The sequence below is a fragment of the Streptomyces actuosus genome, assembly GCF_016921115.1.
Classification (GTDB): Bacteria; Actinomycetota; Actinomycetes; order Streptomycetales; family Streptomycetaceae; genus Streptomyces; species Streptomyces actuosus_A.
In genome coordinates this window covers 55,722-112,704 of sequence record NZ_JAFFZS010000002.1, presented here as the reverse complement: position 1 = coordinate 112,704, position 56,983 = coordinate 55,722, and the positions used below count along the sequence as shown (strand labels likewise).

51 protein-coding genes, 9 tRNA genes and 1 other RNA gene (2 of these 61 only partly in view) are annotated in these 56,983 nt (G+C 71.9%); 30 read left to right on the top strand and 31 right to left on the bottom strand.

The genetic code is table 11. From position 1 onward, the window contains the following. The 8 genes from JS756_RS03430 to JS756_RS03395 form a co-directional block, all read left to right on the top strand. Positions 1–94 carry the end of a cupin domain-containing protein gene (locus tag JS756_RS03430; RefSeq protein ID WP_205381407.1) on the top strand. The gene continues 389 nt to the left of window position 1, outside the view, so only the last 94 of its 483 coding nucleotides appear in the window; the start codon falls outside the window, past its left edge; its stop codon occupies positions 92–94. Then, positions 91–852, top strand: a complete 762-nt coding sequence (locus JS756_RS03425) for an SDR family NAD(P)-dependent oxidoreductase (protein WP_205381406.1) — start codon at positions 91–93, stop codon at positions 850–852. The genes JS756_RS03430 and JS756_RS03425 overlap by 4 nt, the downstream gene beginning before the upstream one ends. Positions 853–1,358: 506 nt before the next feature. Then, entirely contained in the window at positions 1,359–1,742 is a 384-nt protein-coding gene (locus tag JS756_RS03420) for a Tat pathway signal sequence domain protein (RefSeq protein WP_205381696.1), read from the top strand. Then, positions 1,739–2,395: a class F sortase gene (locus tag JS756_RS03415; protein WP_205381405.1), complete on the top strand. Its 657-nt coding sequence runs from the start codon at positions 1,739–1,741 to the stop codon at positions 2,393–2,395. The genes JS756_RS03420 and JS756_RS03415 overlap by 4 nt, the downstream gene beginning before the upstream one ends. 95 nt (positions 2,396–2,490) lie before the next feature. After that, positions 2,491–2,982, top strand: a complete 492-nt coding sequence (locus JS756_RS03410) for an RNA polymerase sigma factor (protein ID WP_205381404.1) — start codon at positions 2,491–2,493, stop codon at positions 2,980–2,982. Beyond that, on the top strand, positions 2,966–3,457 hold the full coding sequence (locus tag JS756_RS03405) for a hypothetical protein (RefSeq protein ID WP_205381403.1): 492 nt from the start codon (positions 2,966–2,968) through the stop codon (positions 3,455–3,457). The genes JS756_RS03410 and JS756_RS03405 overlap by 17 nt, the downstream gene beginning before the upstream one ends. A 398-nt stretch (positions 3,458–3,855) precedes the next feature. Further along, positions 3,856–4,899 carry a hypothetical protein gene (locus tag JS756_RS03400; protein WP_240203203.1) on the top strand — a complete coding sequence of 348 codons (1,044 nt, stop codon included), beginning with the start codon at positions 3,856–3,858 and terminating at the stop codon, positions 4,897–4,899. A 469-nt stretch (positions 4,900–5,368) separates the two neighbouring features. Further along, the gene (locus tag JS756_RS03395; protein WP_205381401.1) at positions 5,369–6,001 is read left to right on the top strand and encodes a MarC family protein; all 633 of its coding nucleotides are present in this window, start codon (positions 5,369–5,371) and stop codon (positions 5,999–6,001) included. A 60-nt stretch (positions 6,002–6,061) separates the two neighbouring features. Here JS756_RS03395 and JS756_RS03390 read toward each other — a convergent pair whose 3' ends face one another. The 3 genes from JS756_RS03390 to JS756_RS03380 form a co-directional block, all read right to left on the bottom strand. Continuing rightward, positions 6,062–6,598: a neutral zinc metallopeptidase gene (locus JS756_RS03390; protein WP_205381400.1), complete on the bottom strand. Its 537-nt coding sequence runs from the start codon at positions 6,596–6,598 to the stop codon at positions 6,062–6,064. A gap of 292 nt (positions 6,599–6,890) precedes the next feature. Continuing rightward, positions 6,891–7,499: a hypothetical protein gene (locus JS756_RS03385; RefSeq protein WP_205381399.1), complete on the bottom strand. Its 609-nt coding sequence runs from the start codon at positions 7,497–7,499 to the stop codon at positions 6,891–6,893. Between the two features lie 765 nt (positions 7,500–8,264). Next, the gene (locus tag JS756_RS03380) at positions 8,265–8,513 is read right to left on the bottom strand and encodes a hypothetical protein (RefSeq protein ID WP_240203202.1); all 249 of its coding nucleotides are present in this window, start codon (positions 8,511–8,513) and stop codon (positions 8,265–8,267) included. 119 nt (positions 8,514–8,632) lie between these two features. Between JS756_RS03380 and JS756_RS36505 the strand changes: the two genes are divergently transcribed. Beyond that, positions 8,633–8,992, top strand: a complete 360-nt coding sequence (locus tag JS756_RS36505; RefSeq protein WP_240203201.1) for a hypothetical protein — start codon at positions 8,633–8,635, stop codon at positions 8,990–8,992. Positions 8,993–9,529: 537 nt separating this feature from the next. Here JS756_RS36505 and JS756_RS03370 read toward each other — a convergent pair. Beyond that, positions 9,530–9,617: transfer RNA gene (locus JS756_RS03370), tRNA-Ser, on the bottom strand. 72 nt (positions 9,618–9,689) lie between these two features. Between JS756_RS03370 and ffs the strand changes: the two genes are divergently transcribed. From ffs to JS756_RS03340, 6 genes are all read left to right on the top strand, one after another. Further along, an RNA gene (gene ffs, locus JS756_RS03365) (signal recognition particle sRNA small type) lies at positions 9,690–9,788 on the top strand. A gap of 191 nt (positions 9,789–9,979) precedes the next feature. Continuing rightward, positions 9,980–12,292 (top strand): DNA polymerase III subunit gamma and tau, encoded by a 2,313-nt coding sequence (locus JS756_RS03360; protein ID WP_205381398.1) that lies wholly within the window; start codon positions 9,980–9,982, stop codon positions 12,290–12,292. Between the two features lie 371 nt (positions 12,293–12,663). Further along, positions 12,664–13,917 (top strand): phosphoribosylamine--glycine ligase, encoded by a 1,254-nt coding sequence (purD, locus tag JS756_RS03355; protein WP_205381397.1) that lies wholly within the window; start codon positions 12,664–12,666, stop codon positions 13,915–13,917. Positions 13,918–14,204: 287 nt separating this feature from the next. Then, positions 14,205–16,328, top strand: coding sequence for a hypothetical protein (locus JS756_RS03350; RefSeq protein ID WP_205381396.1), 2,124 nt, complete (start codon positions 14,205–14,207; stop codon positions 16,326–16,328). 170 nt (positions 16,329–16,498) lie between these two features. Beyond that, a complete protein-coding gene (locus tag JS756_RS03345) occupies positions 16,499–18,028 on the top strand; it encodes a N,N-dimethylformamidase beta subunit family domain-containing protein (RefSeq protein WP_205381395.1) in 1,530 nt (509 codons plus the stop codon). Between the two features lie 174 nt (positions 18,029–18,202). Further along, positions 18,203–19,102, top strand: coding sequence for a phosphoribosylaminoimidazolesuccinocarboxamide synthase (locus JS756_RS03340; protein ID WP_205381394.1), 900 nt, complete (start codon positions 18,203–18,205; stop codon positions 19,100–19,102). Between the two features lie 45 nt (positions 19,103–19,147). Here JS756_RS03340 and JS756_RS03335 read toward each other — a convergent pair. The 8 genes from JS756_RS03335 to JS756_RS03300 all read right to left on the bottom strand — a co-directional run bounded on the left by JS756_RS03335 (position 19,148) and on the right by JS756_RS03300 (position 23,758). Further along, positions 19,148–19,223 (bottom strand) — tRNA-Gly (locus JS756_RS03335). Between the two features lie 23 nt (positions 19,224–19,246). Then, on the bottom strand, positions 19,247–19,855 hold the full coding sequence (locus tag JS756_RS03330) for a response regulator transcription factor (RefSeq protein WP_205381393.1): 609 nt from the start codon (positions 19,853–19,855) through the stop codon (positions 19,247–19,249). Next, positions 19,852–21,090: a sensor histidine kinase gene (locus tag JS756_RS03325; RefSeq protein WP_205381392.1), complete on the bottom strand. Its 1,239-nt coding sequence runs from the start codon at positions 21,088–21,090 to the stop codon at positions 19,852–19,854. The genes JS756_RS03330 and JS756_RS03325 overlap by 4 nt, the downstream gene beginning before the upstream one ends. Before the next feature lie 31 nt (positions 21,091–21,121). Next, positions 21,122–21,901: an ABC transporter permease gene (locus JS756_RS03320; protein ID WP_205381391.1), complete on the bottom strand. Its 780-nt coding sequence runs from the start codon at positions 21,899–21,901 to the stop codon at positions 21,122–21,124. Beyond that, complete coding sequence (locus tag JS756_RS03315; RefSeq protein WP_205381390.1) at positions 21,898–22,884, bottom strand: ABC transporter ATP-binding protein; 987 nt, start codon at positions 22,882–22,884, stop codon at positions 21,898–21,900. The genes JS756_RS03320 and JS756_RS03315 overlap by 4 nt, the downstream gene beginning before the upstream one ends. Positions 22,885–23,080: 196 nt before the next feature. Beyond that, positions 23,081–23,153: transfer RNA gene (locus JS756_RS03310), tRNA-Gly, on the bottom strand. An 80-nt stretch (positions 23,154–23,233) separates the two neighbouring features. Beyond that, positions 23,234–23,305, bottom strand: a tRNA-Gly gene (locus tag JS756_RS03305). A 135-nt stretch (positions 23,306–23,440) separates the two neighbouring features. After that, entirely contained in the window at positions 23,441–23,758 is a 318-nt protein-coding gene (locus JS756_RS03300) for a histone-like nucleoid-structuring protein Lsr2 (RefSeq protein WP_205381389.1), read from the bottom strand. A gap of 311 nt (positions 23,759–24,069) precedes the next feature. Here JS756_RS03300 and purS point away from each other — a divergent pair, with 311 nt between their 5' ends. The 6 genes from purS (at position 24,070) to purM (ending at position 31,068) form a co-directional block, all read left to right on the top strand. Next, positions 24,070–24,333 (top strand): phosphoribosylformylglycinamidine synthase subunit PurS, encoded by a 264-nt coding sequence (purS, locus tag JS756_RS03295; RefSeq protein WP_205381388.1) that lies wholly within the window; start codon positions 24,070–24,072, stop codon positions 24,331–24,333. Beyond that, complete coding sequence (purQ, locus tag JS756_RS03290; RefSeq protein WP_205381387.1) at positions 24,330–25,034, top strand: phosphoribosylformylglycinamidine synthase subunit PurQ; 705 nt, start codon at positions 24,330–24,332, stop codon at positions 25,032–25,034. The genes purS and purQ overlap by 4 nt, the downstream gene beginning before the upstream one ends. Beyond that, positions 25,031–27,289: a phosphoribosylformylglycinamidine synthase subunit PurL gene (gene purL, locus JS756_RS03285; RefSeq protein WP_205381386.1), complete on the top strand. Its 2,259-nt coding sequence runs from the start codon at positions 25,031–25,033 to the stop codon at positions 27,287–27,289. The genes purQ and purL overlap by 4 nt, the downstream gene beginning before the upstream one ends. Positions 27,290–27,471: 182 nt before the next feature. Beyond that, positions 27,472–28,269, top strand: coding sequence for a maleylpyruvate isomerase family mycothiol-dependent enzyme (locus tag JS756_RS03280; RefSeq protein WP_205381385.1), 798 nt, complete (start codon positions 27,472–27,474; stop codon positions 28,267–28,269). Positions 28,270–28,433: 164 nt separating this feature from the next. Further along, positions 28,434–29,963, top strand: coding sequence for an amidophosphoribosyltransferase (purF, locus tag JS756_RS03275; protein WP_205381384.1), 1,530 nt, complete (start codon positions 28,434–28,436; stop codon positions 29,961–29,963). A gap of 34 nt (positions 29,964–29,997) precedes the next feature. Continuing rightward, the gene (gene purM / locus JS756_RS03270; protein ID WP_205381383.1) at positions 29,998–31,068 is read left to right on the top strand and encodes a phosphoribosylformylglycinamidine cyclo-ligase; all 1,071 of its coding nucleotides are present in this window, start codon (positions 29,998–30,000) and stop codon (positions 31,066–31,068) included. Positions 31,069–31,198: 130 nt separating this feature from the next. Here purM and JS756_RS03265 read toward each other — a convergent pair whose 3' ends face one another. Further along, entirely contained in the window at positions 31,199–31,450 is a 252-nt protein-coding gene (locus tag JS756_RS03265) for a DUF3073 domain-containing protein (protein ID WP_205381382.1), read from the bottom strand. Positions 31,451–31,750: 300 nt separating this feature from the next. Next, a complete protein-coding gene (locus JS756_RS03260) occupies positions 31,751–32,854 on the bottom strand; it encodes a Leu/Phe/Val dehydrogenase (protein ID WP_205381381.1) in 1,104 nt (367 codons plus the stop codon). Positions 32,855–33,075: 221 nt separating this feature from the next. On the opposite strand from JS756_RS03260, the gene JS756_RS03255 reads away from it, so the two are divergent. Together JS756_RS03255 and bldC are read left to right on the top strand one after the other, a co-directional pair. Further along, on the top strand, positions 33,076–33,918 hold the full coding sequence (locus JS756_RS03255) for a DUF8083 family protein (protein ID WP_205381380.1): 843 nt from the start codon (positions 33,076–33,078) through the stop codon (positions 33,916–33,918). Between the two features lie 541 nt (positions 33,919–34,459). Beyond that, the gene (gene bldC, locus JS756_RS03250) at positions 34,460–34,666 is read left to right on the top strand and encodes a developmental transcriptional regulator BldC (RefSeq protein WP_016905998.1); all 207 of its coding nucleotides are present in this window, start codon (positions 34,460–34,462) and stop codon (positions 34,664–34,666) included. A 418-nt stretch (positions 34,667–35,084) separates the two neighbouring features. Here bldC and JS756_RS03245 read toward each other — a convergent pair whose 3' ends face one another. The 8 genes from JS756_RS03245 to JS756_RS03210 all read right to left on the bottom strand — a co-directional run bounded on the left by JS756_RS03245 (position 35,085) and on the right by JS756_RS03210 (position 43,119). After that, the gene (locus JS756_RS03245) at positions 35,085–35,276 is read right to left on the bottom strand and encodes a DUF6274 family protein (protein ID WP_205381379.1); all 192 of its coding nucleotides are present in this window, start codon (positions 35,274–35,276) and stop codon (positions 35,085–35,087) included. A 148-nt stretch (positions 35,277–35,424) separates the two neighbouring features. After that, positions 35,425–35,499, bottom strand: a tRNA-Asp gene (locus JS756_RS03240). Positions 35,500–35,616: 117 nt separating this feature from the next. Further along, positions 35,617–39,561, bottom strand: a complete 3,945-nt coding sequence (gene hrpA / locus JS756_RS03235; RefSeq protein ID WP_205381378.1) for an ATP-dependent RNA helicase HrpA — start codon at positions 39,559–39,561, stop codon at positions 35,617–35,619. 469 nt (positions 39,562–40,030) lie between these two features. After that, a complete protein-coding gene (locus JS756_RS03230; protein ID WP_205381377.1) occupies positions 40,031–40,501 on the bottom strand; it encodes a lamin tail domain-containing protein in 471 nt (156 codons plus the stop codon). A gap of 620 nt (positions 40,502–41,121) precedes the next feature. After that, positions 41,122–41,198 (bottom strand) — tRNA-Phe (locus JS756_RS03225). Positions 41,199–41,221: 23 nt separating this feature from the next. Further along, a tRNA-Asp gene (locus tag JS756_RS03220) sits at positions 41,222–41,296 on the bottom strand. Between the two features lie 38 nt (positions 41,297–41,334). Next, positions 41,335–41,407 (bottom strand) — tRNA-Glu (locus JS756_RS03215). A gap of 80 nt (positions 41,408–41,487) precedes the next feature. After that, positions 41,488–43,119: a metallophosphoesterase family protein gene (locus tag JS756_RS03210; protein WP_205381376.1), complete on the bottom strand. Its 1,632-nt coding sequence runs from the start codon at positions 43,117–43,119 to the stop codon at positions 41,488–41,490. A 164-nt stretch (positions 43,120–43,283) separates the two neighbouring features. On the opposite strand from JS756_RS03210, the gene JS756_RS03205 reads away from it, so the two are divergent. The 4 genes from JS756_RS03205 to JS756_RS03190 all read left to right on the top strand — a co-directional run bounded on the left by JS756_RS03205 (position 43,284) and on the right by JS756_RS03190 (position 47,250). Further along, positions 43,284–43,634: a metallopeptidase family protein gene (locus JS756_RS03205; protein WP_189219145.1), complete on the top strand. Its 351-nt coding sequence runs from the start codon at positions 43,284–43,286 to the stop codon at positions 43,632–43,634. A 126-nt stretch (positions 43,635–43,760) separates the two neighbouring features. Beyond that, on the top strand, positions 43,761–44,303 hold the full coding sequence (locus tag JS756_RS03200; RefSeq protein ID WP_205381375.1) for a hypothetical protein: 543 nt from the start codon (positions 43,761–43,763) through the stop codon (positions 44,301–44,303). A gap of 227 nt (positions 44,304–44,530) precedes the next feature. Then, the gene (locus JS756_RS03195; RefSeq protein WP_205381374.1) at positions 44,531–46,711 is read left to right on the top strand and encodes a DEAD/DEAH box helicase; all 2,181 of its coding nucleotides are present in this window, start codon (positions 44,531–44,533) and stop codon (positions 46,709–46,711) included. A 466-nt stretch (positions 46,712–47,177) separates the two neighbouring features. Beyond that, positions 47,178–47,250, top strand: a tRNA-Lys gene (locus tag JS756_RS03190). 342 nt (positions 47,251–47,592) lie between these two features. Here JS756_RS03190 and JS756_RS03185 read toward each other — a convergent pair. Next, positions 47,593–47,841: a hypothetical protein gene (locus tag JS756_RS03185; RefSeq protein WP_205381373.1), complete on the bottom strand. Its 249-nt coding sequence runs from the start codon at positions 47,839–47,841 to the stop codon at positions 47,593–47,595. 328 nt (positions 47,842–48,169) lie between these two features. Here JS756_RS03185 and JS756_RS03180 point away from each other — a divergent pair, with 328 nt between their 5' ends. From JS756_RS03180 to JS756_RS03170, 3 genes are read left to right on the top strand one after another with little or no spacing between them, the layout of a single operon-like run. Then, a complete protein-coding gene (locus tag JS756_RS03180) occupies positions 48,170–48,421 on the top strand; it encodes a hypothetical protein (protein ID WP_205381372.1) in 252 nt (83 codons plus the stop codon). Continuing rightward, entirely contained in the window at positions 48,396–48,911 is a 516-nt protein-coding gene (locus JS756_RS03175; protein WP_205381371.1) for a DUF6879 family protein, read from the top strand. The genes JS756_RS03180 and JS756_RS03175 overlap by 26 nt, the downstream gene beginning before the upstream one ends. Before the next feature lie 6 nt (positions 48,912–48,917). Continuing rightward, positions 48,918–49,772: a DUF5753 domain-containing protein gene (locus JS756_RS03170; protein WP_205381370.1), complete on the top strand. Its 855-nt coding sequence runs from the start codon at positions 48,918–48,920 to the stop codon at positions 49,770–49,772. A 53-nt stretch (positions 49,773–49,825) separates the two neighbouring features. Here the strand turns inward: JS756_RS03170 and JS756_RS03165 are convergent, their stop codons facing one another. The 8 genes in view from JS756_RS03165 to JS756_RS03130 are tightly spaced (at most 55 nt apart) and all read right to left on the bottom strand, a layout consistent with a single transcriptional unit that may run on beyond the window. Beyond that, positions 49,826–50,083: a hypothetical protein gene (locus tag JS756_RS03165; protein ID WP_205381369.1), complete on the bottom strand. Its 258-nt coding sequence runs from the start codon at positions 50,081–50,083 to the stop codon at positions 49,826–49,828. Then, complete coding sequence (locus tag JS756_RS03160) at positions 50,080–50,370, bottom strand: hypothetical protein (RefSeq protein ID WP_205381368.1); 291 nt, start codon at positions 50,368–50,370, stop codon at positions 50,080–50,082. The genes JS756_RS03165 and JS756_RS03160 overlap by 4 nt, the downstream gene beginning before the upstream one ends. A 3-nt stretch (positions 50,371–50,373) precedes the next feature. Continuing rightward, positions 50,374–51,216 carry a peptidoglycan recognition protein family protein gene (locus JS756_RS36500; protein ID WP_240203200.1) on the bottom strand — a complete coding sequence of 281 codons (843 nt, stop codon included), beginning with the start codon at positions 51,214–51,216 and terminating at the stop codon, positions 50,374–50,376. Between the two features lie 55 nt (positions 51,217–51,271). Continuing rightward, positions 51,272–51,769, bottom strand: coding sequence for a hypothetical protein (locus tag JS756_RS03150; protein WP_205381367.1), 498 nt, complete (start codon positions 51,767–51,769; stop codon positions 51,272–51,274). A gap of 11 nt (positions 51,770–51,780) precedes the next feature. Continuing rightward, a complete protein-coding gene (locus JS756_RS03145) occupies positions 51,781–54,516 on the bottom strand; it encodes a hypothetical protein (protein ID WP_205381366.1) in 2,736 nt (911 codons plus the stop codon). A 9-nt stretch (positions 54,517–54,525) separates the two neighbouring features. Next, positions 54,526–56,724 (bottom strand): phage tail tape measure protein, encoded by a 2,199-nt coding sequence (locus JS756_RS03140; protein ID WP_205381365.1) that lies wholly within the window; start codon positions 56,722–56,724, stop codon positions 54,526–54,528. A 27-nt stretch (positions 56,725–56,751) separates the two neighbouring features. Further along, on the bottom strand, positions 56,752–56,907 hold the full coding sequence (locus tag JS756_RS03135; protein ID WP_205381364.1) for a hypothetical protein: 156 nt from the start codon (positions 56,905–56,907) through the stop codon (positions 56,752–56,754). Continuing rightward, positions 56,904–56,983, bottom strand: the 3' portion of a protein-coding gene (locus tag JS756_RS03130) for a hypothetical protein (RefSeq protein ID WP_205381363.1). The gene runs 331 nt beyond the window's last position; the window shows 80 of its 411 coding nt (coding positions 332–411); its start codon lies off the right edge, out of view — the gene reads right to left on this strand; its stop codon occupies positions 56,904–56,906. The genes JS756_RS03135 and JS756_RS03130 overlap by 4 nt, the downstream gene beginning before the upstream one ends.

The window sequence follows — 56,983 nt, the reverse complement described above, 5'->3', positions numbered from 1 at the left end:
CACCGACGCCGACTACGAGCACGGCGACGCGGCCGAGCTGACGGCGCGGTATCCCGCCCAGGCCGCCCAGATCGTGGAACTGTGCCGTCCATGAGCCTGCTCAACGGACAGACCGCCCTGGTCACCGGCGCGGGCGGCGGAATCGGCCGGGGCATCGCGCTGCGGCTCGCCGAGGAGGGGGCCGCGGTCGCCGTGCACTGCCGAACCGCCGTCGAAGCGGCCCGCGAGGTGGCCGGCGTCATCGAGGACGCCGGCGGCCGCGCGGTCGTCCTGCGCGCGGAACTCACCGACGAGGAGGAGTGCCGGCGGCTGGTGCGGGAGGCCGCCGAGTGGGGCGGCGGCCGGCTCACCGCCCTGGTGAACAACGCCGGAGTGCAGCCCGTGCAGGAGCTGGCCGGCATGACGGCAGCCGAGTGGCGCCACGTCCTCGACACCAATCTCGGGAGCGTCTTCGCCTGCACCCAGGTCGCCGCCGCACTCATGCGGGACACCGGCGGTGGCAGCATCACGCACATCGCCTCCATCGAGGCGCGGCAGCCCGCCCCGCTGCACTCCCACTACAGCACCGCCAAGGCGGCCGTCGTGATGCACGCCCGCGCCGCGGCCCAGGAGTACGGACCGCACGGCATCCGCGTCAACACCGTCTCCCCCGGCCTGATCGACCGGGCGGGGCTGGCCGGGGCGTGGCCGGAAGGGGTGGAGCGGTGGCGCCGGGCCGCGCCGCTCGGCCGGCTGGGCAGCCCGCGGGACATCGGCGACGCCTGTGTCTTCCTGGCCTCGCCGCTCGCGTCCTGGGTGAGCGGTCACGACCTGGTGGTGGACGGAGGAGTCTCGGCCCGGCCCACCTGGTGAGCCGGACGACCCGCGCCCGTGCCGCCCGCACCCCCTCCGTGCCGCCTGTGTCCCCAGCGCCCCCGGCACCCCGTGCCGGGCGTACCCCCGCGCCGCCTGGACCCCCTGTTCGCCCGCACCCCGGCTCCGCCCGCACCCCGGCACCCCCGTGCCGCTCGTGCCGCTCGTGCCGCTCGTGCCGCTCGTGCCGCTCGTGCCGCTCGTGCCGCTCGTGCCGCCCGTGCCGCTCGTGCCGCTCGTGCCGCCCGTGCCGCCCGTGCCGCCCGTGCCGCCCGTGCCGCCCGTGCGAGCCGCTCCGGCCGACGGCCCCGCCACCGAAGGCGCCGTCGCCGGAACCACCGTCCCCGAGGCCCACGCCGGCTGCCCGCAGGTACCACCGGGAACGCCTTTGCCTTCTCTTTGCAACGCACCCCCTCGCTGCCTCGTCTCTCCGCTCGATCCGTCCCCCAGCCCCGGTCGCACACCGGGACGACCCGATGAGAGAGAGCAACTCGATGCGTGACTCGATGCGCCGAACCGTCCTCGGCACCCTGGCGCTCGCCTGCGCCGCCGTCATCGCGAGCCCCGCCACCGCACTCGCCGACGACGCGACCCCCAGCCCGGTTCCCACCGCGGTCCCCAGCGCCGTCCCGAGCAGCCCCGCCCCGGCCGAGCCCACGCGCGACGCGGGCCACGCGGGCCCAGCCCCCAGCCCCGTCGCCTCCGTCCCCGGTGAGCGGCCCCGGGGCCAGGTCTCCGTCGTGCCGCGCGGCGCCGCCGACACCGGAGTGCCGGAGGCGACCGCGCAGTCCGGGTACGCGGGCGACCTGATCGGCGGAGGCGCCGCGGCACTCGTCGTGGGCGGCGCGACCGTCTTCGTCGTACGCCGCCGGCGGGCGACGGGGGCATGACGACCCCGCTGTCCCGGCGGGCGTTCACCACGGCTGCCCTGGCCGCGCTGCTCACGGGCTGCGCCGGGCACGCCGCCGAGCCGGCGACGGCCGCACGCCGCCCCAGGGGCGACCGGGGCCGGGGGAGCGCGGAGGGCGCGGGCAGCACCCCTTCGTCGCCGGGCCGGTCCGCGAACGGGACGCCCGCTCTCGGGCGTTCGGCTCCGGTCGCGCTGCTGATCCCGGCCATCGACGTCGACACCCCGCTCGTCCCGCTCGGACTGGCGCAGGACGGCAGCGTGGAGGTGCCCCCGGTCACGGCGAACGACCGGGCCGGCTGGTACCGCCACTCGCCGACCCCCGGCGAGGTCGGTCCGTCGGTCGTCCTCGGCCATGTCACCGTCGGCACCTACGGCGACGGCGTGTTCCGAGACCTCGCACGACTGCGGCGCGGCGACCGCGTCGCGGTACGCCGGGACGACGGCACCACGGCCCGCTTCGCCGTCACCGCCGTACGCACCACCGCCAAGGCGGACTTCCCCACGCAGGACGTCTACGGCGACGTGGACCGCCCGGAACTGCGCCTGATCACCTGCGGCGGCCCCAGAACCGGCGGCGGGTACCGGGACAACGTGATCGTGTTCGCCGTGCTGAGCACCGCCACGGCTCCCTGACCCCCCACGGGGTGCCGGGCCCGCGGAACGTACGCCGTCGGCCCGGCATCCCTCCCCGCAAGCGTCCCCGCGACGGCTCACGACCCTGGAGAGCGTTGAAACGGTCCCGCGACACGGCAGCGTCGGAACTCTTCGCCGCCCTCTACCCGCGCCTCGCCGGCTGGTGCCGCCGCCTCGTCGACGACGACGAGACGGCCCACGAGATCGCCTCGGAGGCGTTCACCCGCCTCTGGGCGCGCTGGAGCCGCGTCGAGGAGCCGCGCGGCTTCCTCTACGTCACCGCGGCCAACCTCGTCCGGGACCACTGGCGCAGACTCGAGCGCGAGCGCCGGGCGATGCGCCGGGCCACGACCGAGGCCGCCCTCGACTCCCGCACCGAGCCGACGGACCCCTCGGTACGCCTGCTGGTCCAGTCGCTGCCGCAGCGACTGCGCGTCCCGATCCTCCTCCACTACTACGCTGACATGCCGATCCGGGAGGTGTCCGTGCTGACCGGTCGCAAGGAGGGAACCGTCAAGGCCGACCTGCACGCGGCCCGCGAACTGCTCCGCGTCCACCTGAGGAGAAGCCTTGACCACTCGCTTTGACGACGACCCCGGCGCCCCGGACCCCGGATCGGACGACGCCCTCGCGGTGATCCTGCGCCCCGCCCCCGGCCACCTCGCCCCGCCTCCCGGCCGGTACCGGGCGATCCGCCGGGCCGCGTCCCGCCGCAGACTGCTGCGCACCACGGCCGCCGTCGGCGCCTCCTGCGCCGTGGCGCTCCTCGTCGCCGTACCGCTGTACCTGGCGAGACCCGCGCAGCCGAGCTCCCCCGCCCCGCCGCTGGCGCCCCCGCCCGCGACCGGTCGCACGGCGCCCACCGCCCCACCGGCCGCCACCCCCTCGCCGTCGCCCTCGTCGGCACCGCGGGAAGGCGCGTCCCCCCGCCCCTCCACGGACCCCCGGGGCACCGGAACCCCCACCTCCCGGCGAGACGCGGCGGCCGTCCCCTCGCCCGTGGACCGCACCACCCCGGAACCGGACGCCCGCCGGACCGACCGGATCCGCCCGGGCTCCTGAGCCGCGGCGTCGGCGCCGCTCCCTGAGCCCTGCCCGTTCCGAGTCCCGGCCGCCTCCCGGCTCGCCGCCTCCCGGCCCGCCAGCGCCACCGCCACCCCGCCCGCGGCACCGGCGGCCGGGTGGGCGGCGGGCGGCCGGTGCCGTGTCCGGGGTCGGGTGGGCGACCGGCGCCACGACGGCTCCGCCGCGCGGCACGCCCCGCCACCGCATCCCCGGATCCGGCCCCCCGTGACGTCCCGCGTACCGGCAGCACGCGGCCATGGGAGGAAAGGGACCTTCCGGATTTGTCGAAACGCCGAGACGCCTGCGCGGTGCCGCATGTCCTTTGCCCTAGTTTCCAGAGCGGGTCCGGGAGACGGGCCCGCTGCGCGGCGGGAGGAGACATGATGCGGTGTTGTTTGCCCGGACGGCGTCTGCTGCCGGTTGTCGCGGGGCTGAGTGCTCTCGCGCTGGCCGCCTGTGGCGTCGAATCCCGTTCCGACGCCGGTGATTCCGGCGTCGCGTCGACCGCCGGGCCGGTGATTCGGGCGCCGCGCGAGTTCAGCGGCATCGCCTGGCTCGCCACCGACCGGACGCCCACCGCGGCGGCGGGCTACGGCGAGACCCAGGAGGTCTTCCTGATCTGCCACGACGCGAGGGACAACGACGCCGAGCGCGACCTGCCCCGTCTCTCGATCGTGCGGACCCCCGTCGATACCGACGGGATCATCGTCCGGAACCTCGACAACGCCGACGTCGGGTTCCCCTCCGTGCCGAACGACCTCGAGAGCATCGCCCGGCTGCCGGGCCGTGACGAGGCTCTCCTGGTCGAGAGCAACGCCGACGGCGACGACCCCGACCCCACCATCTATCTCGCCCGGTGGGACGACCACCTGAAGGTCGAGATCGCCGGCTCGGTGCCGTGGCCCGAGACCCCAGAACCGCTCGTGAACGTCGAGGCGACGGCCGTCGCGACCGTCCTCGGGAAGGACTACTTCGTCTATGCCGAGCGGGCGCAGGGCAGTGACACCACCACCATCAACATGACCCGCCTGAAGGTCGGCAAGAACGGCACGATCAGCTTCGGCACGCAGTGGACGTCGGTCCCCTTCACGGCGCCCGAACCGCCGGGCGCGCGTCCCGCCTCGGGCCTCGACATCGACAACGAGGGCAATCTCTACATCTCCTCCGCCTACGATCCCGGCGACCTCGGTCCCTTCGACAGCGCCGTGTACCGCGCGGCCACGGTCGTCCCCGGCGGGGCCCTCGGCGCGGAGCTGCGTCCGGTCGAGCCGCCGCAGCAACTCGCCCGCAGCTCCGGACTCAAGGTCGAGGGCGTCGGCCTGGTCGACGGCTCCTTCCCGATCTTCATCAGCGACGACGACGAGGACTACGGCGGCCTGCTCCGCCAGCTGCGGGTGACGGATCCGGGCGACCGGTCCCGGACCGCGGACCGCAGGTGACCGGCGCTCCCCATCCGCACCCGGACCGGAGTTCACCGGCGCCCTTGCCCGGCCCCGCACCGGGGGCGGGAGCCGACCGGCGGCCGTCCTGATCCAGCCCCGCACCGGGGTCCCGCCTTGCACGGGGTCTTGTGCCGACGGGCGTTCCCGGTCCGGTCCTCCGCACCGGGCGGCCGGGGACGGCCACCTGCACGACCGCGGCCCCTGCCAGGCCGGATGCGTCAGCCTTGTACGCCGCGTCCGCCGGCCCTTGCCCCAGCGGCGGCCCCGGATCCGGCGGCGCCGGGCCGGGACCAGGGCCTACGGCCGGCCGGCCGTACCAGAGACGGGGCACCCGTCGAGGCGGTCGGTGCGCGCCGCGGGCGCGGCGGCATGACGACGAAGCGGGCGGCGCGCAGTTCCCCGGGAAGACGCCCCCGGCGGGGTTCCCCGCAGGACCGACAGGTACGAACCGGCGGGAGAGGACGGTATGAGCACACTTGAGCTCACGGTCCAGGCGACCATCGCCGTGGTCCTCCTCGTCGATCCGTTCACCCGGGCCATCTTCTTCCGCCTGATCACCGAGCACGAGCCCGAGCGGCGGCGCGAGTACGTCGTCCGGATCATGACCGTCGTCGGCATCACCCTGGGTGGCTCGGCTCTCGTCGGCCGGGAGCTGCTCGACCTCATCGGCATCAACCTCGGGGCCTTCGGGGTGGCCGGTGGACTGGTCCTGGGCCTCATGGGGTTCGAGATGCTCTTCGGCGGCCAGCAGCCCCGCGCGCAGGGTGGCGCCTCCGCCCACGAGGAACCGGCGCCGGAATCGGCCGAGACCTCGATCGTGGTGCCCTACGCCATCCCCTTCATGGCGGGCCCGGGCGCCATCACCACGGTGATCACCATCTCCTCCACCGGAAGCGGATGGTCCGGCCCGGTCGCCGCGCTCATCGCCGTGGGCATCGCCGTGGCCCTCATCCCGGTGGGGCACCTGATGCTGGTCAACCGTATGAACATGTCGCCTTCGACCGTGGCCATCATGACCCGCTTCGGGGGTCTCTTCGTCGCCACCATCGGCATCCAGCTCATGCTCGGCGGTATCAGCACGTACTTCGGCCTCACCTGAGCGCGCTCTGCTCCCTCACACCCGCGGTCGCCGGACGGCGTCCCGACTCCCCAAACCCGGTCACCTCGGCAGGCATGCGTCGACCCCGCCGCTCCCCCCGTTGTTGAACGCGGTGATGCGCTCCTCGGCGTCACCGTGGTCCTCGGACTCGGTCCACGGCGTCCTGTCGGCCAGGTCTGTCAGGGTCTGCGCCAGTTCCTCGGTGTCGCCGGTCTCGAACTGCAGTTCCTCGGAGCCGAACAGGGTGGCCCCGGCCAGGCAGTCCGCCTGGAGCTCTGGCGCCTCGGCGGTCAGGCCCGTGACGCGGTGCTGAACCGCGTGGCCCCATTCGTGTGCGATGACCAGGTAGACCATGGAGTCCCCCTTCGCGTAGCCCTCACGCATCAGTTGGGCATCCCAGGCGATGTAGTCCCCGGAAGGGCAGTAGAACGCGTTGTTCGGGACGGCAGGTCGGCCCCCACAGGTGGGCGCGTCGGGGGTGCCAGCCACGTACTCCCCGAAGACCGTCGGCGGTTCGTACGTTCCGGTGAAGTAGGTGTCCCAGCGTGATTGCCAGAAGTCGTTCACGACGGTCACGGCGTCCTTCGTCTCGGCCATCCATGCAACGTCGAGTTCCGACGGGGATCCCGGGGGGACGGCATCTTCGGTCGCGCTATCGGGAAGGGAGCCGCTGCCATCGGAAACGGCCTCGTCGGACGTCGGCATCTTGTGCACAGAAGCGTCGTCCGATGTGTTCCCGCCGCCTCCGCAACCGGCGGTGGCGGCGATCGTGAATGCGGCGAGTGCGGCGAACAGATGCGAGGATGCCTTCACTGACACTCCATCCGGGTCCGAGGTCGGGGTGGTCACCTCTCGAAGGCGTGGACAGGGGGGTGCGGCACCGTGCGCGTCATTCCCAGCTGACGACCTGGATTCTCACGTATTCCATCGAGGACTCGTCCGGGCCCACCCCCTTGATCGAGAAGACTCCGACACCCCCTTCGGTCGTGGCGAAGCAGTACGTGCCGACCGGCTGGTTCCCGTGCCACACATCGATCCACAGGTCCCCGTTCGAGGTGCCGGGGAGTCGCTCCTCGCACGTCGCGCGTTCGACGTCCTCGGCCTGCCCCGCCACCGCGAAGGCGCGGCCGCTGCTGACGATGACGGCCGGTGACACGGTCCAGCCGGTCACCAGATCGGCTCCCACCGGACCCAGCGCCGGCTTGTCGAGGTCGAGATCCAGGCCCAGGTCGGCGACGCTGTCCTGTCTCAGCGGGAGATCCACTACGCCCGTCCAGCGCACCGCGGCCGACACGGCGGTCGGGCCATGGGCCCCGCCGGCCGAACCACTGGCCTGCGGAGGGGGCGTGGACGGGGCGGTCGACGGTGGAGTGTCGGGCACGTGCGGCGTGACGGTTTCCTCGTCGTCGACTACACCGTGAGACGGATCATCGCCCGGCGAACCAGGTGCATGCGTGACGTTCACGAGCGCCAGGATGCCTGCGACGACGGCGGCCATGACAGGTCCCATCACGGTTGCCCGCGCCGGAGTCAGCCACCCGCCGGTCCTGCCCGGCGGAGTACCTCCCGAACCCGTTCCATCGCCTCCCCCTGCGGTACTCATACCTCTTGCTCCCCCCGCTTCCACGCATGATGTGCTTTTCACCCATGGGCTCATGCTCGGCAGCATTCTCTAGCAAGGCGGGGTGGTCCTGGCAACGGGATCTCAAGGAACTCAGCAGAAAATGGTCACCGGCCCGACCTCTCCCTTTATTGATTCGTTCACGACAATGCCGGTATGCCGAATGGTTTCTTCTGCCTCCCTGTCCGGACGGAGAGGCGACCAATGGCGGCGACTTCAGGGAGCGACCGCCGAAGGGGCCGACGAAGATCCGGGTTCTGTTTCTGCGCGTGCATGGTGGGATCGGACTGTCTCGTGGTGAAGAGGTGAATGACCGGGAGTTCACCCGGAGTCGCAGGCCATGGAAATCGAAGCAGATCCAGTTCCGGCCGAGGTGTGCGCGGCAGCCCTTCGGAGACCGACACGTCGGTCCGCCGTCACGGAGCACCGCCGTCGACCGCCCGCCCTCCGCCCCCGATGCGGGCGACCCCGGTGCCGCCCGGCGGTCCACGCGTCCCACCGCAACGCCTGCGAGGTCGGGCCGGACCGCTTTCGTGGTCCGGCCCGCTGGGCTGACAAGGATACGAGAATCGAACTCGTGAGGGGGTTGCCCCCAATGCGCTTTCCAACGGGTAACTGTCAATACCTGTGGATCGGCGGTTCTCAACTTCGAGATGATCTGAGCTGGGTCAGTCCTTCGACGGCCGAGAGCGCGCGATTGAGGGGCTCGGTGGAACCCGGTGATGTGACGAGGAGGAGTACCGGCACCTCGGGATACTCACCCTTGTAGAGATCGTCTTCGCCATCGTCCCCGGGAATGGAGTTCGGCTGGACATGGATGCGGGTGGTGTCGGCGAGGGTGGCGAGGAAGTAGACACCGAGGTAGTCGCTCTCGCGTTCGGTGAAGGCCACCGTGAGTCGGCCGGCGAGCAGGTCGGACAGTTCCCGGGCCGGGGGATGGCCCGTCCCAGGCCCCCCGTCTGCGTGTAGGCGTAGGCGAGCGGGCCGAGGTCACCGAGGCCGTCCGCGAGATGGAGCGGGCCCGGGACGCCAAGAAGCTCAGGAAGCCGGGCAGCAGCTGGACCGTCCAGAGCCGGCTTGAGCACTGGGTCGAGAACATCGCCGAGCCGTACGTCTCCGAGAACACGTATGACAGCTACGGGGTGGATGTTCGGGTTCACCTCGCCGCCGCCCCGGGCGCTCACCGGCTCGATCGGCCGGAGCCCGAGCATCTGGAGCGCTTCCACCGGAGGATGCAGGTGCAGGACTCCGGGAGTTCCGCCGCCGCGTGCCACGTTCACCGGACCATCCGGGTCGCCCTGGGTGAGGCGGTTCGACGCGGTCACGTCCCGACCAACGCGGCCGAGATCGCCAAGGCGCCGCGCCTGTGAGAGGAGAACATCGAGCCGTACACGATCGAAGAGCTGCGGGAGCCTGCCCTTGGAGGCGTCCAAGCTGCGCAACAGTGCGCGATGGGGCGTCGCCTCGCTCTCGGACTGCGGCAAGGGGAAGCGCTCGGGCTGCCCCGGAAGACGTCGACCTCGACGCGGGATACGTTCGCATCCGCAAGAAACAGCTGCGCCCCGGGTACGCGCGTGGCTGCGGTGTCGACCCGTGCGGTCGGAAGGCGGGCCACTGCCCCAGGCGGGAGCAGACCCGGCGCGAGCCGGACGGCGCACCATCGGCCTGCCCGATCCGCTGATCAAGATCCTGTGCCGGCACCGGGATCCCAGGAGCGGAAGCGGATCGCGGCCGGTGCCGACTGGGAGGGCAAGGGATACGTCTTCGCCTCGCCGACCGGCGGTCCCCTCGGTCCGAACGCCGACTTCCACGTCTGGGAGCGCCTGCTTCGGGAAGCCAGGTCCGACAACGTCGAAGGGCCCCACCGCGAACGGTGGGGCCCTTCGACATCGTGCCCGGTGAGGCACTGGCGGAGGATACGAGATTCGAACTCGTGAGGGGTTGCCCCCAACACGCTTTCCAAGCGTGCGCCCTAGGCCTCTAGGCGAATCCTCCGCCGGAAACATTACATGACCGAGGGGAGTGCTCGCGAACTCGTACCCCCCGGCCGGCATCGGGTACTGTGTGCGAAGCCCCTCACGCGGCGCTATCTGACTGAACTCCCCCAGGGCCGGAAGGCAGCAAGGGTAGGTCGGCTCTGGCGGGTGCGTGGGGGGCGCTTGCGTTGCCCGACGGATCGCACGCGCCGGTGTGGGCCCCGGCGGGTCGGGTTCGCTCCTGGCCGGGTTCGCCCGGGGTCCGCCGACCAGGCATGTCCGCGGAGTGCCGGGTGCGTTCCGCGGCGGGGCTCCGCGGGGCCGGGGTCGGCCCCCGTCCGCGGGTCCGCTCTGTCGGCGGGCGCCTATAACCTCGTAGGCGTGTCGTCTCTCGCGCTGTACCGCCGCTATCGCCCGGAGTCGTTCGCCGAGGTCATCGGGCAGGAGCATGTCACCGACCCGCTGCAGCAGGCGCTGCGGAACAACCGGGTCAATCACGCGTACCTGTTCAGCGGTCCGCGCGGCTGCGGCAAGACGACCAGCGCCCGCATCCTCGCCCGCTGCCTGAACTGCGAGCAGGGGCCCACGCCGACCCCCTGCGGGGAGTGCGAGTCCTGCCGGGACCTGGCCAGGAACGGACCGGGCTCCATCGACGTCATCGAGATCGACGCCGCGTCGCACGGTGGTGTGGACGACGCCCGTGACCTGCGCGAGAAGGCCTTCTTCGGGCCCGCACGCAGCCGGTACAAGATCTACATCATCGACGAGGCCCACATGGTCACGTCGGCCGGTTTCAACGCGCTGCTGAAGGTCGTCGAGGAGCCTCCGGAGCACCTGAAGTTCATCTTCGCGACCACCGAGCCGGAGAAGGTCATCGGCACCATCCGGTCGCGGACCCACCACTACCCGTTCCGGCTGGTCCCTCCGGGGACCCTCCGGGACTATCTCGCCGAGGTGTGTCAGAAGGAGGAGATCGCCGTCGAGGACGGCGTCCTGCCGCTCGTGGTGCGCGCCGGTGCCGGGTCCGTGCGTGACTCGATGTCCGTCATGGACCAGCTCCTCGCCGGCGCCGGTGAGGACGGTGTGACGTACGCCATGGCCACGGCCCTGCTCGGCTACACCGAGGGCTCCCTGCTCGACTCCGTCGTCGAGTCCTTCGTCTCCGGGGACGGCGCCGCCGCCTTCGAGGTCGTGGACCGCGTCATCGAGGGCGGCAACGACCCGCGGCGCTTCGTCGCCGACCTGCTGGAGCGGCTGCGGGACCTCGTCATCCTCGCGGCCGTGCCGGACGCCGCCGAGAAGGGGCTGATCGACGCCCCGGCCGACGTCGTCGAGCGCATGCAGGCCCAGGCCGGCTCCTTCGGCGCCGCAGAGCTGAGCCGCGCCGCCGACCTGGTCAACGAGGGCCTCACCGAGATGCGCGGCGCGACCTCGCCCCGCCTCCAGCTGGAGCTCATCTGCGCACGCGTGCTCCTCCCGGGGGCCTACGGCGACGAGCGCTCCGTCATGGCCCGCCTCGACCGGCTGGAGCGCGGCGTGAACTTCTCCGCGGGTGCCGGGCTGCCCGCCGCGGGGTACGTGCCCGGGCCCGAGGCCCACGGCGCGGGCGTCGCCGGCGCCGCTGCCGGCAGTGCACCGGTTCCGCCCGGTGGCGGCGTCGCCGCGGCCCGCGCTGCGGTGCGCGCCACCGGCACGGGCGCGGGCGCCCCGCCCGTCGGCCCGGGTGCCGGCGGTCCCCCCGGCGACGGCGGCCCCGCCGGGCCGGCCGGCGGTTCGGGAGGCCCCGCACCGGTGCCCTCCCCGGCTCCCGCACCGGGCACCCCCGCATCCGGCACTCCTGCGCCCGCCGCGCCGCCCGCGGCCGCGGAACCTCCGGCCGCCGCGTCGGCACCCCCGACCGCCGCCCCTGCCGCTCCGGCCCAGCCGGCCCCCGGCGCCTGGCCCACCGCGGCCCCCGCCGGCGGCGGGCGGCGGCCCGGCGGCTGGCCCACGGCAGCCCCCGCGGGCGGTGGCGCCCGCCCGGTTCCGGCACCCGCCCCCGGTGGCCCCGCCCGGCCCCCGGTGGCCCCCGCTCCGGCCGCCGCACCTCCCGCGGCCCAGCCGGTGTCCGCGCCGCCCGCCGGTGGCCTCGACCCCCGTGCCCTGTGGCCGAACATCCTGGAGGCGGTGAAGAACCGCCGCCGCTTCACCTGGATCCTGCTCAGCCAGAACGCCCAGGTGGCCGGCTTCGACGGCACCACCCTCCAGATCGGCTTCGTCAACGCCGGTGCCCGCGACAACTTCGCCGGCAGCGGCAGCGAGGACGTCCTGCGGCAGGCACTGGCAGAGCAGTTCAACGTCCACTGGAAGATCGAGGCGATCGTCGACCCCTCGGGCGGCACGTCCCCCGCGCCGACCGGCGGCCACGGCGGAGGCGGCGGCTACGGCGGCGCCCCTGCACCGGCTCCGGCGCGCCCGGCTGCCCCCGCCCCGGCGCCGTCACGGTCCGCGGGCCCGCCGACGTCAGCCCCGCAGGCTTCCGCGCCCGCCCCGGCGCCCCGGCCGTCGGCCCCCGAGCCGCCGCCCCCGGTCGCTCTCGAGGACGACATCCCCGAGGACGACGACCCCGACCTCAACGAGTCGGCCCTCTCCGGCCACGAGCTCATCGTGCGGGAGCTGGGAGCGACGGTGGTGGAGGAGTTCACCAACGAGTAGCCGCGGGCCGAGCACCTCCAGGGACCGAGCGGTCGAACAGCCCGGGAGCCGAGCGCCGAGCAGCCCGGCGCTCGGCGTCGGGCGCCACCGGCGGCGGGACGGAGAGCGGCAGAGCGCGGCGGGGCGGCGACGAGTGCGCTGCCCTCGGGTCTCGTGACGGTGAAAAGGGGCGCGGGCACGGCGTGGGGTCGTGCGTCGGCCGCCCTTCGGCCCGCCGATCGATGTCGACCCGCCCCGCCCGCACCGCCGGCCACCGAGGATCGTGCGGGCGGGGCACCGGGCCCGCCTTGGAGGAACGCACGACGTCTGCGGACCGCTCCCTTCGGAAGCCCACACCAACCCGCCCCGCCCGCTCCCGTTAGGCTGGCCCCGTGAACGTCCTCGTCATCGGCAGCGGCGCCCGCGAACACGCCCTGTGCCGCTCACTGTCCCTCGATCCCGCCGTGACCGCGCTGCACTGCGCACCCGGCAACGCCGGCATCGCCGAGGTCGCCGAGCTGCACCCGGTCGACGCCCTGGACGGCGCCGCCGTGGCCGCGCTCGCCGACGAGCTGGGCGCCGAGCTGGTCGTCGTGGGACCGGAGGCCCCGCTCGTCGCCGGTGTCGCCGACGCCGTGCGCGCCGCGGGCATCCCGGTGTTCGGCCCCTCCGGCGAGGCCGCGCAACTGGAAGGGTCCAAGGCGTTCGCCAAGGACGTGATGGCGGCGGCCGGTGTCCCGACCGCCCGCAGCTACGTCTGCACCACCGCCGAGGAGGCCGCCGAGGCCCTCGATGCCTTCGGCGCGCCGTACGTGGTCAAGGACGACGGTCTCGCGGCCGGCAAGGGCGTCGTCGTCACCTCCGACGTGGAGGCCGCCAAGGCGCATGCCGCCGCCTGCGAGCGCGTGGTGATCGAGGAGTACCTCGACGGCCCCGAGGTCTCCCTGTTCGCGGTCACCGACGGCGTGACGGTCCTGCCGCTCCAGCCGGCCCAGGACTTCAAGCGCGCCCTGGACGGCGACGCGGGCCCGAACACCGGTGGCATGGGCGCCTACTCGCCCCTCCCGTGGGCCGAACCCGAGCTGGTCGAGGAGGTGCTGCAGACCGTCCTGCAACCCACCGTCGACGAGCTGCGCCGCCGCGGCACCCCGTTCTCCGGTTTGCTCTACGCCGGCCTCGCCATCACCTCCCGCGGCATTCGGGTCATCGAGTTCAACGCCCGCTTCGGCGACCCCGAGACGCAGGTCGTCCTGGCCCGGCTGAAGACCCCGCTGGGCGGCGTGCTCAAGGCCGCGGCCACCGGCACCCTGGTCGACCTGGAGCCGCTGCGCTGGAGCGACGACGCGGCGGTCACCGTGGTCGTCGCCTCCCACAACTACCCCGGCACCCCGCGCACCGGCGACCCGATCACGGGCCTCGACGAGATCGCCGCGCAGGACGCCCCGCACGCCTATGTCCTGCACGCCGGGACCCGGCGCGACGGCGGGGCGGTCGTCAGCGCGGGCGGACGCGTCCTGTCGGTCACCGCGACCGGAGAGGACCTCACCCAGGCCCGTGACCGGGCGTACGCCGCGGTCGGCCGCATCCGCCTGGACGGCTCCCAGCACCGCACCGACATCGCGGCGAAGGCGGCGGCAGGCGCCTGACCGCCCCGGCCCCGCCGGACCGATGAACCCCGCAGGCCCCGGATCCGTCTCAGGATCCGGGGCCTCATCCTTGCCCTGCGTCATCCACCTCTGACCAAAGCCATTCCATCGGGTGACCGATGGCCCATCCGGCTGACGTGGGACGGGGCCCCAACTATGGTGCGGCGCAAGCGTTCCGGCACTTGGCCCACCGGCATTGCGATGTCACTGACGGGTGCCACAGTGGGGGAGTGAGCAACACCAGGACAGGCAGCATCAGGACAGCGGGGAGGGGGTGAGGTCCGGTCATGACCGGTATGGGTGTGGAAGCGGGTGCGCAGGCCGCGCGGTCCCGGGCACTGGCCGTGCTGCGCGTCCGCAGCCGGGCGGTGGCCGTGGCGCTGCTGCCCGCGGCAGCCGCCGTGATCCTGCTGGCCGGCGGCTCCACCGGGCACCTGACGGGCCCGGTGTGGGACGCCGCCCGCTGGGCCGTGTCCGCGGGTGCGCTGCTCGTGCTGCTGGCCGCCGGCGGTGTCGCCCTGGTCGTGGCGCGCGCCCGGCCCGCTGTCAGCCCGACCGTCCCGGTCAGCGAGGAGGCGGCCCCCGACCTGTACCGGATGGTCCGCGACCTCGCCGACCGGCTCGACGTCCCGGCGCCGTCCGCGATAGCGCTCACCCCGGACTGCGACAGCTGGCTGGAGGACCGCACCCATCCGCCGCACGATCCGCCGTCCCGGGCGGCTCAGGCGCCGCCGGCCCACGACGACGGCGGTGACCTCGCCTCCGTCGGCCGCGGCCACGTCCACCGCCGTACGGGCACCACGGTGCTCGTCATCGGCTCCCCGTTCCTGTGGTGGATGCGGGTGGGCGAGCTGCGCGCGGTCCTCGCCCCGGTCGTCGCCGGTACCGAGCCGTCCGCCCACCCCGACATAGCGGCGGCGCGCCGTTTCGTACGGGGCCTGGACGCCTCGGTGGCCGTGGCCGCGACGCCCGGCCGCTGCCTGCTGACCCGCCCGGTGTGCTCGGGGCTCGGCTGGACGGCCCGCCTGCTGCTGCGCAGTTGCCGGGAGCACGCGGTCGAGATGGAGCGCGGGGTCGCGGCGGCGGCCGCCGAGCGTGCACAGGCTGTGGACTTCGGCCTGCGGATCGTCGCCCAGGAGCAGGTCGGCCTGGCGTACGCGGGCTGGGACCGGCTCCTGACCCGGGTCGCGCTGCCCGCCTGGCGCATGGGCCGCTGGCCCGCCCGGCTGGACGCCGGGGTCGTGGCCGCCCTCACCGAGTTGTCCCGCCGGGACCGGCTGGCCGAGGGCTTCGCCTCCCGGCTCGGCGAGCGCCCCGCCTGCGATCTGCTGGAGGAGCCCGGCGCGATCGACGAGGCGACGTCGCTGCTGGCCGCGCGCCTCTTCCACGGCGGCCCCGCCGAGTCGGGCCCCGACTGGTCGCCGGTGGACTGGCAGGACTATCCGGAGGAGGTCGTCGACCGCAAGTGGCGCAGCGACGCCGCCCGCCTCCACCGCGTCCTGGACACCCTCGGAGTCCGCCGCACCACCGACCACGTCGCCTCCACGAACTCCGGTCCCACCCTCACCCGCGTCCTCGACCACCTGGCGGCCCCCGCTCCGACCGCACCGCGACCCGTTCCGCGCACCGGCCCCGGAGCCCGGGCCGCCGCAGTGGCCCCGGTCGCCGGGACCCCGGCCACCCGGGAGGGCTCCGCAACCGAGGCGTCGGCCCACGTGGAGGCGCCGGACGACACCCGGTCATCGGCCACCGGCGGCACGGCGGAGCCCGCCGGAGCCACGCCCGCTCCGGAGGGCAGCACCGCACCCGCCCCGGCCGCGCACGGCCCCGCCCCGGCGGACCGGGCCCCGGAGGGCTCGCAGCCCCTGTCCCCGGCTGCCGATCACCGGGCTGCCGAAGCCCCCTCCGCCGAAGCGCCGACCGCGGACGACCCGTGCCGGGACGTGCCCCACGACGACCTCCTGGAGCTGTTCGAGCCGCCCGCGGAGACGCCGGAGAACCCCCGTACCGCGGCTCTCGCCGAGGGCCTGGCCGCCGAGCTCGCCCGGGAGGAGGCCGCCGGGTCGTCCGCTCGTCGCAAGGGCGACGCGGAGAGCGTCGGGCAGGGGCCCGACACGGCGCTGTGGGACGACGGGGCGCTGCCCCTCTTCCCCCTCCAGCACCCGCGCACACCCCGCGAACTCCTCGCCGACCATGTGGCGGCGATGGTGTGCTGCGCCGCGATGGACACCGCCGGTGCCGCTCCGGGGCTGGACTGGCTCGACGGGCCGACGCTGCTGATCGACGGCGAACGCGCAGCCGACCTGAGCCCCAGAGTGCTCAGCCTGACGGAGGACGGCGACCCCGCGCCGCTGCGGGAGTGGCTGACGGCTGCGGGCATACGCCCCGAGAAGCCCGTGCGCCTCGTCTGACCCGATCTGCGGGCAGCCCACGCTCCGCATACCGGAGTACCACGTTCCACTTTTGGCCAATTCGCAACGACCAGTGACAGTCTGCGTGCGCAATGTGATGTGCTGGGATCGTTCGCGCACATGGCAAGGGCTCACGACATACGACACGGGGGCGAGGGAGGGAAGCGACCATGGGGTCCGAGCAGATCCGCCGCTGGGAGTCGGGAGCACTGGCGCACGCCGTGACGGACCCCTTCGGCCAAGGTCCCGTTCCCTGGCTGCGCGGCGGTGAGACGTACTTCGACGACACCGGCCACGTCGTCCCCTGGTACATGGACCCCGCCCCGGAGTCCGCCGCACCCGGCCCCGGTGCCCAGAGGGCCGGCTCGCGTGTCCCCGCTCCCCGCCGGGCGAGCACGGCGGGCGGAGCCGGTCTGCGGTCCGCCGACGACGTGCACCAGCAGATCAAGGGCTTCGTCTCCACCGGCGCGGTCGCGCCCGGTGAGGCCGTCGACTTCCACGTCACCGTGAACCCGCCCCAGGAGTTCACCGTCGACGTCTACCGCATCGGCCACTACGGTGGCGACGGCGCCGCCAAGATCACCACGAGTCCCCGGCTGTCCGGCATCGTCCAACCGCCGCCGCTCGCCGCCGACCGCACGGTCTCCTGCCACCACTGGTGGCTGTCGTGGCGGTTGCAGATCCCGTCGTACTGGAGCATCGGCGCCCACGTCGCCGTCCTGACCACCGCCGACGGCCGTCACCGCTCCCACATCCCCTTCACGATCCGCGACAACCGCTCGGCCGACCTGCTGCTCCTCCTGCCGGACATCACCTGGCAGGCGTACAACCTCTACCCGGAGGACGGCCGCACCGGCGCCAGCCTCTACCACGCCTGGGACGACTCCGGCCGACTGCTCGGCGAAGCCGACGCGGCCACGACGGTCTCCTTCGACCGGCCCTACGCGGGCGCGGGCCTGCCGCTGCACGTCGGCCACGCCTACGACTTCATCCGCTGGGCCGAGCGCTACGGCTACGACGTCGCCTACGCCGACGCCCGCGATCTGCACGGCGGTCAGGTCGACCCCACCCGCTACCGCGGCCTGGTCTTCCCCGGCCACGACGAGTACTGGTCCACGGCGATGCGCCGCGCCGTCGAGCGCGCCCGCGACCACGGCACCTCGCTGGTCTTCCTCTCCGCCAACACCCTGTACTGGCAGGTGGAACTCGCCCCCTCCCCGTCCGGTGCGCCGGACCGGCTGCTGATCTGCCGCAAGCGCAGGGGCCCCGGCAAGCCGGTGCTGTGGCGGGAGGTCGACCGCCCCGAGCAGCAGCTCGTCGGCATCCAGTACCTGGGCCGGGTCCCCGAGCCGCACCCCCTGATCGTGCGCAACGCCGGCCACTGGCTGTGGGACGCCACCGGCGCCCGCGAGGGCGACGCGCTGGACGGGCTGGTCGCCGGCGAGGCCGACCGCTACTTCCCGCGCGCCCCGCTCCCCGGGCACGACGAGCGCATCCTCCTCGCCCACTCCCCCTACACGGACGCCGAGGGCGCCCTCCGGCACCAGGAGACATCGCTCTACCGCGCCCCGTCCGGCGCCTGGGTGTTCGCATCCGGAACGTTCGCCTGGTCCCCGGCACTCGACCGGCCGGGCCACGTCGACGCCCGGGTGCAGCGCGCCACCGCCAATCTGCTCGACCGCATCTGCAAACGCGACTGAGCGGGTCGCCGCGGGGCCGCGGAGCGCCGGGGCCCCGCGGCGACCCGCCCACCCCCGGACCGGGGCCGGTGCTCGCCATACGGGACAATCGGAGGCATTGGCCCGCCCGAGTCCCACCATCACTTTGTACGAGCCCAGCGGGCACCCCTTTCATTCAGACCACGGGGAGGAACCGTGTCCGGATTCGTCGAAAAGCCCGAGCCGATCCAGGTGCCGGGTCTGGTGCATCTGCACACCGGCAAGGTGCGCGACCTGTACCAGAACGAGGCGGGTGACCTCGTCATGGTCGCCAGCGACCGCATCTCCGCCTACGACTGGGTGCTGCAGAGCGAGATCCCCGACAAGGGCCGTGTCCTGACCCAGCTGTCCCTCTGGTGGTTCGACCAGCTCGCCGACCTGGTCCCCAACCACGTCCTGAGCACCGACCTGCCCGCGGGCGCCCCCGCCGACTGGGCCGGCCGCACCCTGGTCTGCAAGTCGCTGAAGATGCTCCCGGTGGAGTGCGTGGCCCGCGGCTACCTCACGGGCTCGGGCCTCGTGGAGTACGACGAGTCCCGTACCGTCTGCGGCCTCGCCCTCCCCGAAGGACTCGTCGACGGCTCCGAGCTCCCCGCCCCGATCTTCACCCCGGCCACCAAGGCCGAGGTCGGCGAGCACGACGAGAACGTCTCCTACGAGGAGGTCGCCCGCCGGGTCGGCGCCGACACCGCCGCCCAACTGCGCCAGGCCACTCTCGCCGTCTACTCCCGCGCCCGCGACATCGCCCGCGACCGCGGCATCGTCCTCGCGGACACCAAGTTCGAGTTCGGTTTCGAGGGCGACCGGCTGATCCTGGCCGACGAGGTCCTCACCCCGGACTCCTCCCGCTTCTGGCCCGCCGACCAGTGGCAGCCGGGCCGCGCCCAGCCGTCGTACGACAAGCAGTTCGTCCGGGACTGGCTCACGTCCGCCGAGTCCGGCTGGGACCGCAAGAGCGAGCAGCCCCCGCCGGCGCTGCCCCAGCAGGTCGTCGAGCAGACCCGCGCCAAGTACATCGAGGCCTACGAGCGGCTGACGGGCACGGGCTGGTCGTAGCCCGGGACGCAACGCGAAAGGCCCCCGGGAAACCGGGGGCCTGACTGGAGCGGACGACGAGGCTCGAACTCGCGACCTCAACCTTGGCAAGGTTGCGCTCTACCAACTGAGCTACGTCCGCATTGCGCCGTGGCGCGAGAGCAACTATACCCAACCTCGCTCTCGTGCGAGACGCACCGCCGCATGCCGGTTCTCCGCGTCCAGCTTGGAGACGGCCGACGACAGGTAGTTCCGGACCGTCCCGGGCGACAGCGCGGCCCGCTCGGCGATCTCCGCCACCGGCGCTCCGTCGGCGGCGAGTTCCAGCACCTCCGCCTCCCGGGAGGTCAGCGGCGAGTCCCCGGCGGAGATCGCGTCCGCGGCCAACTCCGGGTCGACGTAGCGGTTTCCGGCGTGCACCGTGCGGATGATCTCCGCGAGCCGCTGTGCGCTGACCGTCTTCGGGACGAATCCCCGCACACCCGCCGCGAGCGCCCGCTTCAGATGCCCCGGCCGACCGTGGCTGGTCACGACCAGCACCCGGCACCCGGGCAGTTCGGCCCGCAGGGATGTGGCGACCTTCACACCGTCGGCGCCCGGCATCTGCAGATCGAGCACGGCGACGTCCGGCTCGTGCGCCCGCGCCATGGCCAGGGCCTCGGGCCCGCTCGCCGCCTCGGCGACCACCACCAGGTCGTCCTCCAGACCCAGCAGCGCGGCCAGCGCGCCCCGGATCAGGTGCTCGTCGTCCGCGAGCAGCAGCCGCACGGTCACGCGACCACCCCGGCACGCGCCAAGGGCACGTCCGCCACCAGCCGGAACGCCCCGCCGTCCAACGGCCCCGCCCTCAGCGTGCCGTCGACGGCCGCGAGCCGCTCCCGCAGCCCCGCCAGCCCCGAACCCCCGCCCTCACCGGAGGCCAGGCCCGCCCCGTCGTTCTCCACCGTCAGCACCGCACGTCCCTCTCTCACCTGCAGCCCCACCGTGCACCGCCGGGCGTCCCCGTGCCGCAGCACGTTGGTCGTCGCCTCGCGCACCACCCAGCCGAGCGCCGACTGCACCTCGCCGGGCAGCGCCTCGGCCGTGCCGCTGACCCGGCAGCTGATGCCGGCGGCCGTCAACACCCCCTGCGCGCCCGCCAGCTCCGCGCCCAGATCCGCCTCCCTGTACCCGCGCACGACGTCCCGCACCTCGCGCTGGGACTCCTGTGCGATCCGCTGCACCTCGACCATCTGCTCCACGGCCTCCGGGCGTCCGCGCCGCGCCAGTTGCACGGCGAGCTCGCTCTTGAGCGCGACGACCGCCAGGTTGCGGCCCAGCACGTCGTGCAGGTCCCGGCCGAACCGCAGCCGCTCCTCGGCGACCGCGAGCCGCGCCTCGACCTCACGGGCGCGCTCGGCCTCCCACAGCACCGACAGCGTCCAGGCGCCGCAGCGTGCGGCGAGCAGCGAGAACAGCACGCCGAACACCGCCAGGAGACCGATCAGCAGGACATCCGCCGCGTCGCCGCCGGTGACGGCGGAGACCGCCATGCAGACCCCGCCGAGCTCGGCGCCGCGCACCACGAACGCCCGCCGGGGCGTCACCAGCGCGTACATCAGGCCGTACGCCAGCAGGGCACCCCCCAGCATCAGCCGGCAGGCGTACGGGGCGGCGGACCCCGTCGCCCGGAGCAGCAGGACGAGAGTCACGGCCAGCCCCAGCAGCACGGTCGGCACCACCAGGCGGCGTCCGGGCAGCGGGCGGCGGCCCAGGTAGTGGTCGAGGGCGGGCAGGGTGAGCAGGTTGGCCCACACGCACTGCAACGCGCCCACCAGGAGCAGCAGCGCGCCCAGCGCGAGGGCGCCGACGTCGTGCCGCACGGCGCCGGCCAGCGGCAGCACCATCCAGCTGCCGAAGAACACCCACGTCGTGACGTACCAGGTGAGCAGGCTCTGCAGTTCCACCCGCTCGGCCTTGCTGCGCTCGCTCCAGTGGCGTCGCTGCCATCCCCGTATCAGGCCGAACACCGCTGCCCTCCCTCGTGTCCGCCCCGGCCGGTCAGCGCCGGGGCTCCCAGCGGAACCATCGCCGTACAGCCAACACCCCGGCGACGGTCCAGGCCAGCACGCCGATCAGCGCCGCCAGAGCCTCGCCCGCCGACAGGTTTCCGGTCCAGCCGCCCCGCAGCAGGGTGACCACCGAGGTGAGGGGCAGGACCCGGCACAACGCGGCGAGTCGGTCCGGCATCACCTCCAGCGGTACGACGAGTCCGGAGCCGATCAGCGAGAGCAGGACGAACGGCATCGTGGTGACCTGGGCGCTCTCGGTGCTGCGGCTGACGCCCGAGGTGACCGCGGCGAGGGCGGTGCACATCACCAGGCCCAGCAGATAGCCCACGACGGTGTACAGCGGGGCCCGGGGCGCATCGAGGTCGAGCAGGACGGCGCAGCCGACGGCCAGTACCGCGGACTGCACGAAGGCGGTCGCCACCGCGGGCATGGCGGAACCGGTGAGGATCTCCAGGTCCCGCAGTTCGCCGGTGCGCAGGCGTTTGAGAACGAGTTCCTCGCGGCGGGCGACGAAGACGCCGACGAGGGTGGTGTACACGGCGAACAGCAGCGACACGCCGAGTGCCGCGGGCAGGACGACCGTGCCGACGCTGAGTCCGGCTGCCGCCAGATCCATCTCCTTCGCCGCGGAGCGGGCGCTGAACGGCAGGACCAGCGGCACGAACATCGCCGCGAACAGAGTGCCCTTGCTCCGGCTCAGCAGGGTGAGCTCGGCCCGGGCGAGCGCCGCCATCCGGCCGGCCGGGGTGGTGAACGTACCGGCACTCATACCGCGACCGCCCTCTCCGTCTCGTGCCCCGTCGCCGTCGCCGTCGCCGCTTCCGCCGAGGCCGCGCGCGCGATGCCCAGGAACGCCTCCTCCAGCGATGCCGACCGCACATCGAGGCCGCGCAGTTCCACGCCGGCTCGTTCGGCCCACGCCAGGACCCCGGTCGCCGTCCGCTGCAGGGTGCGGGTGCGCAGCCGTACGACGGCGCCGTCCACCTCGTGCCCGGTCACTCCGAGCCCCGGCAGCGGGGGCAGGTCCCCCAGGACGTATCCGTCGGGCAGTTCGAAGGTGATCCGGGCCGGCTGGGCGGCGGTCACCTCGGCCGGGGTCCCGGCGGCGGCGATCCGTCCCTCGTGCAGGATGGCCAGCCGGTCGGCGAGACCCTCGGCCTCCTCCAGATAGTGGGTGGTCAGCAGGACGGTCGTCCCGCCGTCGCGCAGGGCCCGTACCAGCTCCCAGGTGTCCCGGCGCCCCTCGGCGTCCAGTCCGGTCGTCGGCTCGTCGAGGAACAGCACCTCCGGGTCGCCGAGCAGGGCGAGCGCCAGGTCCAGCCGCCGACGTTCCCCGCCGGACAGCTGCTTGACCCGTGCGCCGGTCTTCCCGGCCAGTCCGACGCGGGCCAGCACATCGGTCAGGGGCCGTGCGGCGCTGACGCACCCCGCCCACATCCGGGCGGTCTCCGTGACCGTCAGCTCGGACGGGAAACCACCCTCCTGCAGCATCACCCCGGTGCGGGGCCGCACGGCGGCCCGCTCGGTGCGGGGGTCGTGGCCGAGGACCCGCACTCGGCCGCCGGCGGGCGGTGCGAGCCCCTCCAGCACTTCCACGGTCGACGTCTTGCCTGCACCGTTGGTGCCCAGCAGTGCGAAGACCTCGCCGCGTTCCACGTGAAACGTGATGCCGCGCACCGCCTCGAACCCGCCCCCGTACACACGTCGGAGGCCGGAGACCTCGATCACGTGATCGTGTCCGTTCGTCTTCATGGCTCCAGCGTCCCGGCGGCGGGAGCCGGCCGGCAGTGCGTGCTGTCATCACCGGGCATGACAAATGTCAGAAGGCCGCGGAGGAGGCGGAGCTCTTGGACGGGGGAAGGCGGGGACACACCGCGGTGAAGGGAGCGGGCGGGGTGGTAGAGACACGAAAAGACCCCGGTCCTCAAGGACCGGGGTCTTGTTCCCGAGCGGACGACGAGGCTCGAACTCGCGACCTCAACCTTGGCAAGGTTGCGCTCTACCAACTGAGCTACGTCCGCATTGCGGCCGACCGGCTCCCACCGATCGGTGCGAACACCACCCTACCTGATCCACAACAGTGGTCGTGACGGTGATGCGGAGCGGGTGACAGGAATTGCACACTGCGCCTTCCCCCTGGAAGGGGGATGTTCTACTACTGAACTACACCCGCACGTCCTCCGTGGCCTGGACTCTTCGGCCCTGCCCGGCGGCGTGCTCCAGACATTAGCTGATCAGCAGGGGGGTAGCGCAAGTCGGTTGTCCCCAGGGCGGTCTGACGCACCCTGGGGGCCGGTGTGCGGAGTGCTCAACGGGCCGCGGCGAACGCCTCGTAGACCCTCTTGGGGATCCGGCCGCGCGCCGGGACGTCCATCTTGTTGGCCTGGGCCCAGGCCCGAACGGCCGCCGGGTCCGGGGCGACCTCCGTCTGTCGGTACGCCTTGCCCGACCTCGACCGCTTGCGGCCGGCCTCGACGTACGGCGCGAGGGCCGTGCGCAGATCCCGGGCATTGGTTTCGTTCAGGTCGATCTCGTACGACTTACCGTCGAGTCCGAAGGCGACCGTTTCCGCCGCTTCCGAGCCGTCGATGTCGTCAAAGAGCGTGACCACGACCTTCTGCGCCACGAATATCGGTCCCTTCGTACGGCACCTCGATACAGCCCATCTGCGATGACGTGCCGAGTATCGGTTATTGCCAATTCATTTGTACAGTGCGCGGCATTGGAAAGTGAAGCCCGACTAAAACTCCCCGCGTGTCCCTCGCGCAATAGGTAGCAGGGACCGATCCGGGATCTTTCCCGTAACTTTTCCCCACCGCACCCCCTCGATGCCGGATCGTGATGACAGTCACGTACCTTCCTACAACTCTACTCGCGTAGAAATTTTGTGCGGGTAGTCTGAAGGAACCTGCTCAGCACCACACACCGGGAGTGCCAGTGGCACGCGTCGTAGTCGACGTCATGCTCAAGCCGGAGATCCTCGACCCCCAGGGCCAGGCGGTCCAGCGTGCGCTGCCGCGTCTGGGTTTCGAAGGGATCTCGGACGTCCGCCAGGGAAAGCGATTCGAGCTGGAAGTCGAGGGTCCGGTCGACGAGGCCACCCTCGCCCGCATCCACGATCTTGCCGAATCCTTCCTCGCCAACACCGTGATCGAGAACTTCACCGTTCGGGTCGAGGAAGCCGCGGAGGCCGTGAAGTGACCGCTCGTATTGGCGTCGTCACTTTCCCGGGCAGTCTCGACGACCGGGACACCCAGCGCGCGATCCGCGTCGCGGGCGCCGAGCCCGTCGCCCTGTGGCACAAGGACAAGGACCTCAAGCAGGTCGACGCCGTGGTCCTGCCCGGTGGTTTCTCCTACGGCGACTATCTGCGCGCCGGCGCCATCTCCCGCTTCTCGCCGGTGATGGAGTCCGTCATCGAGCAGGCGAGGGCCGGTCTGCCGGTGCTCGGCATCTGCAACGGCTTCCAGATCCTCACCGAGGCCCACCTGCTCCCCGGCGGGATGCTCGGCAACGACCACCTGCACTTCATCTGCCGCGACCAGAAGCTGCGGGTGGAGAACGCGGACACCGCCTGGACCAGCGACTACGAGCAGGGCCAGGAGATCCACATCCCGCTCAAGAACATGGACGGCCGCTACGTGGCCGACCGGTACACGCTGGACAAGCTGGAGGCCGAGGGCCTGGTGGCGTTCCGCTACCTCGCCCACGGCGAAGCCGACGACGGATACGGCAACCCGAACGGCTCGCTCAACGACATCGCCGGCATCACCAACGAGGCCGGCAACGTCGTGGGCCTGATGCCGCACCCGGAGCACGCCGTGGAGCCGCTGATCGGCACCGGCCGCACCGACGGACTGCCCTTCTTCACTTCGATCCTCAAGAAGCTGGTCAACGCATGAGCCGGACGCCTCTGGACACGGTCGAGCACGCGACCGCGACCCCCGACGTCGAGCTGCCCTGGGCCGAACTGGGCCTGAAGAAGGACGAGTACGAGCGGGTCGTGGAGATCCTCGGCCGCCGGCCCACCGGTGCCGAGCTCGCCATGTACTCGGTCATGTGGTCCGAGCACTGCTCGTACAAGTCCTCCAAGGTCCACCTCCGCCAGTTCGGCGAGAAGGCCCCCGAGAACGACGCCCTGCTCGTCGGCATCGGCGAGAACGCCGGCGTCGTCGACGTCGGCCAGGGCTACGCGGTCACCTTCAAGGTGGAGTCGCACAACCACCCGTCGTACGTGGAGCCCTACCAGGGCGCGGCCACCGGCGTCGGCGGCATCGTCCGCGACATCATCGCCATGGGCGCCCGCCCGGTCGCGGTCGTCGACCCGCTGCGCTTCGGCGCCGCCGACCACCCCGACACCAAGCGGGTGCTCCCCGGCGTCGTCGCCGGCATCGGCGGCTACGGCAACTGCCTGGGCCTGCCCAACATCGGTGGCGAGGTCGTCTTCGACCCCTGCTACCAGGGCAACCCGCTGGTCAACGCCGGCTGCATCGGCGTGATGCGGCACGAGGACATCCACCTCGCCAAGGCGTCCGGCGCGGGCAACAAGGTCATCCTGTACGGCGCCCGGACCGGCGGCGACGGCATCGGCGGCGCCTCGATCCTGGCCTCGGAGACCTTCGACGACGCCAAGCCGTCCAAGCGTCCCGCCGTCCAGGTCGGCGACCCCTTCCAGGAGAAGCTCCTCATCGAGTGCACCCTGGAGGCGTTCCGGGAGAAGCTCGTCGTCGGCATCCAGGACCTGGGCGCGGCGGGCCTGTCCTGCGCGACCAGCGAGCTGGCCTCCAACGGCTCCGGCGGCATGCGCGTCACGCTGGACGACGTACCGCTGCGCGACTCCACGCTCTCGCCGGAGGAGATCCTCATGAGCGAGTCGCAGGAGCGCATGTGCGCCGTCGTGGAGCCGGAGAAGGTCGACCGCTTCCTGGAGATCTGCGAGAAGTGGGACGTCATCGCCACCGTCATCGGTGAGGTGACGGACGGCGACCGCCTGGAGATCTTCTGGCACGGCGGCAAGATCGTCGACGTCGACCCGCGCACGGTCGCGCACGAGGGCCCGACCTACGAACGCCCCTACGCCCGCCCCGAGTGGCAGGACGCCCTCCAGGCCGACGACGCGGGCAAGCTGCCGCGGCCGCAGACCGCCGACGAGCTCAGGGACCAGGTCCTCAAGCTGGTCGCGTCGCCCAATCAGGCCTCCAAGAAGTGGATCACGTCCCAGTACGACCACTTCGTGCAGGGCAACACGGTCCTCGCCCAGCCCGAGGACTCCGGCATGATCCGCATCGACGAGGAGACCGGCCTCGGCGTCGCCCTCGCCACCGACGGCAACGGCCGGTACACCAAGCTCGACCCCTACACGGGCGCCCAGCTGGCCCTCGCCGAGGCCTACCGGAACGTGGCGACGACCGGCGCCAAGCCGCTCGCCGTCTCCGACTGCCTCAACTTCGGCTCGCCCGAGGACCCCGCGGTCATGTGGCAGTTCGCGGAGGCCGTGCGCGGCCTGGCCGACGGCTGCCGGCGGCTGGGCACGCCGGTGACCGGCGGCAACGTCTCCCTGTACAACCAGACGGGCGAGGCCGCCATCCACCCGACCCCGGTCGTCGCGGTCCTCGGCGTCATCGACGACGTGGCCCGCCGCACGCCGGTCGCCTTCCAGGAGGAGGGCCAGCTGCTCTACCTCCTCGGCGACACGCGTGAGGAGTTCGGCGGCTCGGCCTGGTCGCAGGTCGTCCACGACCACCTCGGCGGCCTGCCGCCCAAGGTCGACCTGGAGCGTGAGCGGCTCCTGGCCGAGATCCTGATCGCCGCCTCCCGCGACGGCATGATCGACTCCGCGCACGACCTGTCGGACGGCGGTCTGATCCAGGCGGTCGTGGAGTCCGCGCTGCTGGGCGGCAAGGGCGCGCGTCTGGTCGTCCCGGACGGGCTCGACGCGTTCACCTTCCTGTTCTCCGAGTCCGCGGGCCGAGCCGTCGTCGCCGTGCCGCGCTCGGAGGAGGTCCGCTTCAACGACATGTGCGGCGCGCGCGGCCTGCCGGCCACCCGCATCGGCGTCGTGGACGGCGACGCGGTCGAGCTCCAGGGCGAGTTCGCGCTGCCGCTGGCGCAGCTGCGCACCGCGCACGACGAGACGATCCCGGCGCTCCTCGCGTAGGTCCCCTCGGCCGTACGACGGCGAAGGCCCCGCCCCGACTCCAGCACCCGAGAAACGCGTGAGCCGGGGCGGGGCCTTCGCGCGTGAGCGGGGCGGGCCGACGATGCGGTGCCCTGCGCGAGGGGCCGGTCGGCCCTCCGGCAGGTGGTTCCCCCGTCCGGCGGAACGCCTACGCTTCGGGGATGCCGCCCGCGAAGAAGCGCTCTCGCACCTACGACCCCGCCAGGACGCGAACCGCCGTCCTCGCCCAGTTCGGCCATGTGCGGGACGCGGTGCGCCGCCTCACCGCGGAGCAGCTCGCGCTGCCCACCCGGCTCGGGGACTGGACCGTGCGGGACCTCGCGGCGCATGTGGCCGCGGCGGTGGAGTCGGTCAGCCGGAACATCGACCGCGAGGAGCCGGCCAAGCCGGAACTCACGCTCCTCCAATGGCCCCTCGCGACCGCGTCCCGCGCCGCCGGCATCGCCGAGGACACCCGGCGCCTTGCCGCGGACAACCCCGACCTCGACGCCCTGTACGCCCGCACCGGGGAGCGCATCCGGCAAAGGCTCGCGGACACCCCCGGCAGCCGCCTCCTCGCCACCCGCACCGGCGCCATGACGCTCGACGACTACGTGGTCACCCGGACCGTCGAGCTCATCACCCACACGGACGACCTGAATGCCGCCGTCCCCGGCCTCGGCGTCCCCCACGACCGGCAGGCCCTCGCCGCCTGCACCCGCCTGCTCGCCGACACGCTCGCCGCGAAGGCCCCCGGCGGTGCCACGGAGGTGCGTGTGCCGCCGTACGCCGTCGTGCAGTGCGTCGAGGGCCCCCGGCACACCCGGGGCACTCCGCCGAGCGTCGTCGAGACCGACCCGCTCACCTGGATCCGGCTGGCCACCGGGCGGGTGACCTGGGCGGACGCCCTCACCGACGCCAAGGTCAGCGCGAGCGGCGAGCGGGCCGACCTGGGCGCGCTCCTGCCGCTGCTCTCCTGACCGGCGGACCCCCGACGATGTGCGACGCCTCACTCGTGCACGCGGTGAGGAGGGGGCCGTCCACCCGGTACCAGGGTCCTGACCAGGGGAAACAGAACGAAGATCCACTGTGGCCGGGTATCCCCAATTCGGACCAGTGGACGACCTCGCCTACACTCGGTCTCGTGCCACGTGGTGACGGTCTCCTCAATCACGATCTGCTCCCCGGCGAGAAGGGCCCCCAGGACGCTTGCGGCGTCTTCGGTGTCTGGGCTCCCGGCGAAGAGGTCGCCAAGCTCACGTACTTCGGGCTCTACGCCCTCCAGCATCGGGGTCAGGAATCCGCGGGAATCGCGGTCAGCAACGGCTCCCAGATCCTCGTCTTCAAGGACATGGGCCTCGTCTCCCAGGTCTTCGACGAAACCTCCCTCGGTTCGCTCCAGGGTCACATCGCGGTCGGACACGCCCGCTACTCGACCACCGGCGCGTCCGTCTGGGAGAACGCCCAGCCGACGTTCCGTGCCACCGCGCACGGCTCCATCGCGCTCGGCCACAACGGCAACCTGGTCAACACGGCCCAGCTGGCCGAGATGGTCGCGGAGCTGCCGAACGACAACAACAGCCGCTCCGGCCGGGTCGCGGCCACCAACGACACCGACCTGGTCACCGCCCTGCTCGCGGGCCAGGCCGACGAGGACGGCAAGCCGCTGACCGTCGAGCAGGCCGCCGGCGCGGTCCTGCCGAAGGTCCGGGGCGCCTTCAGCCTCGTCTTCATGGACGAGCACACCCTGTACGCCGCCCGCGACCCGCAGGGCATCCGCCCGCTGGTCCTCGGCCGCCTGGAGCGCGGCTGGGTGGTCGCCTCCGAGTCCGCCGCGCTCGACATCGTGGGCGCCAGCTTCGTCCGCGAGATCGAGCCGGGCGAGTTCATCGCGATCGACGAGAACGGCCTGCGCAGCTCTCGCTTCGCGGAAGCAAAGCCCAAGGGCTGTGTCTTCGAGTACGTGTACCTCGCCCGCCCGGACACCGACATCGCCGGCCGGAACGTGTACCTCTCCCGCGTGGAGATGGGGCGCCGCCTGGCGAAGGAGGCCCCGGTCGAGGCCGATCTCGTCATACCGACTCCCGAGTCCGGAACCCCGGCCGCCATCGGCTACGCCGAGGCCTCCGGCATCCCGTTCGGCGCCGGTCTGGTCAAGAACGCCTACGTCGGCCGCACGTTCATCCAGCCCTCGCAGACCATCCGCCAGATCGGCATCCGGCTGAAGCTGAACCCGCTGAAGGAAGTCATCAAGGGCAAGCGCCTGGTCGTCGTCGACGACTCGATCGTGCGCGGCAACACGCAGCGCGCCCTGGTCCGCATGCTCCGCGAGGCCGGCGCCGCCGAGGTCCACATCCGGATCTCCTCGCCGCCGGTGAAGTGGCCCTGCTTCTTCGGCATCGACTTCGCCACCCGCGCCGAGCTCATCGCCAACGGCATGACCATCGAGGAGATCGGCACCTCGCTCGGCGCCGACTCCCTGGCGTACATCTCCATCGACGGCATGATCGAGGCGACCACCATCGCCAAGCCGAACCTGTGTCGCGCCTGCTTCGACGGCGAGTACCCGATGGAACTGCCCGACCCGGAGCTCCTCGGCAAGCAGCTGCTGGAGACCGAGCTGGCCGCCGGCACGGCGGCCCCGGCCGCGGTCGACGCCATCCGTCGTCCGTAAGCCCCGTAGAAACCAACCCGAAAGATCCCAGGCAATGTCTGAGACTGCTGTTCCCGGTGCTTCCTACGCGGCTGCCGGCGTCGACATCGAGGCGGGCGACCGCGCGGTCGAGCTGATGAAGGAGTGGGTGAAGAAGACGCAGCGCCCCGAGGTCCTCGGCGGCCTCGGCGGTTTCGCCGGCCTCTTCGACGCCTCCGCCCTCAAGCGCTTCGAGCGGCCCCTGCTCGCCTCCGCCACGGACGGCGTCGGCACCAAGGTCGACGTCGCGCGCCAGATGGGTGTCTACGACACCATCGGCCACGACCTGGTCGCCATGGTCATGGACGACATCGTGGTGTGCGGCGCCGAGCCGCTGTTCATGACCGACTACATCTGCGTCGGCAAGGTCCACCCCGAGCGGGTCGCCGCCATCGTCAAGGGCATCGCGGAGGGCTGCGTCCTGGCCGGCTGCGCCCTGGTGGGCGGCGAGACGGCCGAGCACCCGGGCCTGCTGGGCGAGGACGACTTCGACGTCGCCGGCGCCGGTACGGGCGTCGTGGAGGCCGACCGGCTGCTCGGCGCGGAGCGCATCCGCACGGGGGACGCCGTCATCGCCATGGGGTCGTCCGGGCTTCACTCGAACGGGTACTCCCTCGTCCGTCACGTGCTGCTGGACCAGGCCGGGATGGCCCTGGACGCACAGGTCGACGACCTGGGCCGCGCCCTCGGCGAGGAGCTGCTGGAGCCGACGAAGATCTACTCCCTGGACTGTCTGGCCCTGATCCGCACCACGGACGTCCACGCCTTCTCCCACATCACCGGTGGCGGTCTGGCGGCCAACCTCGCCCGGGTCGTCCCGGACGGACTGCACGCCGTGGTCGACCGCTCCACGTGGACCCCGGGCCCGGTGTTCGACCTCGTCGGCCGCACCGGTCACGTCGAGCGCCTGGAGCTGGAGAAGACCCTCAACATGGGCGTCGGCATGATGGCGGTCGTGCCCGAGGGTTCGGTGGACGTGGCGCTGGCCACTCTCGCGGACCGCGGTGTGGACGCGTGGGTGGCCGGTGAGATCACCGAACGCGGCGAGCACACGACGGGCGCCGAGCTGGTGGGCGACTACGCGTGATCCTCGGTGGCGGGGGCCCGCGGTCGCGGCCCCGGCCCCGCACATCGTGTCGCGACCCGGAGACGGCAGCACGAAACCCGGTCCGGTGCAAGACCGGACCGGGTCGTACTCGGCTAAGCCACTTCGGGCATCAAGCACCGCGACGTTGTCGTGAGGAGTCCTCGTCCTCGTCGGCGTCGTCGTCCTCGTAGAGGTCGGCGTACCGCGAGTACAGGTCGTCATCGTCGTGCTCATCGTCCTCGAATCGGTCACCGTTCGGCGACTGGTTCGACGTCGATGCGCCCAGCTCCTCGGCCAGGCGTGAGAGATCCGTCCCACCGCTGTTGTACTTCAGCTGGCGGGCGACCTTCGTCTGCTTGGCCTTGGCCCGGCCGCGCCCCATGGCTCGACCCCCTCAACGACGGGGCTCGACGGCCCCAGGTTGACACGCGTTCATGATCCACAACGGTCTCTCCATGGAGAGCCCGTCCGTAGGGCTTCCACGGTACCTGAGCCCGCGCCCATACGGTACGTCGCCCGCAGCAGCCGCGTGTGCACAGGACCTGCCAGGCGCCCTGTCCTTCCTGGTCAGTGGCGATTTTAACCACTTCTCGGCGGACGACCCGCCGGTCGAAGTGAGAGTTCTCTCCAAGCATCGACCGGCAGGTACCGCCGAAACCCGGCCGCTGTGTCCGCGGAGGGATCAGAACGCGCGGGCGGCGCCGGCGTCGTGCATCCGCTGCTCGGCGATCCGGTCCGCCGCGGCGGCCGGCGGAATGCCGTCTTCCTTCGCACGTGCGAATATGGCGAGCGTGGTGTCGTAGATCTTCGCGGCCTTCGCCCTGCACCGCTCGAAGTCGAAACCGTGGAGCTCGTCGGCGACCTGGATGACGCCGCCCGCGTTCACCACATAGTCCGGCGCGTAGAGGATCCCGCGGTCTGCGAGGTCCTTCTCCACACCCGGATGGGCGAGTTGGTTGTTCGCGGCACCGCAGACCACGCGCGCGGTCAGCACCGGCACCGTGTCGTCGTCCAGCGCTCCGCCGAGCGCGCAGGGGGCGTAGATGTCCAGGCCCTCCACCCGGATCAGCGCGCCGGTGTCGGCCACGGCGCTCACGCCCTCGGGGTGGCGGTCGAGGATCCGGCGCACGGCGTCCTCGCGCACGTCGGTGACGACGACCTCGGCGCCCTCCGCCCGCAGGTGCTCCACCAGGTGGTGGCCGACCTTGCCGACGCCGGCGATGCCGACCCTGCGGCCGCGCAGCGAGGGGTCGCCCCACAGGTGCTGCGCCGAGGCGCGCATGCCCTGGTAGACGCCGAAGGCGGTGAGCACGGAGGAGTCGCCCGCGCCGCCGTTCTCGGGGGAGCGCCCGGTCGTCCAGCGGCACTCGCGCGCCACGACGTCCATGTCGGCGACGTACGTGCCGACGTCGCAGGCGGTGACGTACCGGCCGCCGAGGGAGGCCACCATGCGCCCGTAGGCGAGGAGCAGTTCCTCGGTCTTGTCCTGCTCCGGATCACCGATGATCACGGCCTTGCCGCCGCCGTGGTCGAGTCCGGCCATGGCGTTCTTGTACGACATCCCGCGCGCCAGGTTGAGGGCGTCGGCGACGGCCTGGGCCTCGGTCGCGTACGGGTAGAAGCGCGTACCGCCGAGCGCGGGGCCCAGGGCGGTGGAGTGGATGGCGATGACGGCCTTCAGGCCGCTCGCGCGATCCTGGCAGAGCACGACTTGCTCATGGCCTCCCTGGTCCGAGTGGAACAGGGTGTGCAGGACATCAGCAGGTGCGCCGGTTACGTCGGTCACGGTGGTGACTCCTGAGTAAGTAGCGGCAGGTGGGGAGAGGCCCCCGTGCGGGTGGCGGGTGCCGTGGCATGAGAGTAGACCTTGCCGGGCCCGCCGTCGGGGCAGTGGCGAGGATCACCCACGGGTGGGGGACACCCGTGCGACGATTTGCACAGTTTTCCTGCCCGTTCGTGAGTGGATCCGGCAGTTTTCCCCGGCCGCGGGCGGGGGAAGGAGCAGGCGTGCCCAAGGTGTCCTCGGTGATCGTGCCCTACACGACGTATCTGCGCGTGTACGAGCCGCTGGCCGCCTTCCCCGAGCCGGAGCGCAGCCACTGGGCGCGCTACGCCCGTCGCGGCGACCTGCCGACGTACCAGGACGAGCTGCGCCGCTCGCTCGCCGACCTGCTGCCCACCCCGCCGGTGCCGGTACCGGTGCACGAGAGCGGGGACGCCTTCGTCCTGGAGTCCGACGGGGTGCTGTGCGTGTGCCCGTGGCGCACTCGGCTGCGCGGCTGGCAGGCGATGGAGGAACTGGCGGAGGAGCTTCCGGCGCCGGTGCTGGACGCCGTACTGCCGGAGGTGGTGCGCCGTCAGGCCGCGCAGGACTACGAGCGCTGGTTGACCCGCAACCCCGATGCGCGCCCGTGGATCCGTACGGGGACCTGGCAGGTGCCGCTGAGCTGGTTCGTGCTCGTCTCCGACGAGGAGCGGCGCTTCGACGAGGGCTCGGCCGAGATCCCCCCGATGTTGCGCTACCGCACCCCGATGGTGCAGGCCCGGCGCCGGGTGGCGCGGGCGCTGCGGACGCTGAAGGCGGCCGTCGACGAGGGGCCGATGATCGAGGGCCTGGTCGACGTCGGGCGCTGGCTCGAGGAGTTCCATCCGCGCTCGGTCGTGGAGTTGGACTACGGCGGCCTGGTGCACGTCCTGGACGCGGGGGCGTTGGAGGACGACCGTTCGGCGGCGGACGTGGCCGAGGGGATCGAGGCGCTGCGGCGCGGTGACGGGGTGGCGGCCGGCGAGGCGTACGGCCGGCTCGTGGAGCGGTGGCGGTCGGTGCGGGACCTGCGGTCGGCGAACTGAGTCCGGCGCGGGTGGGTTTGGTGTGACGCGGGTCACGGCCGACGCGGGCCGGGGCGGCGTACGGTCTACGGCACTCCGTCGGGCTGATGGGGCGTAGATCCCGATCCGGGCGTTTGTGTCAAGCGTGACAGACCGCACGTTCAGGCACCTTGCATCTCTTGCCCCCCCTCGTGCCAAAATAGGACAAGGAGTCCGGGGAGGACTCTGTCCGCCCAACTGTGCACCAGTCTGGGCGGATTCTCCGCATTACACGCTTTGGGGGGTCTGGTGACTCCTGATCGCCCTGTGACTGATCGTCACAGTGGCGTGACTGTCCGCTATGGCATGGTCCATCGGCTTCCGTCGCTGATGAACACCTGGGAGGGCAATTCCATCGGTTTGGCCGACGCGGCTGGACAGATGGTGTAGTTGTAGTGCCGAGGACAAGCCGTTCGTCCTATAACCGACTCGACTCGCGTCCGCCATTTCGGGCAACGCGGGTCAAGGTGCAGAATTTAGAGGAAAGAACCGAGAAGGTTCGGTTCTCCCGAGGAGGCCGCTCATGACCGCTCGCACCCCTGAAGCCGAGCCGCTGCTGACCCCGGCTGAGGTCGCCAGCATGTTCCGCGTCGACCCCAAGACGGTCACGCGGTGGGCGAAGGCCGGGAAGCTCACGTCGATCCGCACGCTCGGCGGGCACCGCCGCTACCGCGAGGCCGAGGTCCGCGCACTGCTCGCGGGCATTCCGCAGCAGCGCAGCGAGGCCTGAACAACTGAATAGCCGGGCCGACGGCGGGTCCCCCAATCCGCAACAACGCCCGAAACCACAGCTCCAAGCGACGCGGGGACTGCCCCAACAGACCCCACGCCCGCTCAGAGACACAGGGTGCGTCGTCGATCGCGCTGGACTCCGCCGGGTCCAGCGCGATCTTTTTTGTGCGCCCGAGGTGGCTGCCGGGGCCGCTCTGTGAGCGGGCTTGTCGGAGCCTGGGGAAGCCTGGGGGAGCGGTGCAATTGCACATATTAAATCGACCGCTTGTAGGGACCGGGTAAGAACCCCTAATCCGAAAACTCATGTGGTGACACCCGTCACACACCGGACTGCTTGTTGCGCTCGGGTGCCGTGCACTACAGGAGGCGCACGGTCCAGCGTGCCACGCCCGCAGCCCGTTCGGGCCCGGCAACGGTCACGCGCCGGCGGGACCTTCGTCCCCCGTCTCGGGGATCGGCTCCTGCGGCGCCCGCGGAGGCGCGTCCATCGCCAGCCGCAGGATGTGGTGGCAGACCGGGCAGCGACGGGTCAGATGCCCGTAGGACGACGCGGCCGACAGGTGCGCGCGGAGCAGCGCCCGCGTCTCGTGCCTGACCGATGCCGCCATACGCCACCTCCGGCGGGCCCACGGAGAGCGGGCCCTGCTTCTGGGGTACTGGGCGAATGTGACTCCGTCAAGACGCCCTGGGCCGCCAGGGCGACATCGAGCCCGACACGCAAGAGCCCGGGTCTTTCGACCCGGGCTCTCTTCGATGCGGTCCTGACGGGATTTGAACCCGCGGCCTCCACCTTGACAGGGTGGCGAGCACTCCAAACTGCTCCACAGGACCAGATGTCGCCGCACTCGCACGAACGAATCCGCTTGATCCGGTCCTGCGCTGTGCTGCGAGAAGGACTGTACAGGAGGGTGAGCCCACTGGTCGAACTCACCCTCCGTGTGCGCCCGATCACGGAGCGACGGCGTCGATCGCCTTCACGATCCGCTTGTCCGAGACGGGGTACGCCGTGCCCAGCGCGTGCGCGAAATAGCTGACCCGGAGCTCCTCGATCATCCAGCGGATGTCCAGGACCGCGGCCGGGACGGGCCGGCCCTGCGGCATCTGCTCCAGCAGCCAGGCGTACTCGTCCTGCATCTCGTGGACCTTCTCCATGCGGGTGGTGTCCCGCTGGACGTTGGCCGGCATCTGCTGCAGGCGCCGGTCCGCGGCCACCAGGTAGCGCATCAGGTCCGGCAGCCGGCGCAGTCCCGCCTGCGTCACGAACCCGGGCCTCACCAGGCCGTCCAGCTGCTTGCGCACATCGGTCAGGTTCGCCAGGAGCGCCGGGCTGCGGACGCCCTTGAGGCGGCGCTCACAGGCCTGCCAGGCGGCGAGGACCTGCTGCACCTGGCCGACCGTGCGCACGGTCGTGTCGACGATCTCGGCCCGCACCTTGTCGAACAGCTTGCGGTACGACTCCTCGTCCCACGCCGGTCCGCCGAAGTCGGCGATCAGCCGGTCCGCCGCCGCCATGGCGCAGTCGTCGAACAGGGCCTGGATCGACCCGTGCGGATTCGCCGACAGGGCGAGCTTCTGTGCGTTGGTCAGCTTTTCGGATGCGAACTTCGCCGGGTTGACCGGAATGTTGCGCAGGATCAGCCGGCGCGTGCCCCGCCACATCGCCTCGGCCTGCTCGGCCTCGGTGTCGAAGAGCCGCACGGAGACCGTGTCCCCGTCGTCGACGAGCGCCGGGTACGCCCGCACCGGCTGGCCGGCGCGGCGGGTCTCGAAGACGCGGGTCAGCGCGCCGATCGTCCAGTCCGTGAGCCCCCGCCGCTCCAGGGACTCGCCGCCCTCCCGGGAGGCGGTCGCGGCCGCCGCCTGGGACAGCGCCTTGCGCGCCTTCGGCTTCAGCCGGAGCTTCAGCGCCTGGAGGTCCTTGTCCTCGGCCAGCTTGCGCCGCCGCTCGTCCACGATCCGGAAGGTGATCCGCAGATGGTCGGGGACCTTGCCCCAGTCGAAGTCGTCCGCCTCGAAGGGCACGCCGACCATGCGCTTCAGCTCACGGGCCATGGTCGTGGCGAGGGGCTCCCCGAGGGGCGTGGCCCGGTCGAGGAACGCCTTGGCGTAGTTCGGCGCGGGCACGTAGTTGCGGCGGATCGGCTTGGGCAGGGAGCGGATCAACTCGGTGACCAGTTCCTCCCGCAGGCCCGGGATCTGCCAGTCGAAGTTCTCGTCCGTCACCTGGTTGAGCACCTGGAGCGGGATGTGCACCGTCACGCCGTCCGCGTCCGCGCCGGGCTCGAACTGGTAGGTCACGCGGAACTTCAGCTGCCCCTGACGCCAGGAGTCCGGATAGTCGGCCTTGGTGACGGCCTCCGCGGACTCCCGGATGAGCATCTCCCGCTCGAAGTCGAGGAAGTCGGGCTGCTCGTGCCGCTTTCGCTTCCACCAGGAGTCGAAGTGGGCGCCGGAGACGACGTGTTCGGGCACCCGCTGCTCGTAGAAGTCGAACAGCGTCTCGTCGTCGACGACGATGTCCCGGCGCCGCGCCCGGTGCTCCAGTTCCTCGACCTCGCTGAGGAGCCGGCGGTTGTCGGCGAAGAACTTGTGGTGGGTGCGCCAGTCGCCCTCGACGAGCGCGTTGCGGATGAACAGCTCGCGCGAGAGCTCCGGGTCGATCCGGCCGTAGTTGACCTTGCGCTGGGCGACGATCGGGACGCCGTACAGGGTGACCTTCTCGTACGCCATCACCGCGGCCTGGTCCTTCTCCCAGTGCGGCTCGGAGTACGTCCGCCTGACCAGGTGCTGGGCGAGCGGCTCGACCCACTCCGGCTCGATCTTCGCGTTGACGCGGGCCCACAGGCGGGACGTCTCGACGAGTTCGGCCGACATCACGAACCGGGGCTGCTTGCGGAACAGCGCCGAGCCGGGGAACACCGCGAACTTGGCGTTGCGGGCGCCCAGGTACTCGTTCTTGTTGCCGTCCTTGACGTCCTTCATCCCGACGTGGGAGAGCAGGCCGGCCAGCAGGGAGACGTGGATGCGGTCGGCGGGGGCGTCGTTCTCGTCGAGGTGGATGCCCATCTGCTTGGCGACCGTGCGCAGCTGGCTGTAGATGTCCTGCCATTCACGGATCCGCAGGAAGTTCAGGAACTCCTGCTTGCACATGCGCCGGAAGGACGACGAGCCGCGTTCCTTCTGCTGCTCGCGCAGGTAGCGCCACAGGTGGAGATAGGCGAGGAAGTCGCTGGTCTCGTCCTTGAAACGGGCGTGCTGCTGGTCGGCCTGGGTCTGCTTGTCGGCGGGGCGTTCGCGCGGGTCCTGGATGGACAGCGCCGCGGCTATGACCATGACCTCGCGGACGCAGCCGTTGCGGTCGGCCTCCAGGACCATGCGGGCCAGCCGCGGGTCGACGGGCAGCTGCGCCAGCTTGCGGCCGGTGTCCGTGAGCCGCTTGCGCGGGTCCTTCTGCGCCGGGTCGAGCGCGCCGAGCTCCTGGAGGAGCTGGACGCCGTCGCGGATGTTGCGGTGGTCCGGCGGGTCGATGAAGGGGAACTTCTCGATCTCGCCCAGGCCGGCCGCGGTCATCTGCAGGATGACGGAGGCCAGGTTGGTGCGGAGGATCTCGGCGTCGGTGAACTCCGGCCGGGCGAGGAAGTCGTCCTCGCTGTACAGCCGGATGCAGATGCCGTCCGAGGTCCGGCCGCAGCGGCCCTTGCGCTGATTGGCGCTGGCCTGCGAGACCGCCTCGATGGGCAGCCGCTGCACCTTGGTGCGGTGGCTGTAGCGCGAGATGCGGGCGAAGCCGGGGTCGATCACGTACTTGATGCCGGGCACCGTCAGCGAAGTCTCGGCGACGTTCGTCGCCAGAACGATCCTGCGCCCGGTGTGCGGCTGGAAGACACGGTGCTGCTCGGCGTGCGAGAGGCGCGCGTACAGCGGGAGGACCTCGGTGAACCGGTACTGCTTCCTGTTGAGGGCGTCCGCGGTGTCCCGGATCTCACGCTCGCCGGAGAGGAAGACGAGGATGTCCCCCGGTCCCTCGCCCATCAGCTCTTCCACGGCGTCGGTGACGGCCGTGATCTGGTCCCGGTCGGCGTCCTCGGAGTCCTCTTCGAGCAGGGGCCGGTAGCGCACCTCCACGGGGTACGTCCGCCCGCTCACCTCGATGATCGGCGCGTCACCGAAGTGCCGGGAGAAGCGCTCGGGGTCGATGGTGGCGGAGGTGATGACGACCTTGAGGTCGGGTCGGCGCGGAAGCAGCTGGGCGAGGTAGCCGAGCAGGAAGTCGATGTTGAGGGACCGCTCGTGGGCCTCGTCGATGATGATCGTGTCGTAGGCGCGCAGCTCGCGGTCGGTCTGGATCTCGGCGAGCAGGATGCCGTCCGTCATCAGCTTGACGAAGGTGGCGTCCTGGTCGACCTGGTCGGTGAAGCGCACCTTCCAGCCGACGGCCTCGCCGAGGGGTGTCGAAAGTTCCTCGGCGACGCGCTCGGCCACGGTGCGGGCGGCGATCCGGCGGGGCTGGGTGTGCCCGATCATGCCGCGGACGCCCCGGCCGAGCTCCATGCAGATCTTGGGGATCTGCGTCGTCTTGCCCGAACCGGTCTCACCGGCCACGATCACCACTTGATGATCGCGGACGGCCTCCGCGATCAGGTCCTTCTTCTGGCTGACGGGCAGCTGCTCGGGGTAGGTGACCGCGGGCACACGGGTGCGCCGGGCGGTCATCCGCTCCTCGGCCCTCGCGACCTCCGCCTCGATCTCGGCGAGGACGGCGGCGCGGGCCTCCGGCTTGCGGATCTTTCGCGCGCCTTCGAGCCTGCGCCCGAGCCGGTGCGCATCGCGCAGCGACAGCTCGGTCAGGCGGGGGGCGAGGGCGCCGAGGGCGGGGGCAGGGTGCGTAGACATACGCGGTCCAGGATCTCATCCCGGAGAAAAACGTGGCGAACGCTTTTGCCGGGACCCCTCCGGCCCACCTCCGGTGCCCGCCGTCCCCCTCCGGCCGACCTCCGTTCCCTGCCGGAGGCGGCCGGGAGCTGTCGGACGCCCCAGGGTCCCGACGGCGCGCGGGGTGGAGCCCAGGTGGTGCGCGGACGGCCGTTGCCGGCGCCGTGCGCGAGGCCGGGCGCGGCGCCCGGCCGGGGCGGTGCGGTGATCGGGGCGGGAGGACGGCGGGTGCGGCCGCCGCGGCGCCTGCCCGGGGCCAGTGCCGTTCCGAGCGGGACGAGGAAAACCCCCTCCGGGAGACTCGGAGGGGGTTCGGCCCTGGTCAGGCGGGGCGGCGTGCGGTCACGGGTGGTGGGTGGGGCACTCGCCCGGGTGAGGCCCCACCCACCACCGCCCGGCTTCTGTCCTGGTGCCGGGGGGAGCGGGTCGGTCAGTGGCGGTTGCCGTGGTGGCCGTGGTGGCCGTGGTGGTGGCCCCACGCGGCGTCGTCGACGAAGCGGCCGTGGTTGTTGCGCAGGGTCGCGGTGTCGCGGTGGTTGTCCCAGACGTAGGTGCGGCGGTTCTGGAACAGGTGGGTGCGGCTGTCGTGGCCGGTGCCGGTGTGGACGCGGACGGTGGTGCGGGCGGCCAGGCGGTAGTGGTGGAAGGTGTAGGTGCGGCCGTCCTCGTTCTTGAGGGTCCAGTTGTTGAGGTTGACGGCCCGGCGGGTGCTGTTGGTGATGTCCACCCACTCCTTGTTCAGCGAGCGGTTGGAGCGGTTGTCGCGTCCGGGGGGGTCGGCCTGTACGGCGCTGATGTAGACGTCCGGGTGGTGGCCGTGGCCATGGTGGTGGTCGGCGGCCGAGGCCGGCAGGGCCACGGCGCCCAGGGCAGCGGCTGTCACGGTGGCGACGGCGGTCATGCGACGCACGGAAGCGGAAACGGTCACGAGGATCCCCTCAAGGAGTCCAAGGCACCTCCGAACTGGCCTGCGGACGTCAGGAACGCCGCAGTTCAGTGGTGGTGCGTGGTGCTGGTGGCGGCCGACTGGCCGCGCACTCACACAGTGCAGGCCGTGCGCCCGGTACGGACGGAAGACGTGCCTGGCATTACAGATCCGGCATATTTCCATGACTCTCCGCTGTAACGGCCATGTATGTCCTGAACTGTCGATATTGATCGTTTGTCGGTGGTTCTGCCGCTCCGCTCCGGGCCCGTCCGTCCGTCGGCACGGGCTCGCTGCCCGGCGGCCAGGGGCGCCGTCACCCGAAAGTGAGTAACAGCCGCCGGGCGCTCGCGTGCGGACTGGTCCGTCCCGGCCGTGACTCCGCGAGGACGCGTCCGGCGGTGCGCCGGTCGCAGCGACGTCGGGGCGGCCGTGAAGGTCTCCGCGCCCACCGACCCGGACGAGCAGCGGAAGGCACACGGGAAGCCGGGCGACACGCTCTCCTGGGAGCCGCCGGCGTACCGGTTGGTGCCGGCGGAATGGGAACGGCCCCGTCGAAGATGCTTCGACGGGGCCGTATGCCCTGGTCAGGGCGGTGGTGGCTGGGGCCGGGGTCGAACCGGCGACCTTCCGCTTTTCAGGCGGACGCTCGTACCAACTGAGCTACCCAGCCACGAGGTCTACGAGAGGCCTCAGCGGTCCTGACGGGATTTGAACCCGCGGCCTCCACCTTGACAGGGTGGCGAGCACTCCAAACTGCTCCACAGGACCAAGCTGTTGTGTACGACAGTGTCGCACACGGTGTTGCGTGCCCCCAACGGGATTCGAACCCGTGCTACCGCCTTGAAAGGGCGGCGTCCTAGGCCGCTAGACGATGAGGGCTATCGGCCCGCCTGGGCGCTTCGCAGCGCCTCGGGGACGTGAGAAGCATATGGGATGGCGGGAGGTATCGCCAAAACGGTTTACGGAGCCGCCGCGGACGGGGTGCGCGGCGAGGCCGCCGAAGGGGGCGGGGAGGCGCCGGGCGAGGTACGGGGCGAGGTGCCGGGCGACGGGGTGGCGCCCGGTTGGTTCTCCTCCACCAGATGACGGCTGACCTCGGCCGTCGCCAGTCCCAGCCCGCCCAGCCGGATCTCGTCCCAGGCCTGGAGGCGCCGGGTGTCCCGGTCGAGGTAGAGGATCGACGCCTCGATGGGGTCGGGGTACTTGTCCTCCACCGCGCGCAGCCCGCTGCCGCCGGTCGAGCCCTCCACACGCAGCCGGGTGCCGTACTTCATGACCTTCATCTGCTCGTGGTGGATGTGGCCCGCCAGGGCCAGCGGGACGTCGCCGTCGGTCTGCCGGGCGGCCACCGGCTCGTGCGCGACGGCGATGTCCACCGGTGTGCCGGCGGCCTTCTGCTCGCGCAGGGCCGAGGCCAGCCGGGCGCCCGCCAGCTCGTTCGCCGCGTCGCCGCCGGGCACCTTCGAGCGGTCCGGAGTGAACTGCGGGTCGCCGATGCCCGCGAAGCGCACCCCGGCGATCGTCACCGCGCGCCCGTCGTCCAGGACGTGCACGTTCTTCAGGTGCTCCAGGTAGCGCTGGGTGAGGCGCGAGTCGTGGTTGCCGCGGACCCAGACGTACGGCGCGCCCAGGTCCTCGACGGGGTCGAGGAAGCCGTTCTCGGCGGCCGTGCCGTGGTCCATCGTGTCGCCGGAGTCGACGATCACGTTCACGTCGTACTGCTCCACCAGCGAGGCGATGATCTTCCAGCCGGCCGGGTTGAGGTGGATGTCGGAGACGTGCAGGACGCGGACGGTCGTCGGGTCCGGCCGGTAGGCGGGGAGGGTGGAGGTGACGTCGTACAGCTTGGTCACGTTGGTGACCAGGCGGGCCAGCTCCTGCTGGTAGACGTCGAACTCGGTGACGATGCTGCGCGCGTCGCCGACCAGTGAGGGCGCCGACGTCAGCAGACCGGAGAAGCGGGGCTCCAGCACGGACTTGGGCTGCCAGGTGGCGTACGCCGTCGCGCCGGACGCCGCCAGCAGCATCAGCGCCATGCCCCCGGCGGCCAGGGCGCGGCGCGGGCGGCGGTAGACGGCGAGGCCGAGCGCGGTGGCGCCGGAGACGACGGCCACACAGGAACGCAGCGCCAGGTCGGCCGCGCCGCGCTCGACGTCCCGGGTGACCTCCTGCTGGAGCCCGGAGAGGCGTTCGGGGTGGTCCACCAGGGCCTGGGCGCGGACCGGGTCCAACTGGTCGACGTTGACGTCGAGGCGGACCGGCGCGATGTGGCTGCGCAGCTGCAGGGCGCCCAGCGGCGACACGTTGATCTTCGTTCCGCCGGTGAGGGAGGGGCGCAGGGTCATCGTGGTGTCCATGGGGCCGACCGGCACCCGGACGTTGCCGACGATCAGCAGCCCCAGCCAGCCGCCCAGCAGGACCACGGCGACCAGTCCGGCGGCACGGGCGGCCGGGTGCGGCTGGGGGGTGAGCGTCGGGGCCGGTGCGGCGCGGTGCCGTCGGCGGGGGCGGCGTGCCCGGCGGACGAGGGACTCGGGGACGTGGACGATCCGGTTCAGGGCGTTCCGGGCTGCGGCGAGGACGCTGGCCATTGGGCCCGTATGCCCAGGCGCGCGCACCGTCATGCGCGCCGGTGCCGGGAGCCGGGTGCCGGCGGCCGTGGGGTGCCGGGCGCGGGGGTCGCGCGCGTGCCGACTGCCGGCGGCCCTCCGCGCGGCCGTGACGCCGGACGGGCGACGTGCCGGACAATGGCCGTGTGCTGGAGATGACGCGCGAGGAGTTCGAGGAACTGGTCGCCGAGGCGCTCGACCGGATTCCGCCGGAGCTGACGCGACTCATGGACAACGTCGCGGTGTTCGTCGAGGACGAACCGCCCGCCGACGATCCCGAGTTGCTCGGGCTGTACGAGGGGACTCCGCTCACCGACCGGGGCGAGTGGTACGCGGGCGTGCTGCCGGACCGGATCACCGTCTACCGGGGGCCGACTCTGCGGATGTGCGAGACCCGGGAGGACGTGGTCGCCGAGACCGAGGTCACCGTCGTGCACGAGATCGCCCACCACTTCGGGATCGACGACGCCCGGCTGCACGCCCTGGGGTACGGCTGACGCGGCGGCGGGCGGGCCGCGCGGGCGGGCCCGCGTGCCGATGGCGCGGATGGCCGGGGCGCGTGTCCTCCCGCAGGCGGGGGGAGTTGGGCACGTCGACTCTGACTCACCCCGGAGGTGGCTTCCGTGCGCCCCTTGTACGTACCCGTCCGCCTGGCCGCCGCAGTCATGGCGGTCGCCGCTGCCGCCGGCTGCATGAGTGTGGGGGAAGGCGACGGCAGCCAGGCCCGGCCTTCGCAGTCGGCCGGGCAGCGCGGCGGTGAGGAACCCGACGGCAGGCCCGCGGCGGTGCCGGGCGGTGCGGGCGGTGTGGTGGGCCGGAGCGGTTACACGCACGAGGTGGAGAGTCCCGGTGCGGACGCCGAGGCCGGCGAGTCCGCCTCCCCCTCCGTCACGTCGGCGCCGCAGCCCAGCGCCAGCACGAGCGCGAGCGCGTCCGCCGCGCCGCGGCCCGACCGCTCCCCGAAGCCGGACGTGCCCTCGCCGGCCGGACCACGGCCGACCCCGACCAGGACCACGCCGTCCCCGGAGCCGCCGCCCCCGCCGTCCCCGGAGCCGCCGGCGCCCTCGGACCCGCCGCCCGCCGAGCCGTCGTCGTCGGCGCACGAGGAGACCTTGCCGCAGCTGGCACAGCGCGAGCCGGCTCCCGTGGCGGGGGCTCCGGCGTAGCGGCCGGACCCCGCATCGACGCCGAGGTCGGAGGGCCGGTTTGCGTTCCGGGGCAGGGGGTGCGTATGGTGGTAGATCGTTTGATCCCATTTGCCCGGCGCCATCGCAGAGCGCGCCGTGTGGCGCGTACTCTCCCTTGCCGTGGCGGACCGCATTGAGGCGGTCGTAATGCGAACACGGAGTTGACGGGCGCGTGCCGACGAGACTCCGGAAGGTTTCGCATTCGCATGTCCATTTCCAGCACTGATCACGCCGTCGTGCCCGAGGCCACCGAGGCCGAGGAAGCCACCGCGGCGGCCGTCGAGGAGACCGCCGAGGCCGGGCGCGAGGAGACCCCCGAGGTCACCTTCGCCGACCTCGGTCTCCCCGAGGGCGTCGTGCGCAAGCTCGCGCAGAACGGCGTGACGGTCCCCTTCCCGATCCAGGCCGCGACCATCCCGGACGCCCTGGCCGGCAAGGACATCCTCGGCCGTGGCCGCACCGGCTCCGGCAAGACCCTCTCCTTCGGTCTGCCCACGCTGGCCCGGCTGGCCGGCGGCAGCACCCGCAAGCACAAGCCTCGCGCGGTCATCCTCACCCCCACCCGTGAGCTCGCGATGCAGGTCGCGGACGCCCTCCAGCCCTACGGCGACCAGCTCGGCCTGAAGATGAAGGTCGTGTGCGGCGGCACCTCCATGGGCAACCAGATCTACGCCCTGGAGCGCGGCGTGGACGTCCTGGTCGCCACCCCGGGCCGGCTCCGCGACATCATCAACCGCGGCGCCTGCTCCCTGCAGGACGTGGAGGTCGCCGTCCTGGACGAGGCCGACCAGATGTCCGACCTGGGCTTCCTGCCCGAGGTGACGGAGCTGCTGGACCAGGTGCCGGCGGGCGGTCAGCGCATGCTGTTCTCCGCGACGATGGAGAACGAGATCAAGACCCTCGTCGACCGGTACCTCAACGACCCGGTCAGCCACGAGGTGGACGCCGCCCAGGGCGCGGTGACGACCATGTCGCACCACATCCTCGTCGTGAAGCCCAAGGACAAGGCCCCGGTCACGGCCGCGATCGCCTCCCGCAAGGGCCGCACCATCATCTTCGTCCGCACCCAGCTCGGTGCCGACCGCGTCGCCGAGCAGCTGCGCGACGCCGGCGTGACGGCCGACGCGCTGCACGGCGGCATGACGCAGGGCGCCCGCACCCGGACCCTCGCGGACTTCAAGGACGGGTACGTCAACGTGCTCGTCGCCACCGACGTCGCCGCCCGCGGCATCCACGTCGACGGCATCGACCTCGTCCTGAACGTCGACCCGGCCGGCGATCACAAGGACTACCTGCACCGTGCGGGCCGTACGGCGCGTGCGGGCCGGACCGGCACCGTCGTGTCGCTGTCCCTGCCGCACCAGCGCCGCCAGATCTTCCGCCTCATGGAGGACGCCGGCGTCGACGCCGCGCGCCACATCATCCAGGGCGGTGCCGCCTTCGACCCGGAGGTCGCCGAGATCACCGGCGCCCGCTCGATGACCGAGGTGCAGGCCGAGTCCGCGGGCAACGCCGCCGCGCAGGCCGAGCGCGAGGTCGCCCAGCTCAACAAGCAGCTCGACCGCGCCCAGCGCCGTGCCACCGAGCTGCGCGAGGAGGCCGACCGGCTCGTCGCCCGGGTCGCCCGTGAGCGTGGGGAGGACCCGGCCGCCGCCGTCGCCGAGGCCGCCCTGGCCGCGGCCGAGGCCGCCACCGGGGCGTCGGTGCCGGAGCAGCCTGCCGCCCAGGACGTGGACCGGGCGGAGCGCGCCGAGCGTACGCCGGCCGCGGCGCCGTACGAGCGCCGCGAGCGCGACGAGCGCCGCCCGTTCAACCGGGACCGGGACCGTGGCTTCGACCGCGGCGGCGACCGGGGTGGTGACCGGGGCGGCTTCCGCCGGGACCGGGAGCGTGGCTTCGAGCGCCGTGACGACCGCGGTGGTGACCGTGGTGGCCGTTCCTTCGAGCGCCGCGACGACCGCGGCGGCGACCGCCGTCCGTTCGACCGCGACCGCTCCTTCGACCGTCGGGACGACCGCGGTGGTGACCGTGGTGGCCGTTCCTTCGAGCGCCGCGACGACCGCGGCGGCGACCGGGGTGGTGACCGGGGCGGCTTCCGCCGGGACCGGGAGCGTGGCTTCGAGCGCCGTGACGACCGCGGTGGTGACCGTGGTGGCCGTTCCTTCGAGCGCCGTGACGACCGCGGTGGCGACCGGGGCGGCTTCCGCCGGGACGACCGCGGTGGGCACCGCGGCAGCGACCGCCCGTTCAACCGGGACCGCCGCGACGACCGCCCCGGGTTCCGCTCGGGCGGCCACGAGCGCCCCTACGGCCGCCGCGACGACCACCGCACCGGCGGTTCGCACGGCCGCCGCGAGGACAAGCCGCGCTGGAAGCGCAACGGCTGACCCGGCCGGCGGACCCCGACGGCACCTGAACGGCACAGCGCCGCGCCCTGCCCGGGGCGCGGCGCTGTGCCGTTTCCGCACCCCGCGCGGTCGCCCTCCGGCTGGACGGTGGTCTCCCGCCCGTCGGCGCCTCCACCGCGTCCGTGGTGGGCCGCACCGGACCGCGGCCGTCGGGCCGCGCCACGACCCGCTGCCGCCCGGCGGCCCGACGGCGTGAGGAAGGCCACCGAGCGGCTCCACGGGCCGGCTCCGCCCGACGGCTCCGGAGCACCTGGCACCGGTTCAGGGAACGGCAGCCATGGGCGAGTACGGCGGGCGCGTCGGGGCACGCCGGGGCGCGCCGGGCGTGCGAACCGGCTGATCCCCGACACTTACGGCGCCTTCGCACCCCGGTCGGGGCCGTGTCACCGATACCCGATCGGCGACGCGGCCACGTCCGGCTATGCTCGGGGAGGCGACATCGCCTGGGCCCTTAGCTCAATTGGCAGAGCAGTGGACTTTTAATCCATTGGTTGTGGGTTCGAGTCCCACAGGGCCTACGACTCAGCCCCAGCTCAGAGTGCATCTGGACTGGGGCTGACGGCACTTTCGGGGCGTGGGTGATCGTGAGCTCAGTCGAAGCTCAACCGAAGTGCGGACGATCAAGATATGGAGCGGCCCCGGCCGGTTGACTCTGCAGTTGCCGGCCGGGGCCGCTCTCGTGTCGGTCGGGCCCGTTCCTCAACGATGAGCGGGCCAGGGCCCGTAGCGCGGGCGGCCCGCCCCCTGATCTGCCGTCAGGCGGGCCGCTCGCCTCTCCCACGCCTACGGCCTCGCCCGATGACCAGCGCAGGGAGCGTGAGACGGCCGTCCCCTACGGGGGCAGGGACGGCCGCCGGTCTCTACCGGCCGTATGGGCCGCTGGAGTACGTCTGCCGCGGGACCGGCACACACCGCTGGGCGTGGACGTGGACCGTCGTGCCGGCGCCGCTCGCACTGTGGTGGTCCACCGCTACGTACTCCTGCCCCGGTCGGACCGGCTTGTCGCAGCGCACGCAGATCTTCACCGGGGCCGCCAGCATCAGCCGCGTCCACGCCATCCCGGTCTCGCACTGGCCGACGTCGTCCACGCACTGCTCGCACGTCGCCACGTGCTCCTGGAGGCCACGGTTCGCGGCCCGCCGGGCCTGCTCCCGCCCATCGACGGGAGGGCTATCCGATGCGGCGCGAGCCTGCGTAACCTCTGCCATGTCGACTCCATCCAGTCGGCCACACCCCGGGAGGTCTGCGGCCTCGCCGGGGCTCTGTCGTCCCTGCCGACGCTACGAACTGCGGCACTGTCCCGACTACGAAGTTGCACCGAATTACAGGCAAATCGAAGCTCCTGGCCATGGCCGACATGCGCTCTTGACCGTGTGATCCACGAGCACCACCGTGGTGTAAATCGCTGCAACCGACTAGCGCGGGAGGCCAGCCATCATGAACATTCACTTCGTCGGGATCGACCCCGAGACGGACGAGGACGGATGCCCCACAGTCTGGGTGGACACCAGCACAGCCGATCTGCTGATCCAGAGCTACCAGGCCGACAACGAGACAACGGCGACCTGCGACGCACTGTCCCCGGCCCGGGCGCCGATCCCGCCCGGTGAGACCGTCATCAGGGTCCCGGCCCGCATGATCCCCATCATCAGGAAGGCGTGCGATGAGCTCGATCCCGGAGTTCGCTGAACTCCTCGCCGACACCAACCAGTCGGCCGTCCACCTGGAGATGCGAGACGCCTACTACAGCAACCCCCGCTTCGAGGCATGGCAGAACGGCGAGCGCATCGACTGGGACGACCGCCCTTTCTGGTGGCGGCCCTTCCACCAGGACATCGCGGACGCCGTCGCCCGCGGCGTATCGGTGCGCCGCGCCCGGGTCGTGTCCGAGCCGGTGACCGACTACATCCGCTGGGAGCACTACCAGACCCGCGCCAACGTGGAGGCCGGCGAACAGGTCCGTTGGCTGCCCCGGCACCGAGCGTGGGACCTGCTCCTGCCCGGCGCCGATCTGTGGATCTTCGACGGGCGCCTGATGCGCGTCCACCACTTCTCCGGCGCGGGCGAGTGGATCAGCAAAGAACTGTGCGACGACCCTGCCGTCGTCGACCGGCACGCCGCTGCGTTCGAACAGGTCTGGGAGCGAGCCGTCCCGCACGACCAGTACGAGGTCAAGTAGCAGACGATGTCCACCTTCCCCACGTCCAGCGTGCAGGAAGCGCGCGCAGCTCTCGCGGCCCGGCTACGGGAGCTGCGCCTGGACGCGGGCATCACCAGCAAGGAAGTCGCGCGCCTGGCGGGTTGGTCCGTCGCCAAGTCCTCCAGGGTCGAGAACGCCGTCACCGTTCCGGCCGACGCGGACATCCGGGCATGGTGCGCGGCATGCGGCGCCGACGACCAAGCGGACGACCTGATTGCGGCCAACCGGCAAGCCGACGCGATGTACCTGCACTGGAAGCGGCTCCAGCGCACGGGCATGAAGCAGCTGGCGGAGACGTCCGCGAAGCTGTACGAGCGCACCCGCCTGTTCCGCGTGTACGCCTCGCACGTCATGCCCGGCTACCTCCAGACGCCCGGCTACGCGACAGCCCTCATGGGCACGATCGCCGGGTTCCGCGGCACGCCGGACGACGTTGCAGAGGCAGTCGAGGTCCGCATGCGGCGCGCTCGGGTCATCCACGAAGGTGACCATCGGTTCGCGACGCTCATCGAGGAGGACGTCCTCCACCACCGGATCGGCGACCAGGACGTGATGGCGAGCCAACTCGGCAACCTCATCGCTGCAATGGCTCTGCCGTCCATGTCTCTGGGCATCATTCCGGCTACAGCCGTCAGGCAGGGTGCGATGTGGCCGCTCGAACAGTTCACGGTCTTCGACGATGCGCGGATCCACGTGGAGCTGCTCGCCGCGAAGGTGACCGTCACCGCGCCAAGCGAACTGGACATCTACCTGCGGGCGTTCGCCAGGCTTGCGGAGCTTGCCGTATACGGTGCTGAGGCACGGGCCCTGATCCTGAAGGCCATCGAGACCCTGCACTGAGCCCAGGAACGACGAAGAGCCCCCTCCCGCCCGTAGGCGAGAGGGGTCCGTGGTCAGTGGGCAATCAGCTCGTACAGGCCGATGCCGATCGCCGCCAGGCTGGTCAGCGCGGCGATCGACGGCAGCGGCCAGCGCCCCCGCTCCAACGCGTCCAGGCGCCGCTCGTGGTCGTCCAGCTTCTTGTCCGTCTGGTCGCCGCGTTGGTGGAGCAGAGCGAGCGAGCCATCGACCCGGGCGAAGCCGGCCTCCAGGCTGCCGCGGATTCGTTCCAGCTCGACCACGACGGACGGCGTCGGCTCCGGCGTGGTCATTCGCGGCTCGCACGGACCAGGGCGGCGATCTCGTCGGTCGACTCGTACCGCGGCGGCCGGGCGTAGCCGAGGGCCACACCCGCTGCCGCCTGTAGCCACGGAATGCTGAGATGCTCGGCGGCCCGTTCGACGAGCCTGAACAGCAGGTAGTACGCGGCAGCCACGGCGACGGTGACGCCGCCGGCGACCGCGGTAGAGTCGGCGTGCAGGCCGAGGCCGGACAGGACCGTCACGGCCCACCCGGCGAGCAGCGGCACGACGGTACGCAGGATCGAGGGCAGCAGCATGGTTCAGGCTCCCTTCGACGCCGCGGCGATGTCGTCGAGCACCTTGCGGGCTCCAGCCTCGGCGGCGGCCTGGGCCTCCGCGGCGGTGAGCCCACCGCCCTCCGCGAGTCGGGTCACGACCGCGCTGAGCGCGGCGACCTGAGCCGTCAACGCCTGCACGGCCGCGCTCGTACCGCGCAGGTACGCGTAGGCGTCCCGCGTCTCGTCCTTGCCCTTGTACGACCAACCCGCGTAGGGCACCAGCCTTGCGTGCAGGTCGGCCAGCTGCTTGGCCTGAGCGTCGGTCAACGCCATGTCGTCCTCCTGATTGCTCGTCTTGCCGGTAGCCCGGGCGACGATCCCCGGGAACACCACTGCGTGGAACTGGCGCACCCGGGCGTCGCCGGGGCATTCGGTGCCGCCCGTCGACCACTCGGGGTACAGCCGGTGGTAGCCGTAGCCGGGGTCGTCCCACGTGCGGCAGATGCGGAGCGGGATGCCGTGATGCTGGTGCAGCCACAGGCCGAGCCGGATCAGCTGCTCGATCTGCTCGGGCGTCCACGCGTCGGTGTGGTGCAGGTTGGACGCTGTCTCGATGCTCACCGCGCCCGTGCCGTCCGGCCGACGGTTGGCGCGGTAGTTGGCGTCGGCGCGGGTCTGCGTGCCGATGAACTGGCCGATCGACCCGTCGTAGTCGAGCCCGAAGTGGGATTCCAGGTTGGTGGAGTCGCGCCAGTACTCGTAGATGCGCTGCTCGTCCCACGGGGCGGCGATGCTGTGCATGATGAACTGCGTCGGCCGGATCGCCGGTTGCGCGTCCGATTCCGGCTGGAGCTCCATCTTCTTGGCGCCGGGATACCAGGCCATGGGCCCTCCAGAGATGATGAAGGCCCCGGCCGGGTGGCACGGGGCGGAGCGGTGTCTACGCGGCGGCCTCGTAGTGGCCGACGCCGCGGATGCTGTTGCCGGACGCCCAGGTGAACGGGCTCAGCAGGTCGACGAGGCCCGAGTTCGCCACGGCCGTGCCGTCGGGCTTGCCCGAGGAGATTTCCAGTCCCATCTGCGTGGTGCTCAGCAGGCGTGATCGGGCGACCACACGGGCGTTGCCCGAGAACGACAGCTCGACCGCCCCGGCCGCGTTGACCGCGGACGCCGCGGTGACGGGCAGGGTGAACTGCCAGTTGTCCGCGGCGCTGCCCCCACCGAAGTTGGTCGTCGAACCGAACACGATGTCCATGCGCCACCAGACGGTCGTGGCGGACACGGCGTATGCGCAGTCCAGCGTCGCGTTCCCGAAGCTGGGTGTGTTGGCGCCGGTGGTGGTCGACCATGTCGGCGTCCACGACGACCAGGTCGGCGAGATCGACAGCAGCCGATTGGCGCTCAGCTTCATGCCGGGCTGCCACGGTTCGTAGGTCACGGCGCTCTCTCCTACAGGGGGACGATGGCGGGCTCGGCGACAGGGACGTCGGTCCCGGACGCGTGCGTCTTGCTGATGCCGTTGACGGAGCGGATCACTGCCCACGCCTGCGGGGACGAGGAGCCGGTGATCCCGGTGACGGTGACCCGCTCTCCGCCGAGGATCGCGTCGAAGGGGAAATCTCCCGGGTAGTCGCTGCTTGTGATCCACAGCGGGCCGTCGGTGACGGCCACGGACAGGCTGGTGGCGGTCTCGTCGACGCCCGCCGCGAGTTCGCTGCCGTCGGTGTCGACTCGGGAGTCGACCTCGGCGACGCTCCAGGGCCCGGCCGGGGTGCAGACGAAGTAGACGTCCCAGCTGTACTGGTCGAACGACTCGGTGTAGCCCTGCACGATCAGGTCGATGTCGCCGGGCGGTACCCATGGCGGCGGGTTCGTGATCCGGATCAGGTCGCCCTGGTCGACGGCCAGCGCGTCGTCGATCAGGTGAGGGGCTGCGGCCAGGTCGACGTGCACGACCGGATAGCGGGGGCCGTCCCACGTGCCCAGGTGCAGCCGCCAGTACGCGATCGGCTCGGCCTGGTCGTCGCTGTCCAGCGACAGGTCCACGGAACTGTCGTAGCGGCCGATGCCGTCGGGCGGCATCTGGACGGACAGGGCGCCGTCGGCTAGGACCGCGCGGCCGGACGAGCCGTCGATGCGCCGCACGGTGACGTCGTTGGTGACGTCGGCGTCATCGTCGGTCGGTTCCAGCGGCGGGGCGACCTCACCATCGGCGGTGTAGTCCAGCGTCAGCGCCGGTGCCTGGTTGTAGAGGGTGGCGCGGCCTCGGATGCGCAGGGCGGCCCGGGCCCGGTGTTCCATGAGGATGCCGCCGTCGGAGTCGGCGCACTCGCCGACCAGGTCGAGCAGCGACTTCAGGCCCTGGGCGCCCATCAGCTCCTGCTCGGCGATGATGCCCCGCACGGTCAGCGGCAGGTCCTCCTCGCCGGCCAGGCGCAGCGCACGCTCTCCGGCCGGGTCGCCCTGCCAGGCCGTGATGGCGTTGACGTAGGCGTTGGTCAGGAACGTGCCGAACACGGCGATGTGCCCGAGGGCCATGCCGTCCAGGTCGGAGGAGTAGCCGTCGGGTGGCGAGGAGACGCTGGAGACGGTGCCGGCGGTGCCCGAGTAGCTGCTGCTGTAGGTGCCGAAGTCGCCGCCGACGTCCTGCCAGGAGATGGCCCAGGTGACGGTGCCGCCGGACTCGGACGTGCGCAGGTTGCACGACGTCCACTGGTTGAACAGGTCGCTGCCGGTGCCGATGAGGACGTCGACGACCGTTGCGCCGTCGCCGTCCAGGCCCAGCACGCGGGAGGCGTCGTTGCGGGACTGGACGTACCAGGTGCGCACGGTGCCGGTGGCCGTGATGGTCATGAACGTGCGCAGCGTGGTCGGGGCGGTGTCCAGGCGGTACAGCCAGATCGTCTGCCAGCCGGTCGTCGCGGTGGTCGGGGCGGGCACGAGGCCGCGCATGGTGGGCAGCGCGCCGCCGGCGGAGGTGAGGACGGGCAGCGGGGCGGAGGAGATCAGGCTGGTGCTCTGGGCCCAGGTGACCCCGGTCATGGGCATCGGCTGGACGCCGGGGATCGGGGAGCCGGCCTGGGTGGACTGGGCGCCGTCCTCCATCGGCCAGTAGGCGAGCGGGTTGAAGGTGGGCACGCGGCGGGTCAGTGGGGAGGACAGGAGCGCGGTGCCCTGCCCGTAGCGGCGCAGGATGCCGGCCGCCTCGACCGGGGTCCATACGTCGTTGCCGCTGACGTCCCAGCGGGGCGGCCAGGCGGAGATCTCGCCCACGAAGCGGTCGGCCCGCTTGCGGACCTGGGCGGTGCCATTGACGGTCCACGTCAGGCCGGTGCTGTCGGTGAAGGACGTCGCGCCGTCGGCGAGCGACCGGAAGTCGGGGGCGGCGACGAGGGTGCCGTCGATGCCGTCGCGCAGCTGGAAGCGGGTGGCGGTGCCCTCGAACGGCTGCCGTACCGGAGTGGTGGTGGAGTCGTTGGCGCCGAGGGTGAGCGGGCTGGTGGTCGACTGGACGCTGGTCGTGTCGGACCCGATCAGGTCGCTGTAGATCTGGGTCCAGGGGCCGTCGATGGAGTCGGCCTGGTAGAAGCGGCAGGTGTAGCCGCCGGCCCCGTTGTCGACGTCGAGCGTGACGCGCAGGGCCGCTCCGCCGTACAGGTGCTGCGCGATGAACGCGGCGCCGGACACTGCGGAGGCGTTCAGCCACTGGATGACGAGGTATCCGGTGGAGTAGCGGATGTTCCAGGAGCGGTCGGTGTTGGTCTCGCCCCACTTGCCGATGATGATGTGGCTGGTGGTGGTCGACTGCATGTCGCAGTCCAGCTCCACCCGCACGTCCAGGTCGCCGGTGATGTCCAGGGCGCCGGTGTGCGGGGTGGAGACGGTGCCGGAGGCGTCGCCGTCCAGCTCCAGGTGTGCCTCGCCGGCTGGGACGTGCACGCGGACCTGGGTGTTGCGGCCGATGAGCCCGTAGTACGGGCTCATCGGGTTGCCGGGGCTGTACTTGCCGTTCCGGTTGTTGAAGGTCAGCGTGCAGCGGCCCGGGTCGGAGCGGACGCCCTCGTCACGTCGGCCCCGGACGATGGTCATCAGGTCGCGGGTGTAGACCTCGGCGGTGACGTCCGTCCACACACCGCCGACTCGCAGGTCGACCCCGATGTCGAGGGGGGTCACGGGGAACGCCACGCTGCCTCCTCACGCCCGGCCGAACGCGGTCTGTGCCGTGCCGCGGCCGTCGACTCGGACGATCTTTCGGAACAGTTTCTTCAGGTCCTCGTCCGCGCCGCGGACGTCGATGACGATGCGCTGCGCGCCGCCGGCCGCGGCGCCGAGCGTGGGGGCGAGGCCGGGAGCGGTCAGGAGGCGGCCCGGGGCGGCCATCTCCGGCTCGATGAGCGTGCGCATGGTGCGGTCCAGCTCGGGGCTGGTCTGCTCGATGCCCTGCATCACGCCGGGCGGGATCCAGCGGCCGACCACGTCGGCCATCACCCGCGACGGTGAGCCGATGCCCAAGGCTTTCGCGATCGGGCCGGGGATCATGCTCTTGGCCCAGGAGATCAGCTGGCTCTTGATCCAGCCGCCCATCGAGCGGATGCCGTGCCACAGGCCGGTGACGACGTCCATGCCCTTGCCGTACAGCAGGGAGCCGAGGGAGCCGACCGCGTGGGCGATCCGGCCGGGCAGGCCGCTCATCCACGACACCAGGGCGAGTGTCTTCTGTACGGCGGTGTCCTTCATGTGGCCGAAGTAGCCGCCGACCAGGCCGGGCACTCTGGCCAGCCAGCCGACCGCGGCGAGCACGCTGCTGATCGCGCCGGACACCTTCTGCCATACCCAGTCCCAGGCCATCTGGGTGTACTTGGTGACGGTGTCCCAGTTCGCGACGATCAGCGCGACCAGGCCGATGATGATCGCGATGACCCAGCCGACCGGGCCCATGGCGATCAGCCACTGGGCGGCCATGGTCGCGGCCCAGGCGATCGCCCGGGCGGCCATGATGGCGAACTGGGCGGCGGAGACGAGCGCGGCCCGGATGACGCCCAGGATCCAGGTGCCGATCGCGGCGAGCGCGGATCCGGTCCAGGCCGCGGCCGTGGTCAGCGCGGACGCCACGGCTCCGGCGGCGATCCGCAGATAGGCCATCAGGCCGACGCCCATCATGCGTAGCCAGTTGCCGATGACGCCCCAGGTCGAGGCGTTGATGATGGTGTTGGCGGCGGTGACCACGGAGGAGATGGCCGAGTACGTCATCATCGCGCCCTTGACGACCAGGACGACACCGGCGAGGCCGAGCAGCGTGTACGCGAGCGGCTCGAACACGGCCTGGTTGTCCATGGCGAACTGGGCGAAGGTGCCCCCCACGGCCGTGATGTTGCTGATCGCCTTCCGCTTGAACTGCGTCAGGGCGGTGGAGGCGTTGTCCCGCAGGGCATCGGACGAGTCCTTTGCCGATCCGGCGAAGTCGTCCATCGACCCGGACGCGCCCTTGAGGGACTGGAGGAAGGCGGGGATGTCCTTGACGTTGAGGTCTTCCAGCGGGGTGCCGAACAGGGCGATGGCCGTGTTGGCCTGCTTCGCCGGATCCTTGATCTTCAGTAGGCCGTCGATGATCTTCTGCGTGGCGCCCCGGGCCGTGTCGCCGCCGTTGAGGATGGCGTTCGCCATCTTCCCCGCGTCCAGGCCGATCGCCTTGTAGGCGGCCTGCGACGAGGTCGACATGTCCGTGGACCGGATCGTGAACTCCTTGATCGCATCGCCCGCCTTGTCGATGCCGAACATGCCCTTCTTGCTGGAGTCGACCAGGACGGAGAATGCCTGCTCGCCGCTGTAGCCGAGGGTGTCGAAGAACTGGCTGTACTCGTCGGAGGCGTCGAGGACGTCCTCGCGCAGCTGGGCCGGGACCTTCTGTGAGGCGGCGGTGATCAGGTCGAAGGCTTCCGTCGAGTCGCGCGCCAGGCCGCTGTTGATGAGTGTTCCTGCGGTCTGGACGGCCCGGTCCACGTCCACGTCGAAGGTCTCGGCGAAGCCGAGCGCCTGCTCGGTGGCGGTCTGGAGGCCGGCGCTGGAGGCGTTGGTCATGCCCTTGATGGAGGACATCACGGAGCCGACCGCGGTGTTGACCTCGTCCATCGACTCGCCGTAGGCGTCGGCGTAGACGCTGCCGGCGACCTTGCCGACCCGGGCCGACTGCTCCTTTGACAGGCCGAGCTGGGCGGCCAGTTTGTCGTTGGCCGCGTCGATGTTGAACGACTCGAAGATGCCGCCGGCCAGGGCCGCACCGGCCCCTGCGGCAATCGCCTGCGCTGCGGTGTTGAACCGCTCCTTCGCCCTCGACAGCCCTTGGCCGGTGCGGTCGCGGGCGACCAGGTTGAACACGAGCGACGTATCGCTCACGCCGAACACCCCCTCGGACAGGGGGCGTCAGCGGCCCCTCTTCAGTTGTTCGTTCGCCTCGTCCTTGGCCTTCTCGTAGGCGTCCAGCCAGGCCAGCAGGGCGTCGGTCTCCTCGACGGTGCACGTGTCCCAGTCGCGGGGGCGCATGCCGAGCAGGTGGGCGGCGTCGCCGAGTCGCCTCATCCGGCGATCGGCAGCTGCGCTTTTCCCTCGTCCTCGGGGTCCTCGAAGGCGTCGGCGATCTCCGCGTCGAGCTTCT

Excerpts from the sequence above, each read along its gene's own strand:
- JS756_RS03425 (WP_205381406.1), top strand. The coding sequence starts at position 91 with ATGAGCCTGCTCAACGGACAGACCGCCCTGGTCACCGGCGCGGGCGGC.
- JS756_RS03420 (WP_205381696.1), top strand. The coding sequence starts at position 1,359 with ATGCGCCGAACCGTCCTCGGCACCCTGGCGCTCGCCTGCGCCGCCGTC.
- JS756_RS03415 (WP_205381405.1), top strand. The coding sequence starts at position 1,739 with ATGACGACCCCGCTGTCCCGGCGGGCGTTCACCACGGCTGCCCTGGCC.
- JS756_RS03395 (WP_205381401.1), top strand. The coding sequence starts at position 5,369 with ATGAGCACACTTGAGCTCACGGTCCAGGCGACCATCGCCGTGGTCCTC.
- JS756_RS03390 (WP_205381400.1), bottom strand. The coding sequence starts at position 6,598 with ATGGCCGAGACGAAGGACGCCGTGACCGTCGTGAACGACTTCTGGCAA.
- JS756_RS03385 (WP_205381399.1), bottom strand. The coding sequence starts at position 7,499 with ATGGCCGCCGTCGTCGCAGGCATCCTGGCGCTCGTGAACGTCACGCAT.
- JS756_RS36505 (WP_240203201.1), top strand. The coding sequence starts at position 8,633 with ATGGAGCGGGCCCGGGACGCCAAGAAGCTCAGGAAGCCGGGCAGCAGC.
- JS756_RS03350 (WP_205381396.1), top strand. The coding sequence starts at position 14,205 with ATGACCGGTATGGGTGTGGAAGCGGGTGCGCAGGCCGCGCGGTCCCGG.
- JS756_RS03345 (WP_205381395.1), top strand. The coding sequence starts at position 16,499 with ATGGGGTCCGAGCAGATCCGCCGCTGGGAGTCGGGAGCACTGGCGCAC.
- JS756_RS03320 (WP_205381391.1), bottom strand. The coding sequence starts at position 21,901 with ATGAGTGCCGGTACGTTCACCACCCCGGCCGGCCGGATGGCGGCGCTC.
- JS756_RS03315 (WP_205381390.1), bottom strand. The coding sequence starts at position 22,884 with ATGAAGACGAACGGACACGATCACGTGATCGAGGTCTCCGGCCTCCGA.
- purL (WP_205381386.1), top strand. The coding sequence starts at position 25,031 with ATGAGCCGGACGCCTCTGGACACGGTCGAGCACGCGACCGCGACCCCC.
- JS756_RS03280 (WP_205381385.1), top strand. The coding sequence starts at position 27,472 with ATGCCGCCCGCGAAGAAGCGCTCTCGCACCTACGACCCCGCCAGGACG.
- purM (WP_205381383.1), top strand. The coding sequence starts at position 29,998 with ATGTCTGAGACTGCTGTTCCCGGTGCTTCCTACGCGGCTGCCGGCGTC.
- JS756_RS03265 (WP_205381382.1), bottom strand. The coding sequence starts at position 31,450 with ATGGGGCGCGGCCGGGCCAAGGCCAAGCAGACGAAGGTCGCCCGCCAG.
- bldC (WP_016905998.1), top strand. The coding sequence starts at position 34,460 with ATGACCGCTCGCACCCCTGAAGCCGAGCCGCTGCTGACCCCGGCTGAG.
- JS756_RS03245 (WP_205381379.1), bottom strand. The coding sequence starts at position 35,276 with ATGGCGGCATCGGTCAGGCACGAGACGCGGGCGCTGCTCCGCGCGCAC.
- hrpA (WP_205381378.1), bottom strand. The coding sequence starts at position 39,561 with ATGTCTACGCACCCTGCCCCCGCCCTCGGCGCCCTCGCCCCCCGCCTG.
- JS756_RS03230 (WP_205381377.1), bottom strand. The coding sequence starts at position 40,501 with ATGACCGCCGTCGCCACCGTGACAGCCGCTGCCCTGGGCGCCGTGGCC.
- JS756_RS03210 (WP_205381376.1), bottom strand. The coding sequence starts at position 43,119 with ATGGCCAGCGTCCTCGCCGCAGCCCGGAACGCCCTGAACCGGATCGTC.
- JS756_RS03195 (WP_205381374.1), top strand. The coding sequence starts at position 44,531 with ATGTCCATTTCCAGCACTGATCACGCCGTCGTGCCCGAGGCCACCGAG.
- JS756_RS03180 (WP_205381372.1), top strand. The coding sequence starts at position 48,170 with ATGAACATTCACTTCGTCGGGATCGACCCCGAGACGGACGAGGACGGA.
- JS756_RS03175 (WP_205381371.1), top strand. The coding sequence starts at position 48,396 with ATGAGCTCGATCCCGGAGTTCGCTGAACTCCTCGCCGACACCAACCAG.
- JS756_RS03170 (WP_205381370.1), top strand. The coding sequence starts at position 48,918 with ATGTCCACCTTCCCCACGTCCAGCGTGCAGGAAGCGCGCGCAGCTCTC.
- JS756_RS03165 (WP_205381369.1), bottom strand. The coding sequence starts at position 50,083 with ATGACCACGCCGGAGCCGACGCCGTCCGTCGTGGTCGAGCTGGAACGA.
- JS756_RS03160 (WP_205381368.1), bottom strand. The coding sequence starts at position 50,370 with ATGCTGCTGCCCTCGATCCTGCGTACCGTCGTGCCGCTGCTCGCCGGG.
- JS756_RS36500 (WP_240203200.1), bottom strand. The coding sequence starts at position 51,216 with ATGGCCTGGTATCCCGGCGCCAAGAAGATGGAGCTCCAGCCGGAATCG.
- JS756_RS03135 (WP_205381364.1), bottom strand. The coding sequence starts at position 56,907 with ATGAGGCGACTCGGCGACGCCGCCCACCTGCTCGGCATGCGCCCCCGC.